This window comes from Almyronema sp. (genome assembly GCF_052168255.1).
GTDB classification, from domain to species: domain Bacteria; phylum Cyanobacteriota; class Cyanobacteriia; order Phormidesmidales; family Phormidesmidaceae; genus Sphaerothrix; species Sphaerothrix epifaneia.
Genome location: NZ_JBQLZL010000042.1, coordinates 139,485 through 196,172, shown reverse-complemented (window position 1 = coordinate 196,172; position 56,688 = coordinate 139,485). Strand labels below are relative to the sequence as shown.

Sequence of the window (56,688 nt, the reverse complement as noted above, 5' to 3'; positions counted from 1 at the left end):
GAATCCGCCTGACGCTGTAAGTTTTCGACGACAGGATGACTTTCGGTGTAGAGAGCCTGCTGACTGGCAAGTTCGGTTTGAACAGTCTGCAAGTCTGTCAGCACTTGCTGAATACCCGGCGCTTGGCTCAAAGTGCTTGCCGTAGCTGCCTGCTGAGGAGACATATTAAGTTGTCGCTGCAATTCTGTTGAGCGGGCTTCGAGTTCAGCTAATCTGGCCTGAATTTGGTTAATTTCATTACTCAAAGCCGAAATCGTCGTTAGGGTGGTGGAAACTTCTTGCTCAAGCGCCACAACTTGATTTTGCGCTTTGAACTGGCGAATTTCTTCAGCAGCCTGTTCTGCCTCAGCTTGCGCAAGCGGTAGCTCTCTTTCTAAAAATTCTCGGGCAGCGACAGCCGTGGCTCGATTTGTCAAAACATTTTTGTCTACATAGGTCTGCATCACCTGATTGACGATGTCTACAGCCAAGTCTGGATTATTAGACTCATAGCCAACGGCCAAAACATCTGAACTGCCTAGGGTTTGAACATTTAACCCTCTGGCTAAAGCCCCCGGAGAAATAAGATTGCCGTCGTCATCTCGAATATTGAGCTGTTCTACTACTTCCTGAAGAATTACCGGCGATCGCAGCAGCGCAGCTTGAGTTTTCAGCGGGTCAGTCTTGCCAACGGTATCGAAATCGCTGAGGTCTTGCCCTACACCCGTTAACGATGCTGAGCGATCAACCTGTAGCAAAAGCTGACCACTCGCTCTATAGGCAGGTTCCTCAGACAAAATCAGGGCTGTTGCCGCTGCTATGGGTAGCATAAAAGCCCCCGCTGCTGCCCACCATCGTCGCTTCAAGACCAGCCAGTACTTGCGAATATCTATTTGTTCAACAGCTTCTACTGTCTCTTCTTTAGCAATCTTGGATTCCATAGAAACAAGTTACGGTTGAGGCCATGGCAGCATCTCCAGGCAATAGCTAAGTATTTTCCCTTAAGCTACGACTGGTTTACTTCAAGCTTAAGCAGGTTAGTCATCGAGTTGCCAACAAGATTTGATGAACCTTGCACTAGAAGCCAGGAGAATTGAAAATATCCTAACGGATCGAACGGATTACCCTTTCTTTACTTGAACCTAATCGGGTTCCAAAGGTTCCTAACGGGCATGGGTTTATGCCCTACGATAGAAGCTGTTGGCAGGATGAGAGTCTAGCGGAAGATAGGTTTTCTATTGTTACCGAGAAAGCCAGCGATCGCTGTAGCTGCCAGCGTTGAAACCCTGCAATGGCTGAAATTCTCTGACAGAAAAGCTGTTCTTCTGCGCTCTGATTTCTGTCTTGAGCCATAGGTCAAAGCTTTTCCTGAGACACAACCAAGCTTTTTGCGGCAAAAGGATCTCGGTAGCGGTTTAGCTTTTGCTGCACAACTAGTTTGAAAAAAGGCAAACCCTCAACCAGATAACGTCGCCACAAACGACGAGGCTCACACGCTAAACGGTACAGCCACTCTACCCCTAGTTCACTCATCCACTTAGGGGCACGATGCAGTATCCCCGCTTCAAAATTGAGCGTAGCTCCAATCGCCAAAAATACCTTGATGTCTGGCAGCAAGTCTTTGTACTTAAATATCCATTTTTCTTGTTTGGGTGCCCCCAAGCCTACCGCCAGCACATTGGCTCTAGACTGGTTAATCAGTTCCACAATTTCCTGACATTCTTGTTCCTTTTGCTCAAATCCATACGAGGGTGAGTGAGCCGCAACGACCAGCTCACGCCCAACCCGAAGATTGATATTTTCCTGCGCCCGTTGAGCCACCTGCGGGCCACCCCCTAGTAAAAAAATCTTGACATTAGGATCTTTTCCATATTTCTGGCAGAAAGCTGGAAACAGGTCAGAGCCTGAAATCTTTTCATCAATGGGTGTGCCCAGAAACCTAGAAGCGTACATCAAAATTTGACTATCACAAACCCGATACTGAGCTGCTTGATAAACGTCGTAAAAATGGTCGTCGTTTTGCAATTTCATCAAGTGATCGACGTTGGGTGTTAGGACTATTCCCCCATGAGCGGGATTGAGTCTATCCAAAAGCTCTGGCAGAGAAAGGTTGTCAATTTTGATATTAAGGAGCTTAATCTGATTCATCAGAGTCACTGTCAGATGCCTTCAATGCATAAATCGGTAACGTCACGAGAACATTGCAAGACAAAAACCAGCGTCCCCAAGTCCTTAAACCGACGAAATGCTAGCATTCCATCTGCAAAAGGCTTGAGAAGCGACGTCTACAGCGTCAAACTTTATCCCGTAGCAGACACTCAGCCAAAACTTTTCTAGAAGCTTTAGCGTCAGTCTACCAACCCATTTAGATAGAAACATCTATCTACTTAAGGGTTTTGCAACTTTGCCACTTCTAGTCTTCAGTCGGTAGTCTAAACTGCCTACTTTCTGCAGTCACGATTCAGGCTTTATCGGATTAAGGTTGAGATCAAGATACGCAGAGGGTTAAGCCGCATCTGCATATCCACAAGCCTAATCTGGCAAAGTTATGCCCTTGCTGGGGTAAATCTGTTAGTACAGATGGCTGGAATCCTCACCTCTCGTAATTTATACAAACTTGGTTCGACTAGCCGTGACGCAGCCTGTCTCAGGAACTGATTCATTCGTCAGATGCTGATCTGACTGATCTAATTTGTATATCTGTTGGTTGATGACCACCCACCTCATATTTTTCTAGCTGAGAAGCTAGAACTTTCTCCGTAATTACGCTACAGATTACAAAAACTTTATAGTTGGCTCGTAAAGCAAAAGCACAAAAGCGGTTAGCGCTCATGACTGGGCCAAAGGAGCATATCCTGAAGACCATCCTATTGAGGCTGGTTAGCCAAAATCGGAGGTCATTGATTAGGTAAAGTGGCTTTAAATAGCCGAGAGCGCACTGGCTGACAAGGGGTTCCCCAACAAATGTGCTGTTGTGGCTGGTTGCTAAATACGCTGCTGCGAGCGCCAATCAAGCTATTAGCTCCAATCCTAACGCCAGGGCCAACAAAGCAATCGGTGGCAACCCAAACCCCGTTTTCAATCAAGATTGGGGCTGTTTTTAGTTCAAAAGCAGGATCGCTGGCGGCGTGGCTGCCAGTGCAAAGGTAGCTTTTTTGAGAAATTACGCAGTGGCAGCCAATTTGAATCGTGTCAAGGCTGTAGAGAACCACATCATCTCCGATCCAGCTGTAATCGCCAATAGTTACTTTCCAGGGATAAGTGAACCGGGCTGTTGGTCGGATGATAACGCTTTTGCCGATTTTGGCTCCAAACCATCGCAACAGTGTTCTTCGAGGGGCATGGTGGGCATGTAAAGTCAACGGAAAGGCGATCGCCTGAATAAGCCACCACAGCATAATCAGCCAGCGAGGACGACCCGGATCAAACCAAGACTGGTCATATCGGCGCAGATCAACGAGAGCATCTGAACCCAAACTGTAGGACGAAGCTGGGTTGATTCGAGTTGAATCCAGCTTTTTAGGGTCAGCATCAGGCGGCGACATGCTTAAGTAACCTAAGTGTCTGGTTGAGGATGAGTCTGGGTAGAAAGCTGGGGTACTTTTTCAGCAGGTGCTACTGTTTCAGCAGCCTGCACATTTAGATGACCGCTGAACTGACGGAGTTCGTAGAGCTTTACGCCAATTTGGTATTCGTATTGGCTGAGTAGCCGCCCGTAAATATAACCTGCTTTGCCGTCTAGAAAACCTAGTTGAACAAAATAGAACAAGATAAAGCGCAGCAAAGGTCTAAACGGCAGGCGCACCCAAATCTTTTTCAAAAAGCGTTTACGTTGGACTGAATCACCAAATAAGCTGGCTCCGATGGTACCGTCTTCTCCCATGCCTGTTAGCAGGTTGTAGTAGACTCTGGCTTCCCAGTTTGAATATCGATTGTGACGAGCTAACCATTGGTAAAGATCACGAAAATCGATATGCAGCATATCGTTTTTGAGATAACCAATGGCACCCGGAACGATAACGTGTTCGTGTACTTCGTTATCGCCCGTATTGCGAATGTCTTCTGTATGAAGATTTTCGTAACGGCCTTGACGGTGGCGAAAAAGCCGAAGATTCCAGTCTGGGTACTTGCCACCGTGACGAATCCACTTGCCTAAAAAGTAAACGCGACGGTTGATGTAGTAACCATTGTGGTCGTCTGACTGAATTGCTAGAGCTATTTCATCCCACAGTTCTGGGGTAATGCGTTCGTCGCAATCTACAATAAGTACCCAATCGTTGCGAAAGGACAAATTCTCTAGGGACCAGTTTTTCTTTTTCGGCCAGCGTCCGTTGAAGTGAAATTGGATGACCTGTGCTCCGGCACTTTCGGCAATCTCAATGGAGCGATCGCTGCTTTGAGAGTCTACAACAAAGATCTCATCTGCTCTGGCAACACTTTCCAGACAAGCCGGTAGATTGGCTTCCTCATTCTTAGCGGGAATGAGCACAGAAACCGGAATCTTAGAGGAAACAACAGTCATAAAAGGTTAGCGAATATAAGGGCAGACAAACGTTAGATTGAAGAAACAGCCATCGTATCTATGGGATCTGGTTAATCACCCAGGCTCATCATTTGGTAACGGCTGGACGGATCATGCCCTGTAGGGCGCTCAGAAGATAGCCAATTTGTCCATAAGCATAGGCGAGATTTGCGAAGCGCTTCGCTGGATCTTGGCAATATTTAATCACCTTGTAGCTGCCTCTGAGCAAGCGTTCGCTGCCGCGTTGTAGCTGGCTCAACCCGGTTCGCCCTGCCAATTGCTCTCGGTAGCACTCGCTAATACCTTGCCACCAGCTGCGATTGAGATGCCAGATAGGTTTTAGCCGATCTGGAGCGACGTTATGAGCCGCTAAAGCCTGAGGCACGTAGGCGACCTGCCAACCTGCTTTTAGCGCTAGCTCGGTCATATGCATTTCCTCATTAGAAAGCAAATTTGTGCCCACCCGTCCCAAATTGGGATCAAAGCCGCCAATCGTTTCTAGAAATTGTTTACGAACAGAATAGTTTAGCCCTCGGGGGGTCAATCCTGGCTGCTCGATGTAGGTCAACTGATCGCCCAAATCATAAGCTCCTAAACTAGCAGCCAATTCTGGAGATAGCCAGCGAGGTGGGGTTGTTTGGGGTGGCCAAATTAAAGTAACTTTGCCCCCGGCGATCGCAAGTTGTGGATTTTGCTGGTAGAGCGAATGCAGAGCGGCCAGCCAGTTTTGGCTAGCTTCTGCGTCGTCGTCTAAGTAGGCTAAAATTTCAGCCTGGGCAGCACGGGCCCCTGTATTACGGGCTACTGAAAGTCCTAGCTGGGGTTCATACAGATATCGCAACCGTGGATGGCTTGAGCGGACGGCAACAATTTCTTTGGTTTGATCGGTCGAGGCATTGTCAACCACAATGACCTCATAGTCAGCAAAGGTCTGCTGTAGCAAACTATCAATCGCCGCGCCTAGATAGGCAGCTCGATTATGGGTACAAATGATGGCTGAAATTTGAGGCTGGGGCATAGCACTTAAGGCCAGTTTGGGAGAGACAAACTCAACAAATCTAAAAAGGTTTACCTGCTCAAGACATGGCTCTTACTCAAGATGCCCAATTCATCCTGTAACTTGACGATAATGGCCAAAGTTATAGCTAAAAGTCGAAGTTGAAGGCTGAGAGCAGAAACAAAGCTTTTCTGTTAGCGGCTTTTGGCAATTGAAGTGTCTCAGCGCTTGGGCTACAGCAATAGCAGTCAACAGCAGCGGTTTATTATGGCGTCGAGCTTCACTGGCTAGAGACAATGCATTTGCAGCCTGTTTTGCAGCCTGTCAATGGAGAGAGGGTTTAGCCTTCTTGTCGTTAGAGTATTGACGTAGGGGCTTTGCGATTCAAAAATCTCCTACGATCAAGATGATTTTTACCGTGATCTAGCGTGTTCACTAAACCCGAAGAAATTGATATTGCTCCTTTGATTGATCATGCACTGCTCGAACCTGCTGCCACCCAAGAAGCGGTAGCGCAAGTTTGCTATGAAGCTGAACGGTTTGGTTTTGCTGCTGTCTGTGTGTACCCAGCGCACGTTCGGCAAGCAGCAGAACTACTGCACAATAAAGCCCCTAAAGTTTGTACTGTCATTGGCTTTCCAACGGGGGCAACTACCTCTGCCGTAAAACTGTTTGAAGCTCAGGAGGCGGTTGAGAATGGGGCGGTTGAGCTAGATGTGGTGATTAACTTAGGCTGGGTCAAGCAGGGCGAAACCCGTAAGTTGCACCGAGAAGTTGCCGAAATTTGCGAATCTACTGGGCAAACCGTGAAGGTAATTTTAGAGATGTCCCTTTTGACCGATGCTGAGCAGCGAATAGCCGTAGAAGCTTGTTTAGATGCCGGAGCTGCTTTTCTCAAAACCCATACGGGTTGGATGGGCGGTGCTAGTATCGCGGATGTACAGCGGCTTAAACAGCTAGGCGGAGACTCGATTGGAATTAAAGCTTCAGGCGGAATTCGCAATTGGCAGCAGGCTGTTGAGCTAGTTTTGGCGGGAGCTACCCGCTTAGGTACCTCAAGAGGGCCTGAGATTATACGCGATCGCGGTATCCTAGAAGAATAGCCACATCCCTATCTAGCCATTGCTGGCTGAGGAAAGCGGCTGTTGTTTGCCCATACTCTGAATGAGTCGTACTTATAAAGCAACGGGAATTAACTTAAAGGGTTCTCCTCTGGGAGAGTCTGATCGGTTGCTGACAATTTTGACTCAGGAACAAGGGTTGGTTCGCGTCGTCGCGCCTGGGGCACGTAAACATAATTCCCGCTTGGCAGGACGTAGTGGTCTTTTTGTGATTAATCAGCTGCTGCTGGCTAAAGGCAAAAGCTTAGACAGAATATCACAAGCTGAGACGGTCAGATCCTTCCCGGGTTTAAGCTCAAACTTAACCAAGCTAACGGCCAGTCAATATTTGGCTGAACTAACGCTTTATCAAGCCTTGAGTGAACAGCCTCAAGAGTCGCTCTTTTGCCTTTTAACTGAGCATTTAGAGCGTTTAGAACAAGCGACGGCTGCTGCCGTTCTGCCTTGTCTGGCTCAGGCGACCTTTCATTTGTTGGCTCTAGCCGGAATTGCGCCTCAGGTTCACCTCTGCTGTATTACTCAAGAACCGATCGTACCCGATCTTTTAGACCCAGATTGGCAAGTGGGCTTTAGTCTCTCGGCAGGCGGAACGGTACGGATAACTGAACTGGATGGCTTAGGCGATCGCGTCGAGTCTTCTCAGCAAAAATCAACTCCACAAACCCAAAAGCAACCTGTTGAAGAGAAGATCGTTCGTTCATCAGTGGCGGCCATGTCTACCAGCAGGCGGGTGCCCTCAGGCAGAGGTTCTTCGAGCCGCCAGCGCAAAGTAGATCAGGTATTTCGGCTGAATGCTTTGGAACTAGCGTTGTTTCAACAGCTTAGTCAGCCACAACTACTGGTTGTTCAGCCGATGGCAGTGGCGCTCCCGGCGGCTGTCACTACGAGTCCCCATCATTTGTGGTACCGGATAGAGCGGTTTCTCAGACACTATGCCCAATATCATCTAGATAGGTCAATCCGATCGGCGTCCTTAATCGATGCCTGTTTTTCTTCCCCTTCACCGTCGTTTAATTAACTTCATTTCCTGATTTATGTTTCAAGAATCCGACGCAGACATCACTAAAACAGTGACTGCCCCTGACCCCTGCCCGGATAGGCCAGTGAAGTCTCGGACAGCGGTTTGCGCTGAAGATTCTAAGGATCAACCGGATGCCGCCGCGTCGTCAAATACCGTATCGTCAGCTCAAACGTCAGAATCGGTTCGAGGATTTTGGCCAGTCTTACAAAACGCCAATTTTTTAACCCTTTGGAGTGGCCAAGTCTTTTCTCAACTGGCTGATAAGGTCTACCTAGTGCTGATGATTTCTATCATTGCTAGCCAGTTTGAGTCCCCCGGACAAACGATTAGTGGCTGGGTATCGGCCATTATGATTGCGTTTACGATTCCAGCAGTTTTGTTTGGTTCACTGGCGGGTGTCTATGTAGACCATTGGGCTAAGAAGCCCGTCCTTGTGATTACTAACCTGTTGCGAGGCGTGCTAGTGGTTCTTTTGCCAGGTTTGCTATGGCTGTCGCAAGATTGGGGGACGTTCGAGGGACTGCCCATTGGATTTTGTCTTTTGCTGGTGACAACTTTTTTGGTGTCAACCCTAACTCAGTTTTTCGCCCCTGCTGAGCAAGCGGTGATTCCTCTTGTGGTTAAGCAAGGCAATTTGCTGTCGGCCAATTCTCTGTACACAACAACGATGATGGCTTCCGTCATTATCGGTTTTGCCGTGGGAGAACCTCTACTGGCGATCGCAGATCGCTGGCTTGCGCCTTTAGATGGCGGCTCTGGCATGGGTAAAGATATTTTAGTGGGAGTGAGCTATGGCTTAGCGGGCTTATTGCTGTTACTGCTAAACCCCCACGAAAAGCGCGCTGCCAAGCAAAGCGAACCCCACGTTTGGCGAGATATTCGAGAAGGGTTGCAATATATTCAGCAGCAGCCTTTAGTTCGCAGTGCTTTAATTCAGCTTGTGTTGCTGTTTTCGGTATTTGCAGCACTTGCGGTTTTAGCAGTGCGCTTGGCTGAAGTAATTACGGTATTAAAGTCTTCTCAGTTTGGTTTTTTGCTAGCAATGGCTGGTGTGGGCATGGCTATAGGCGCAGCTTTGATCGGTCAGTTTGGCCAGCGCTTTGCCCGCAGCCATTTAAATGTTGTTGGTTCAGCGGGGATTACGGCTACGCTGATAGGTCTGGCCTTTTTTGCCGAAAGCCTCTGGATCTGTTTACTGTTAATTGGTTTGTTAGGGTTGTTTGCTGCGGTTGTTGGCATTCCGATGCAAACAACCATCCAAGAAAAAACGCCTGAAGACATGCGAGGTAAGGTTTTTGGGTTGCAAAATAATTTGATTAATATTGCCTTGAGTTTGCCATTGGCACTGGCTGGGCTAGCGGAAACCTTTTTGGGATTGAAGACGGTGTTTTTGGGATTGGCAGCATTGGTCATAACTGGTGGAATTGTCACTTGGTATATCAGTCGTCCAAAGTTGACCGCTTGAGAATCTGCTGAGAAGCGGCTATATACTTGTTAAGTTCTCCCAAAGTCATGGCTTGACGATTTTTAGTCGGCTTTCCTGGCTGCTGTTAGCTCTCTCTTTAATTGAATGCACATCGCTTGGCTTGGTAAAAAATCTCCTTTTTGCGGCAATGTTACCTATGGTCGGGAGATTACGAATGCTTTACTAGACCGCGGGCATCGGGTAACTTTCCTTCATTTTGCTCAGCCTGAAGAGGAAACGCCAAGCGATCGCCCTGATTGCCAGGAAGTTTCGCTGCCTTTTATTTTTAAGTCTCAGATTCTCACGATTCCGTCTTTTCGCTCAGGCAAGTTGCTGATGCAGGCGCTCAAGCGACTGAAGCCAGATATTGTTCACGCCTCGTTGACCTTGTCGCCGCTTGACTTTCGTTTGCCTGAAATTTGTCAAGAGTTGGGGATTCCCCTGGTAGCGACTTTTCACCCGGCTTTTGATCGGCGGCGACGGAACCTGACTTCTGGTACCCAGCACTTAACTTATCAAATTTATGCTCCTTGCCTAGCCCATTACGATCGCGTGATTATTTTTTCTCAGATTCAGCGAGATCTGCTGGTAAAGCTGGGGGTTCCCGCTTCACGGGTAAGCGTTATTCCCAACGGGGTTGACATTGACAAATATGCGCCTGGGTTTTCTCCCGTCAAACAAGAATTTGGGGCAGAGCGGCTGTTTGTCTATCAGGGACGGCTTTCAATTGAGAAAAACGTTGAGTCTTTGCTGCGAGGCTGGAAGCAGGCTAAATTAGCACCTAGCAGTAAGCTGGTAATTGTGGGCAGTGGGCCTTTAACCTCCTCGCTGCGAGCTTTTTATGGCTCTGAAGAAAATGTGATTTGGCTGGGGTTTGTGGCTGATGAGCAGCGCCGAATCGAAATTTTGCGCGGAGCTGACGTGTTTATTTTGCCTTCGCTAGTTGAAGGGCTTTCGCTTTCGCTTCTTGAAGGAATGGCTTGCGAAGCGGCCTGTATTGCCACTGATGCGGGGGCTGACGGCGAGGTATTAGAAAATGGAGCTGGGGTTATTTTAGATACTCAGCGGGTGTCAACCCAGCTACAGGCTTTGCTCCCGGTCTTTCAAGACCATCCAGAAATGACGACGCTGTTGGGACGAAAAGCCCGACAGCGGGTGCTAGAGCGTTATACCTTAGGAGGCAATATTAGCCAGCTAGAAGCCCTCTATGCTGAAACGCTGCGAACTTCTCGCCTTTATCTCAGTCGCGGTGCTTAAGCAACATTGCCCAGCGGACGTGCTGTTTTTCCCGTTGGTTTATTGCCTGTGCAGGTAAGAACGATAGCTACGGTTTTACCTTTTTGTTGGTCAACTTTTTGTCATGGCTAAACAAATTCAGTTGTAGACAAAAAAGAAGATTCTGGAGTAGCTGGTTCTGGCGGAGGCTGATCTAAGACTTGCCAAACTGCTTGCATTAGCGCGTCTAAGCCCGTACCGGCGACGGCTGAAATACAAAAAACGCTGGTTTGGGCAGTCGCTTCAAGGTCGGCTGCGATCGCCTTTACCACCTCAGGAGAAAGCGCCTCGACTTTATTGAGGGCTAGAATTTGTGGGCGATCGCCTAGGGTTTCGCTATAGGCGCTGAGTTCGGTTTGAATAGTGAGATAGTTTTGGACAGGGTCTTCAGCCGTTGCGTCAACTAAATGCAGCAGCAAACGCGTGCGTTCGACATGACGCAAAAATTCATGACCCAAGCCTAAACCTGTATGGGCACCCGCAATTAGCCCAGGAATATCCGCAAATACGGTGCCGTCACCCGTTGCTTTGCGAACCACGCCGAGGTTGGGAACCAAGGTGGTAAAAGGATAATCGGCAATTTTAGGTCGAGCTGAAGATAAAGCCGCAATCAGGGTTGATTTACCAGCATTCGGTAACCCAATAATGCCGACTTCAGCGATCAGCTTGAGTTCTAATCGGATGCGTCGTTCTTCACCGGGTAGCCCTGGTAAAGCTCGCTCAGGAGCACGGTTGCGATTGCTCAAAAAGTGACGATTACCCAAACCGCCTTTGCCCCCTTGAGCCACACAAAGGCTCTGTCCGGGCTGTACTAAATCTCCTAGTAGTTCGCCTGTGGCAGCATCATAGACAACCGTGCCACAGGGCACCTCAATCTGGCGATCGCGCCCGGCTGCTCCGGTTTTGTTTTTGGGGCCACCTCGTTCGCCATTTTCTGCTTTAAAGCTATGGGCATACTTAAAGTCTAAAAGCGTTTGCAGGTGGTTAACAGCCACTAAATAGACCGATCCACCTGGGCCACCATTGCCACCTGCTGGGCCACCTGCTGGCACGTACTTCTCTCGTCGAAAGGCGACTAAGCCATCTCCACCGTTGCCTGCGATTACGTCTACCTCTGCCTGGTCGATAAATTGCATTACTGCTGTAAGTCAATCATTGCTTGACGAATTTGTTCTTGAAGAGCGGGGGTTTGCTGATGCGCTGCTGTAATTTCGTTAAAACGACTAACGCTTAAACCATTGCTGACGACAATTTCGGCAGCTTGAGTACAATAGCGAACGATAATTTCTCGCACCTGGCTGCGGATACGACGCGGCAAATTTGACAGGCTGTTGGCATTGGGGCAGCTCATGTCTAGCTCACTCGCACTCAAATTTTCTGCCATGAGCAGATTTTTGACCCGAGTGTAAGCTTCGGTACGCGGCGCGTCCATTTGGAGAACGGATCGGGCGTAGCCCGTAATTTCTTCAGCGGTAATTGTTTCTGAGCGCGGTTGCGCTTGAGCCACACGGCTGGTGATGTGAAGCCCCGGAAGCGGTGAAGAAGTCTGCCGCCAGTTAACCTGAACGCCAGCAAGGCCGCTGAGGGTGACTAAAAGGCTGCTAAATGCCGAAACTGAACGAAGAATCTGTTGGCTAAAAGAAAATGAGTAGATATTAGAAGCTTGAATTGACATTTTGCATTCTGGTTAACGACCAAAACTATCTTAAAAAGTACATAGTCGCTTCAGACCATTCTACTGAAATGAAGTTCCGAAGGATGGCTGGCTTTATAGTTTACTGAAGAAGTTGAGAAATTTCGATAATTTTTGTTTGCAGCGTGGGAATTTCGGCTTTACCTTGCTTGAGGCTGGCCTCTAATTCTAAAAGTTTATGCAGCGTTTGCTGCAAACTGTCTAACGCCAGGGAACGGACTTCTTTTTGCAGAAAATAAACTCGTTTGGGATTGCTTACTTCAGCCGCTTGAGCGATCGCTTTTTCATCTCGTTCGCCCGCCTGCATCATCACCTTCACCCAAAGCCAGGTACGAAATTGACCGACCAGGGTAGAGACAATTCTCAAGCTTGGTTCGTTTCGCTCAATCAAATCGGTGACTAACTTGAGCGCCTGAGCCGTGTCGCCCTGTCGTAGGGCTGTGGCTAGCTGTAGACTGCTCTGGGTGTTGACGACAACCAAATGGGCCACAACCTCAGCGGCTAAGGGGAGTTGGCTGTCGCCTTGATAAATTTTGAGTTTTTCAATTTCGTTTACTAGCTGACGCGTGTTGTTGCCGACTGATTCAGCCAACAGCTCAACGGCCTCTGGCGTCAGGGTTAGCCCTGCCTGTTCCGCCGTCTGGAGAACCTGTTGCTGGAGCAGCTCAGTTTTCCAGGGGGGAATGGCAGAAAATTCTTGAATTTTGCCGTGTTTTTGCAATAACTTGGTTGATTTAAGCCGTCCATCAGGCTTTTGAGCGCTGGTAAAGAGCAAAATACTGGCCTCTGGCACAGCGGGTAGGGTGCGGCTGAGTTCTTGCAGGAGGGCTTCACTACAGCGTTGAAAAATAGCGGCGTTTTGCAACCAAACCACCCGTTTGCCACTACCAAAAGGCGGGGTTACGGCTTGATTGAGACCCTGGATTAGGCTTTCGGTTTGCTCGGCGCTGAGTTTGTCGTAGTTGAAGCTGTGCCATTGCGGATCTAGACTGCGATCGCATAAAGTTTTAATCGCTTGGCTCAGCCGAAAGTCATCATCGCCCCAAAATAAAAAAACTGGCATAGCTCACGTCACAATGAGAAAGCAAATAATTTTTTGTGGCAATGGCTTCTCTGGTTCAGCATCCGATTTTGCAGCAAAGTTTTGCCATTATTGACCGTGAAATTGGCATTCATGGGTTTACTCCAGACGAATATGCCGTAGTGCGTCGCGTTATTCACAGTACAGCCGATTTTGACTTTAAGCAGGCCATACGCTTTAGTGCAACGGCGATCGCAGTCGCAAAAAATACCCTGGTTACTGGCATACCCTTGGTCGTGGATGTGAATATGGTCAGGCAGGGCGTGCAGACACTGGTCGCCCGCACCTTTGACAATCCTATCGTGGTGGCGGTGGATCAGGCGAAAGTGGCTTTACCGGGTAAAACGCGCACCGAAACGGGTCTGATTGAGTGCTGTCGTCAGTATCCGGAGGCAGTTTATGTCGTGGGTAATGCCCCTACAGCCTTAGCGGCGTTGTGCGCAGCGATCGCCGGGGGTCAGGTGCGTCCGGCTTTGGTGATTGGGGTACCTGTTGGTTTTGTCGGCGTAGAAGCGGCAAAGGCGCAGTTGGCTCGCCTAGAGATTCCTCAAATTGTGGTTGCTGGGCGCAAAGGTGGCTCTAGCGTGGCGGCTGCGATTGTAAATGCGCTGCTGGTGCTGGCTTGGGAGTCACTATGAGCTACCCGCCCATTCAGGTGGTAGGCGTGGGAGCGGGGGGAAAGGCCGAACTTTCTCCGGCGATACAGTCGCTGATTGCGCAGGCAGATTTGCTGGTAGGCAGCGATCGTCATTTGTCTTATTTCCCTCAAGAGACTGCCCAGCGGTTAGCCCTGAGTCCGTTATCGACGGCGATAGAAACGTTACAGGCGCAGCGGGCGCAGCAGCCTCAGCAACGGATTGTCATTTTGACCTCAGGCGATCCCCTATTTTTTGGGTTAGGCCGACTGTTGTTACAACATTTTGCCGCCGAGGAACTGGTTTTTCATCCGCACCTCAGCTCGATTCAGCTAGCGTTTAGTCGTCTAAAGCTTCCCTGGCAAGATGCTCAGATCGTTAGCTTGCATGGGCGATCGCTCGACAATTTGCTGCCAGCGCTCAAGCAAGGATCTGAAAAAATTGCCATTCTTACCGATGAACGATACCCACCTCAGGCGATCGCTGCAGGGTTACTGTCTTTGTCAGCACCTTATCAACTCTGGGTCTGTGAAAATTTAGGGGCTAAAACCGAGCGAGTTCACTGTTATCCCCCGGGGGCTGTGCCAACTCAAACGTTTGATCCTTTGAACGTTGTTGTCTTGATTCGTCAGCCTGAATCAGAGCAGCTAGACTTGTCTACCCTGCCGAGCTTTGGTCTGGCTGATGAACTCTTTTTAAGTTTTAGCGATCGCCCTGGTTTAATCACCAAACGCGAGGTGCGTCTGCTGGTTTTGGGCGAATTAGCGCTCAAGCCCCATCAGGTCGTGTGGGACATCGGAGCAGGAACCGGATCGGTCAGCATTGAGATCGCTCGGTTACAGCCCAGCGCCACAGTATATGCAATTGAAAAAACTGCGGTTGGGGCAACGCTGATTCAGCAAAACTGTCAGCGGTTGGGGGTCGAGACGGTTAAGCTGGTGCAGCAAGTTGCGCCAGCGGCATTGGCTTCACTGCCTGCTCCCGATCGGGTTTTTATTGGCGGCAGCGGGGGGCATTTAGCTGAGATTTTGCAAGTGAGTAGCGAACGGCTACAACCCGGTGGCAGGATTGTACTAGCGCTGGCTACGTTAGAACACCTCAGTACGGTGTTGACGTGGCGGCAGCAGTGTTTGCCCGATTGGCGGCATTGGCTATTACAGGTACAGCTTTCCCGTTCGGCAGCAGTGGCAGATTTAACCCGTTGGCTGCCTCTAAATCCGATAACGCTGGTAGTTTTGAGTCGGTAATCAGGTTTGATGGCGCTAAAGAGTCAATTGACGTTCGGAAAAGCGATCGCCTTACTGGGTACCTTACTGAGTTTGGTGCTTGGGCTGCTGATGGCAACGCCAGCCCAAGCCTTTTCTCATTGCCAGAACGTGGCAGGGCAGCAAATCTGTATTCTAAGTCTTAAGCGCAGCGCCAAGTACTATTGGCAATACCGGGCTGAAATTAGTGTGGATGGGGTCAAGCTGGCCGCTGCTGTTTATGACTGTCGGCGGCAAGTGCAGATACGCTCAACTGGCGAAGCAGTACCGTTTCAAGCGAATGGCCCAGGTTTTTTAATTTGTAGCTTTTTCAAAAAATAAAAACAGTGACGACTCATTCCTCAAGCTATCCAGTTGAAAATGTTTTAACGCTGCGATCCCGTTTAGCAGAAAGTCCAGCCTGGGATCTGGCTCGTCAATGTCTTTACTGGGTAGATATTTATAATCACCGGGTGCACGAATTTTATCCCGCGACTGGCCAAACTCGCTATTTTGACGTTGGCGATGTGGTCGGTTGCTTAGCAATCGCCTCTAATCGGCGACTACTGCTTGCGCTCCGCCATGAGTTGGCGGTTTACCACCTAGAGACTGGTCAACAAACCACTCTGCTTTTGCTGGAAGCTGACAAGCCCCACAATCGCTTTAACGATGGCAAATGTGACTTTGCGGGTCGCTTTTGGTTTGGTTCGATGTCTACTCAAGGGCCTGAGGGCTGCTTATACCGCTATGATCCCGACGGTTCTCTTTATTGCATGGAGACAGGGCTAACCATCTCTAACGGTATGGGCTGGAGTCCTGACAATCAAACTTTCTACCTGACGGATTCAGGCGCTCAGGTGATCTACGCCTATAAATTTGACCTAGGCAGCGGGGCGATCGCGCAACGACGGGTGCTTATCGATCTCAAGTCCACGCCATTCAAACCGGATGGCTTAACGGTTGATGCCCAAGGCTGTCTTTGGTCGGCCATGTGGGACGGCTGGTGTGTGATTCGCTTTAGCCCCCAAGGCAAAGAACTGGCGCGCGTCAGGCTACCTGTACAGCGGCCTACTGCTTGCACGTTTGGCGGAGCCGACTTAAAAACGCTATATGTAACGACAGCCTCGGTTGGGCTGAGCGAAGCTGAAATTCAAGCCAGCGTCACCTCAGGGGATTTATTTTGTATCAAAACGACGGTGTCCGGTTTACCTAGCGGCACCTTTGCCGGTCGGCTAGCTTCTTGATCTTTGGGCTGACGCTTTAGAGGTAACTGATATGCAACGTATGGAACTGATTGTTCATGGAGTTGTTCAAGGCGTAGGCTTTCGCTATCACACGCGTCAGCGAGCCTTGCAACTAGGACTGACAGGCTATGTAAAAAATTTACCTGCCGGAACTGTAGAAATTGTGGCCGAAGGCGAGGCTAGCGCCTTACAAGCGCTGCTGAGTTGGGCGAAACAAGGGCCTCCTGCGGCTGACGTTACCCACGTAGAAGCCACCAAGCAGACAGCTACGCAAAAATTTGACAGCTTTGCGATCGCCTATTGAAGCCCTTTTGCTGCTTGAGCTAGGGAATTGTGACGGCTGGTGCCAGGTATGACAGTCGTTTTTTCGATGAATTTGGTAAGCAATTCGTGCGATCGCTCCAGTGATTGACCTACCTCTATAGCTGAAACTCAATCTTCTTACTTATGACAGCCTTGGAAGCAGCAGTCGGGGGATATACTAGGCGGTAGACAGCGTAAAAGAAACTTCATAAATTTAACCTTGGTAGACATGGAGCAAGGAATCGACCTACAAGGCACCTTTGTCAAAGCCCTAATTGACTTAGGGCTGTCATCAGGAGCTGCAAAAGCCTTGTGGCTGCCGTTACCTATGTTTTTGATTTTGGTTTCGGCGACCGTCAGTATCTTCGTGACGGTATGGCTAGAGCGCAAAATTTCGGCAGCGGCTCAACAGCGCATTGGGCCAGAATATGCAGGCCCTCTGGGAACCCTCCAGGCAGTGGCTGACGGCCTCAAGCTAATTATTAAGGAAGATATTACCCCAGCGAAATCCGATCCTCTGCTCTTTACGTTAGGCCCAGCGATCGTTGTTATTCCGGTGTTTTTGTCGTTTTTGATCGTTCCCTTTGGTCAAAATCTAGTAATCACTAACCTCGGAATTGGTATTTTTCTGTGGATTTCTCTTTCTAGCATCACGCCAATTGGTCTTTTGATGTCAGGTTATTCTTCTAACAACAAATATTCGTTGTTAGGCGGATTACGAGCGGCTGCTCAATCCATTAGCTATGAAATTCCGCTAGCGTTGGCGGTCTTAGCTGTCGTTTTGATGTCAAACAGCCTCAGCACAATCGACATTGTGCAACAGCAGTCTGGCTACGGTGTTTTGGGCTGGAACGTCTGGCGTCAGCCCGTAGGGTTTTTGATTTTTTGGATTGCAGCTTTAGCAGAAGCAGAGCGTCTACCCTTTGACCTGCCGGAAGCAGAAGAAGAATTGGTTGCAGGCTATCAAACTGAATACTCTGGTATGAAGTTTGGCCTTTTCTTTGTCGGGTCGTACGTCAACTTGGTGCTTTCAGCTTTGCTGGTAGCGGTACTCTATCTAGGCGGCTGGGACTTTTTAATTCCTATTGAGCTAATTTCTAGCTGGACAGGCATTAGTGAAAATACGCCCTGGCTACAGGTGATTACGGCTTCCTTAGGCGTGATGATGACCCTGCTGAAGGCTTATCTGCTGGTTTTTCTAGCTATTTTGCTGCGCTGGACTGTGCCTCGCGTCCGGATTGACCAGCTGCTTGATCTGGGATGGAAATTTTTACTTCCAGTATCTTTGGTTAACTTGCTGCTGACAGCCGCTCTCAAATTGGCTTTTCCAGTTGCCTTTGGCGGCTAGCGATAATTTGACCAGGCTATATAGTCTGTAGCTTTTAAATAAAGCTATATGACTCTAGCTAAAGTCTTTGTACATTCTGTGATCCCAATTTAGAGGGACTCTCTCATGCTGAATTTTCTCAAGCAAGTTGGTGACTATGCTAAGGGAACTGCCCAAGCAGCAAAGTATATTGGTCAAGGCTTGTCCGTGACCTTTGATCACTTGCGACGTCGCCCGATAACCGTACAGTATCCTTACGAAAAATTGATCCCGTCAGAGCGCTTTCGCGGGCGAATTCACTTTGAGTTTGACAAGTGTATCGCTTGTGAAGTTTGTGTGCGGGTTTGCCCCATCAATCTACCAGTGGTGGATTGGGAGTTTGATAAGGCTTCTAAGAAAAAGAAACTTAACCACTATAGTATCGACTTCGGGGTTTGTATCTTTTGCGGCAACTGTGTCGAGTATTGCCCAACCAACTGTCTTTCGATGACTGAAGAGTATGAGTTAGCTGCTTACGATCGCCACGAGCTTAACTATGACAGCGTTGCTCTGGGTCGATTGCCCTACAAAGTCACTGAAGATCCAATGGTGACACCGCTACGGGAGCTGGCTTATTTGCCTAAAGGGGTAATGAATCCTCATAATTTATCGGGTAGTTCGCGTCGGGCTGGTAAGCTACCGCAAGAAATTTTAGATGAGATGGAGCCAGCATCAGGCGAAAAAGAAATGTCAGCAGACGCCAAAAAATAAGTGTGTGGTGTTTAACTGTTGAGAAACCCAAGCTTTCTCAGTTGTCTGTAAGGAGTCAACGGTTGTGAACTTAGCAGAAGGCGTACAGTTCGTCTCGTTTATGTTGCTAGCGGCAATGATGCTAGCAGCAGCGTTGGGCGTTGTACTGTTAGAAAATATTGTCTACTCAGCTTTTTTGCTGGGAATGGTATTCATCAGCATTTCAGGGCTTTATGTTTTGCTGAATGCGGGTTTTGTGGCTGCTGCCCAAATTTTGATCTACGTGGGAGCTGTCAACGTTTTGATTCTGTTTGGAATCATGCTGGTCAACAAGCAAGAGGCGTTTAAGTCAATGCCGAATGCTTGGCTTGGCAAACTAACTACGGCTGGTGTTTGTACTGGCTTGTTTGCTTTGCTAAGTTCAATGGTTGTGGCGACGCCTTGGGAAATTTCGCCAGAAGCGGCAGCAGGCGATCGCTCGGTCGTACTCATTGGCGAACATTTCTTTAGTGATTTCTTGCTTCCTTTTGAGCTAGCTTCAGTGCTGCTTTTAATGGCGCTGGTGGGTGCTATTATTCTGGCTCGTCGAGAGTACCTGCCTGATGAGTTACCCGAAGCAACTGCAGAAGTCTTTAAGCTGCCAGAACGTCCGCGAGAGTTAGCCTCGGCAGGTTCTATCCAATCAGAAGAAAGTTAATTAAACCTAGGCTCAGCCGTTGTCAAAACGCTCGTTTTTAGGAATCCATTATGACGCTTCAATACTATTTGCTCTTAGCTGCTGCTCTGTTTTGTGTAGGTATTTATGGTTTGGTAACCAGCCGTAACGTGATTCGCGTTTTGATGTCTATTGAGCTAATGCTCAATGCTGTGAATTTGAATCTGATGGCTTTTTCCAACTTTCTAGATCCTCAGGGCGTAACTGGGCAGGTCTTTGCTGTGTTTGTCATCACAATTGCGGCAGCCGAAGCAGCGGTGGGGCTGGCAATCGTTTTGTCTATTTATCGCAACCGAGACACGGTGGATATGGAGCAGTTCAACCTGCTGAAGTGGTAGGTTAGCTAAATCATATGCTTCAGCGTTAGCTGACTTCATCAGAATGGCAAGCAAATGAATTATGGTAAAGACGTTACTTAAACCAGTAGCGTCTTTCGACATGTTTAGTGGAAGCTGAGTGAATCGTGCAGCTAAAGCAGGTCATTATTGTTCACAAAGCGGGTAACCGTCTCAGTCAAAGCTGGGCCGCAAAGTGTGCCAGACAGCTAGAGTCTCAAGATTGTAAGGTGTTGATGGGGCCTAGCGGCCCTAAAGATAACCCCTATCCGGTCTTTCTCGCTTCGGTGACTCAGCCCATTGATTTAGCGGTAGTTCTGGGAGGAGATGGTACGGCTTTGGCTGCGGCACGGCACTTAGCCGCAGATGGCATTCCGATCCTGGCGTTGAATATTGGCGGACATTTGGGATTTCTGACTGAGTCTTCAGATGTTTTTGATGACTTCTCTGAAATCTGGCAGCGTTTGGCCAGCGATCGCTTTGCCGTTGAGCGGCGCATGATGTTGCAAGCACAAGTTTTTGCTGGCAACCGAACGAATCTAGATCCCGTCAGCGATCGCTATGTGTCTCTCAACGAAATGTGTATTAAACCCGCCTCGCCCGATCGCATGATCACTTCTATTCTGGAAATGGAAATTGATGGCGAGGTGGTTGATCAATATCAGGGTGATGGTCTGCTGGTTAGTACGCCTACAGGCTCGACGGGCTATACGGTGGCAGCCAATGGCCCCATCGTCCACCCTGGATTACCTGCCATTATTGTGACGCCGATTTGTCCCCTCAGTTTATCTAGCCGCCCAATTGTAATTCCGCCCGGTTGTGTTGTTAGCGTTTGGCCGCTGGCAGATACCGAATTGAATACTAAGCTGTGGGTCGATGGCGTTATGGCGACGGCAATTTGGCCAGGGCATCGGGTAGATATTCGCACGGCTGAATGTACGGCTCAATTCATTATTTTGCGCGAAAACCATTCCTACTATCAGACGTTGCGCAATAAGCTGCAATGGGCAGGTGCGCGAATCAACTATGCTAACAACCATCGTAATTAACCCAGCCCTGTAGGCTCGTACTGTCTATAGCAGCGATTGTTGATCTCTCAGCTTCAGCAAAATAGAGGTATGAACCTCGCGCGTAATTGGATAGTAGTAGGCAAAGACAAGGCCGATCACAATCGCGATCGCTGGAATTGGCCCAACAATCACGCGAATTGTCCACAAGGCTAAGTCAGGCTGAATAACCGCAGGCTCATTTGCAGAGGTCGCTATATACCCCGCCCAGTCTAGAACCTGACTGGTGACAAAAATAGCGACTGCTATCCCCATTTTTTGAATAAAAACGACTGAACTATAAAAAAGTCCTTCACGCCGTTGCCCAGTATTGAGTTCGTCAAAATCGACCACGTCGGGCAACATTGACCACGGCACCAGATAAACGGTTGCTGTGCCGATGCCTGCTAAAACGGCTAATCCATACATCCAGCTTGTTTGACCGGGTTGAATTGAAAACAGCCCTAGCTGCGAGATCAAAATGAAAGGAGCGCCTAAAAAATAAACCGTACGCTTCTCGCTATGGCGACCGATCCAGTTCCACAAAAAGGTGGTAACTACAGCCGTTGCCTGTACGACCAAAGCCATCCAGACAAAGTGAGACTTTGATAACCCCATCCAGTCCACAACGAAATAAAGCAGCACCACGACCGATATCTGCACCCCTGTCCAAGAAAACAGATAAAGCCCCGCTACCCACAAAAAAGGGCGATTACTGGCTGCAATGCGAACCTGCTGCCATAGCCGAATGGTCGTTGCGGTGGCCATTTGGGGACGATGCTTCTGCACCAAGCGGTAGCGCTTATAGGTTCCGGCTACACAGCCTAAAACGGCCAAGATGACTAAAACAGCGCTACCCAAACCTAGTAATTGATATTGCTGTTCGGGATCAGCTACCTGGGTAAACAAGATTTGCGCCATGGCCAGGGCAAAAATGCTGCCGCCAATGCTAAAGGCTGACTTGAAGCTAATCAACGTGATGCGTTCGTCGTAGCCCTGTGTCAGTTCAGCCGCTAGGGCTGAGAAAGGCAGCATGACACAAGTGAAGGCGGAGTAGGCCAAAACAGAGGCCGCAACATAGTAAGCAAACAGCCCCCACTGGCTATTAATCGGAGGAACTTGCCAACACAAAATACAAGCGATCGCCAGGGGGATTGCTCCGCCTAGCATCCAAGGATAGCGACGACCCAAAGGCGATTGGGTATGGTCGCTGAGCCACCCAATCACCGGATCGCTCAGTGCATCCCAAACTTTGCCTAAAAACATCGCACTGCCAGCTAACATCGGGCTAAGCCCTGCCACGTTAGTCAGAAAAAAAATCAGAAACAAAGCCGTTGTGCTAGAAGGAATAGCGCCTGCAATTTCGCCTGTACCGTAGGCTAAGCGGGTTGTTAGATCAAGTTTTTCAGTAATTGGCTGAGCCGTCCCACTCAGGCTGGGCGATCCCATATTGCTGTTAATGCTCCGAATAAAACAGGCTAAAAAACTCTCGTCCTGCTTCTAGAGTGCCAGAGATAGGGAAAATCTGGCTATTGCTCTAAATTTTATGAGCTGGTTGCTTCTTCTAACTGGGCTAAAATGCGTTCTCTAAATTCCATGTCGCTGTTGGCCAATCCCAACAATTGCCAGTATTCTGGCTGAGTTAGACCCGCTTGAGTAATCAGAGAAAAGGCTTCTGTCTGAATTTCTTGCTGAAGTTGCAATGTCTCAGACTCAGTTTCGGCGCTTTGCAACTCGTTTTCTCGCTGATCGATTAGCTCTACAACTTGCAGATAAGCCTGCACAAACTGGCTGACTTTCTCAGAAGAAATATCATTTGCTGTTAAACCAAGCTCCGAAACAGCAGGCACCGCCAGCGTGGCAGGTTCTGGTGAGATGCTCGCTACCGCCCAAGCCGGAGACATCGGCAGCAGCAAGGCTATGCTGAGCAGTAAGCCCAAAAACCTTTGGTTCAGACTTTTTAAATGCTTGAAATGCTGCAGTTGGCTCATTCTGCCTCCTCGTTTTGCTGGGCTTTTGAAAGTTTTTGGTTAGCCAAAAGGGGCGATCGCGCCGCCAAAAATAACTTAAACTAATTCTAAACCTCAATCTGATTAGATCTGCTAACAAGTTGACGAAAAAAAGGCTTTAACGTGAGTTAATCGAGAAGATAGCGCTAGAATAGCTGAAGGGTGATTTTAAATCACTTTGTGCTATGATGCACCTGGCAGCGCTTGAAATCAATAGATAAAGCTTCAACTCGTTCTATCTGAGAGCTGCCTACTTTCCTAAGGACAGTCTTTGAAAAATTCAATTATGATTAACACAACCAACCCAGCGGTTGTTCACCCAATGGTGAAATTTCAGAGAAAAGTAAAATCTCTCGTGGACTCCGGCGTCATCCAACCGTCCGACAGTCTATGGAAAATCGCCTTTTTGTTTGGCGATGATTGGTCTCATTGGAAGCAAGAACTAGAAGAGTTTGAGTTCTCAATGCAAGATCCAATTGGCGATTTGCTAGCAGTCGAATCGTGGGAAGAAGAAGACACCTGATCAGTCTGTTTGGGTATTGAGCAGCATGAATCAGGCATTAGCTGCCCAGCCTTAAAAGCAATAGTACCTAATGCCTGAACCAACACCTTGGTTTAGCAAAAATTGATGTCAGCTTTAGAAAGGGGTAGAGGTTGCGGCAAAGCGGTTCGGCACTTGCCGCTTGTGTAAGTTCGCTTTTAGGTAAGGGTTACACGACCAAATATTTTTTCAAAAAGGCATCTCAGGTCAGGATGCCTTTTTGAGTTTATCTAGATTGGGTTTAACCTTAATGCTAATGGCGATCGCCGTAATGTTGTCATGGCCATTTTGCTCATTAGCTAAGTTAATCAACTGTTCAAGGCCAGCTTCTAAATCAGTACGGTTACTCAACAACGGCTCAATATGAGATGAAACGTGCGTATCAAGCAGATCGTTATCGCTCAAGCCATCGGAACACAGCAGCAGTACCGTATCTTCACTAAACTCTAAAAAGCTAATACTGGGTCTGATATTGCTACTATCGCGCGGGCCAAGAGCTTGAGTAAGCTGGTAAGCATCAGGACGAGCATAGGCGATCGCAGGTTCTACACCGCGCTGAATTTCTCGCTGACCAACTTCGTGGTCGCAGGTTACCTGCTGTAAGCCTAAGCGGCGGCTATAGCAGTAAAGGCGGCTATCGCCAACATGAGCAATAACTGCATGGGTTTCCTGGAGCAAAAGCATCACCAGGGTTGTTCCCATTCGACTGTTTCCAGAACGCTCATCAGCCTGATTAGTGTTGTAAATGACATCATTCGCTTGAGCAATTGCCTGCTTAATTTCTTCCTCACTGGGTAAGGAAGACTGCCAGTGCTCCGAAAAATAAGCCTGCAAGCTTTCAACCGCTAGGGCACTGGCTACCTCACCACTTTCATGGCCGCCCATGCCGTCGCACAAAATGTAAAGTCCTTTGGCTTGTAATCGCCGATCTTTTGGAGTTTCTAGTCGGCAAATTTCTGACTGAATGCAAAACGTGTCTTCATTATGTTCCCGCTGTTGGCCGACATGGGTTTGTCCAGCCTCACTCAGTTCAACCAACATCATTGGCAAAACCATTGTGGGCGAGTCATTTGTTAAGTTGTCTTCGTCAATTCTTTCTAGCAAGTCTTCGGTGTCTGTATCTAGCAGAAGCTGTGAAGCTTCGGCAATTGCCGCCTCCATGTTAGCAAGTTCTTCTGCATTGGCTTGGGGTTGAGCCGCCGTTGGCAGCGCCTCTTCTTGCTGCGGCGCAGGGCTAAGTTGGGGAGTCCCCTCAGGTTGCAAGAGCCGATCGGCAATAGCAACTAAACGAGCCTGCAGAGTCTCTATAGTTTCCAGGTTGCCAGCGCCTAGATCACTGGCCAGGGTTATGAGATCGCTTAGAGCATTAGGAGCTTGTTGCAACATGATTTGCCACAGCAAGCCTAGATCTCTTAGCGTGTACTGCATATCGGCTGATTGAAAGTAAAGCCGCTGCAAACACAAAATTTGATCTTCGTCTACTCGCAGATTTTCTAGGTTAAGCAGGCTTGGCTGTCCTTGATAAGGTGCTAGAGCTTGCCAAAGCTCTGACATCTCATAGCACCAATGAATTTGTTGCAGTGCTTCAACCGCCTCTAGTTGCCAGTATTCAGACAGTTTGGCGAATTGACTACGCTGCTCTAGGATTAGAACCGTATAGCTGTCAGTTTGCCAAGCACAGTGCAGCTCTGGCACAGCCGGAAAAAAGTTACTTTGCAATAGCAAGTAAGGTTGAGCGGCATCCGGCAAAGTCTCCGTTAGCGAGTGACTTGGCTCTTTCGCTTCGTTATCAGCCTGTTCGGTTGCTCTCAGCAGTTGCTCAGCAAGTTCCGCCAGCGGAGAGGGCGCGGCGGGCTGACAGTCGATCACATCAGCTTCGAATTCGAGGTGGCTGAAAGGGGTCGGTGAAAGCGGCTGTTTAAGCTGGTAGCGCTGGTCTTGGTCTAAATAGGGTTTTGACAGTTCTTCTGGCAAGGGCAGGGCAAGGGCAGGTGGCGTTGGAGCCAAGGTTAAAGGACTTTCAGCCCTAATTTCAGGCAGGTCTGCTGTAGCGTTCACTTCGGCGGACACTGTAGCGGCAGCCCTCTCAGTAGAAGTAGAGGGAAACAACGCTGTTGGCTCCGCTGCTGCAGTAAAAAGAGCGTTTTCGGATTCCTCGGCTTCAACCCTGCCTAGAGTGCCAGCTTCTTTTGAAATCTCCATAGGAACTGCATCGACTGCCGCTTGCCCGCTAGAGGTTTCAATCAGTGCTTCGTCAGAACTTTCCCACGTTTGCTCACCCGAAAAGGTGACAACAGCTAGCAACAGCTTCAGAGGACTGCCGCAATTTTGGCAAAATTTGTTGCTGTTGGGATTCTCAAACTGGCAGTAGGAACAGGTGAGCATAGTCAGGAGGTTCTGTAAACCTCAATATTCACTTCAACGTGGCTCAGAACAACCGATGAGGCCATTGGAGAGCGGACAGGATGCTTTTTGGTAGCTTTTGGCAGTTTGTCTTTAAATAACGGGACGAGGTAGCTACTTACTCCTATGCGCAATCGTCGCCAAAGAATCTAAGGCGACGAGGAAAGCTCTTATTATAAAGGGCTTTCACACTATGCTCTAACTGTAAAGCCGTAAGCACATCTTTCTATTAACCCTAACCTATGTCCGGTGAATAGCTCAGGACATTTTGAGAGATTTTTAACAAGCCTTAGAGGTAAACAAACGTTTTTGCAGAAAAGTCTATAGATCAAGAATTTGCTTGAGCTGAGTCAGTTCGCTATGAGTGAGGTCGCGCCACTCACCAGGAGCAAGTTGTGTTAAACGCAGGTGAGCGATCGCTACGCGTACTAGCCTCAGGGTCGGATACCCCACCGATGCAGTCATTCTTCTAATCTGGCGATTACGGCCTTCTCTTAGGGTGATTTCTAGCCAGGCTGTAGGAACCGTTTTGCGAAAACGGATGGGTGGATCACGGGGTGGCAAGCTAGGCGGCAACACCAGCGGTTTAACTTGGGCTGGCTGCGTCTGACGCTGCTGAATGACAACTCCTTGCTGGAGCTGCTCAAGGGCAGCAGCATCTGGAATTCGTTCGACTTGCACCCAATAAGTACGCGGATGGGCATAACGAGGATTTGTTAGCCGATGTTGCAACTGACCATCATTTGTCAACAACAGCAGCCCTTCGCTGTCTCGATCGAGGCGTCCGGCTGGATAAATATCAGGAATATTAATGTAATCCTTCAACGTTTGGCGCTGGGCTTGACGATCGCTAAATTGAGTCAAGACCCCATAAGGTTTGTTAAATAGCAAATACCGATAAGCCATTGCCAAGCCCGCTGACTGGAAATTTTAGCAGTCTATTCCTTAACACTTCGTAATCTATTCACTCAAGTATTGCAAAAATGTTTAGAAACGGTTCACTCAAGAAACTGCCTTTTATCCTGAAATATAACTACAAAGAATTGTCGCAGGAATTCTTATGGACAACGCATCAAAGTACCGATTCGTTTGCACGCTGACCTTTGGAGATATTTATGGGCAAATTATTGTCTGGCTAATTGTGCTGTTTGTAAGTTTGGCGGCGGCTTTAGCGCTGATGGGAGCTAGTCGCCCCATTTATGCGTTAGCCACAGTAGGTTTGATTCTTGTACTTTCTCTACCCTTTTTGCTGTTTGCCTTTGTAACAACGTTGCTCAATCATATTGAGTTTTCGGCTGTTGATCCCCAAGCAGAGAAAGCAGCGAGATTAGGTAACTCGGTGCCCGACCAAAGACCCGCCCAAGCAGCAAGCTAGACGAATAATAAAACCAGATTTTCTGCACCTGCGGGCGACTTAGCAACAGGTGCAGAAAATTCAGGCTTAGCTTTTAGCTAAGCTAACTAGAGCCGATAGCTAACGCCGCAACTAGCTAAAGCCTGCAGCTACTAAAAGAACACCCCCAATGACGGCCAAAATTAGCAACACCTGGCCAGCATTCCAGCTACCTTTCCAAGAATAGTTTTTATCTGGCATCGTTAAGTCCTCGTATTGCTTCAGGATATCTTTCGATCACCTTACGTCTAAGTGGGCTTTTCGTCATGATGAGATCGATAGAGGTTCCTGTTCAAGAAGACATGACGGAAGTTTTGGGTCGGGCAAAAATCATTCTGCCGGCAGAGGTTTGTAACGCTCCAGTCACAACTACAGCCAGTTCATCCCCAATATAATCTTTGCCCTCTTCGACCACTACCATTGTGCCGTCATTCAGGTAGCCGACGCCTTGAGTGGGTTCTTTGCCCTCTTTCAAAATCTTGATTTCAATGTCATCGCCGGGTAGATAGCTGGGACGGATAGCTTGAGCTAGGTCATTAATGTTGAGAACGGGTACTTGCTGTAGACTGGCTACCTTGTTCAGATTGTAATCATTCGTCAGCAGCGTGGCGTTGAGTTCTTGCGCCAGCCGAACGAGTTTAGCGTCTACCGTAGCCACATCGTCGTAGTCAGCTTGATTAATCAAAACCCGGTTGGGATGGGTATCGCGAATTTGATTGAGAATATCGAGTCCCCGTCGTCCTCGTACCCGTTTTTGTTCGTTAGAGGCATCAGCCACCTGCTGTAGCTCTTGCAAGACGAATTGGGGGATCAGAAGCTGCCCTTCTAAAAAGCCCGTTTCCAGAATGTTTTCAATCCGCCCATCGATAATGCAGCTAGTATCTAGAATTTTGGTGGAAGAGGGTTTTAACGTACCTTCGGCTACCAAAACGGATTCAAAGCTGCTGGGGTTGATCAAGCGCAGCAGGGTTCGACCGTGGGTGTCGGCTAAGTTCATGCCAGAAACCGCAAATACAATACTGCCTAGAACAGCGGTTAAAGGCTTGATAAAGCCAAACTCACTGGGAATGGGCAGCAGAAATAAAGGAGCCAGCATGAGGTTGGCAATGAGCAACCCAATAACTAGACCGACAGCGCGACTTAGCAATATATCGGGGGGCATTTCGCGCACTTGTCGCTCTAGGCGTCGATAACTGGTCTGAAAAACCAGGCCAATTCCGCAGCCAATCAACGCGCCAAAACCTGCGGTTACAGAGCCTAACCCTTCTAAACTGGTGACTTGTTGCAGCACGCTTTCGGGCAGTAAATCAATGCCATAAAAGCCAATGCCCGCCCCTGCTAGGATGAATGAAAAGATAATAATGGCGTCAAGCATAGGGGGTATATATGGAGCTAAGTTTAAATATATAGGTCAGACGGATGCCCCAATATTGAGAATCTAGTTCTCTACTAGTTAGCCTCTATCTAGTCTCTAGATTGAGGTTGAGTGGGTCGGTGTCCACTAAAGGGCGTCAACCAAAGTATACAGCCGACCTTAAAATCTCTCAGTTTCAGGTTTGTCAGTTGGCCTAGAGAATTTTGGAAGAATTATCTAGCCTCATTATAGTCGCGCCCCTTCCGATCGCCGCATTTGTACCTAGCCCCCCCGATTCTCACCAGCGATCGCTACAGCTAATAAATTATTTTCTAGCCATTCAACTGCTATGGTTTCTGCGAGTTCCACTGGGTCAGCCGCGATCGCTCCCCCTGGTCTAGAACGGCCCACCGCTGCCTATATCCATATCCCTTTTTGTCGTCGGCGCTGTTACTACTGTGATTTTCCAATTTCAGTTTTGGGCGATCGCTTGCGAGGCGAAACCTCAGGCACGATGCAGCAGTATCTTGAAGCGCTACACCAAGAAATTGCAGCCACGCCTGCTAAAGGAGCGCCTCTAGAAACTGTCTTTTTCGGCGGCGGCACCCCTTCGCTTTTAGCTGTTGGCCAATTACAAACGTTACTAGCTCACTTAGCGCAACGGTTCGGTTTGACGGCAACGGCTGAAATCTCGATGGAGATGGATCCAGGCACGTTTGACCTGTCACATCTTCAGGGCTATCAAGCCGCGGGCGTCAATCGCGTTAGTTTGGGCGTGCAGGCTTTTCAACCCGAAATTTTGCAGGCGTGTGGACGGACGCATACCGTAGCCGATATTGAGCAAGCCGTAGGATGGTTGCATCAGGCTGATATTGACAACTACAGCTTAGACCTGATTTCAGGACTGCCTTACCAAACGCTTGATCGCTGGCAGAGGGCGTTGGCTCAGGCGATCGCGCTGCAACCACAGCATATTTCTATTTATGACCTTACGATTGAACCGGGAACGGCTTTTGCCAAATGGTACCAGCCAGGGGAAACTCCCCTGCCGCCTGAGGATCATACGGCAGCTATGTATCGTCTGGCTCAACAAACGCTAACCCAAGCAGGCTTTGAACACTACGAAATTTCTAACTACGCTAAACCTGGTTACCGTTGCCGTCACAACCAGGTCTATTGGCAAAATCGCCCCTACTATGGCTTTGGTATGGGGGCTACCAGCTATTTGCAAGCTCAGCGCTTTGCTCGGCCACGCAAGCTGCGCGAGTACTATCAGTGGGTAATGGACTATCAGCAAAACCAGGGTAAAATTGATTGCCTGCCAACCTCAGCATCTGAACGACTGCTAGATCAGTTAATGGTTGGTCTGCGTTTGGCCGACGGTATTGATCTAACGGGGTTGGGGCAGCAATTCGGCTCAGAAACCGTTTACCGCCTACAAAAACGGTTACAGCCTTATATTAAGCAGGGGTGGGTCGAAGCCAGCAGTTCGACCGCGCTACCATCCCATATTCGACTTAGTGATCCAGAGGGGTTTTTGTTTTCAAATGTGGTGCTGACAGCGCTGTTTGCAGAGTTTGACTAGTTCAAAACCCAGGTGACAAGCTGCGGAAAGCAAATGATTAGCAGCAGAGCAAAGAGCTGAATGGCAATAAAGGGAACGACACCTTTGTAAATATCTGTGGTTTTAATTTCTGGGGGGGAAACTCCCCGTAGGTAAAAAAGCGAAAAGCCAAACGGAGGGGTTAGGAAAGACGTTTGTAGATTTACCCCTAGCATCACCCCAAACCAGACCAGGTCGTAACCATAGCTGAGGGCAACAGGTGCCATCAGCGGCACAATGATAAAGACGATTTCGAAATAGTCTAAAAAGAAGCCTAAAACAAAAACCAGCGTATTGACGAAGATTAAAAAGCTAATCACGCCTCCTGGCAGATTTAACAAAATATCTTCAACTAAGCGATCGCCCCCTAGACCCCGAAAAACCAGACTAAAGATAGTAGCCCCTAGCAGCAGCACCATAACCATCGTCGTTAGCTCGACGGTGGCTTCCAACGCCGCAATCAGCGTCCGTAGCGTTAGCCGTCGATTTAAGGCAGCTAAAACTAAGGCTCCGGCAACCCCCATCGCACCCGCTTCAGTTGGGGTAGCAACGCCTGCAAAAATGCTGCCCAGCACAATCAAAATTAAAAATAGCGGTGGCAGCATTACTAAAAAGACGCGCTTAGCCAGAACGCCCTTAGAAATAGCCAGCATCTCAGCCGGAAGGGCCGGGGCTGCTTTGGGCTTAAACGTGGCGATCGCCGCTGTGTAAAGTAAATACAAACCCGCTAACGTCAGCCCCGGCACCAAAGAACCTAAAAAGAGATCGCCAACCGAAACTCCGAGCTGATCGCCCAGCACAATTAGCACTACACTCGGCGGGATGACCTGCCCCAAAGTTCCCGAAGAGGCAATCACCCCAGTAGCTAGCGAAGGACTGTAACCATAACGCAGCATAATCGGCAAAGAAATCATGCCCATTGCCACAACGGTTGCACCCACGACACCCGTGGCAGCCGCCAAAAGGGTACCAACCAAAATCACCCCAATCGCCAGCCCACCGCGCAGCCGCCCAAACAACTGACCAAACGTTTCCAGCAGATCTTCTGCCAACCCAGATCGCTGTAGCAATGTTCCCATCAAAATAAAGTAGGGAATTGCCAGCAAAACGTAATTCCCCATAATGCCAAAAATGCGTTGGGGTAAGGCCGTAAACAAAATCCAGTCAAACTGCCCCAAGGCAGCGCTGATAATAGCAAAGAGCAACCCTGTGCCACCTAAAGCAAATGCAACTGGATAGCCGGTAAAAATCAGCACCAGTGCCCCTAAAAACATCAGTAGGCCCAAAATCTCACTCACAAATTAGCCTCCTGATGAGATGGCGCTTGCCCTCTAATGATGGCAGCTTGTTTGATGACTTCCGAAATCCCTTGTAGCGTCAGTAATACAAAAGCAACAATGATGGCAGTTTTGATCGGGTAACGAGGCAAACCGCTCGGATCTGACGATTGCTCTAAAATTTGCCAGGAGTTCACAATGGCAGGAAAGGAATAGCGCAGCACCAGTAAACTCATGGGAATGAGCAATAGTAAGCCCCCCAATAAATCTACCCAAGCCTTGCCTCGGCGCGAAAGACGGCCATAAAAAATATCAACCCGCACATGCGCACCTCGTTTAAGTACATAGGCCGCTCCCAGCAAAAAAACCAGGCTAAACAGATACCATTGCACTTCAATATAAAGGTTAGAACTAAGGTTGACGCCGATATAGCGTCCCAGGTAGCGAGTAATGGCGTTGTAAGCACCTATCACCACCATCACAAGGGTTAGCAGCAAAGTCAGCCGACCGATCCAATCGCTGAGACGATCGATCCAAGCTGCAATTCTTAAGAGAAATTGCATTTACCCTCCCTGGCAATGCTTACGCTTGAGTACTCAGGTTACCTTGCTTAAGGTGCCATTTTAAGCGCTCAAGTGGGGTTCACGCTGTACAACTAGCGTCTATCAGGTGGCGGATTAACTCCCAAAATTTTGTATGTCTTGGCTCAACCTTTGGCCGAAATCAACGTCTGCTCAATTGTAGGTATCGTTTGAGACAGTCCCATGGAGTAAAAAGTATGAATCATTTTGCGGTTCTGATTCGCTTGCTGCGCGATCGCCCTGCTGTGCTAGAGGAAATTCGCCAAGATATTAAGCTAGAGCGCAAAATTATTTCTTTACTCATTTCCAGTACGGTTTTTCTAGCCGTCTATGGTGCGATTATCGGTGCTTCTAGTAGCTGGTTGCAGATGCTGTCTTCAGCCATCAAGCTGCCTGCTCTCTATTTGATTACGCTGATTATTTGCCTGCCTACGCTTTACTTCTTTGATATTCTTTTTGGCTCTGCCCTCAACTTTCGCCAGTACATGGCAATGGTGTTAACAGCCGTTTCCGTAATTAGCGTTCTGCTATTTAGCTTTGCCCCCGTCTCGCTTTTTTTCCTGATTTCGATTCAAGACTATACCTTCTTCCTGCTGCTAAACGTAGCCATTATGGGTTTAACAGGGGTCATTGGCATTAAGCTGTTCTACGATGGCATGCGAAACTTAGCCAGTCCCCAAGCAGCCGAAGATCAGCTACGCAACCGTTTACTTAAAGGCTGGTTGGTTCTCTATGCCCTGGTAGGGAGTCAGCTTGGATGGACGCTACGCCCCTTTTTTGGCGCACCTGACGAACCTTTCCAGCTCTTTCGCCCCGAAATTGACGGCAACTTCTATGGCCAAATCTTACGACTGGTCTTCCAACTCTTTGGCATTGATCTTTAATTTATTCTTTCGACTCGGCTATCACCAAACAAATTTGTATGACTGACTTCGCGTATGCAGCCAAATCTCTCAACGCTGAAAATTAGCGAACGCGAACTAGATACCTTGACAGGGCTAGATGTGGGTGAATTTACCATGGGGTGGGCTTATCGCCCCTCAGCCTTTCGCCAGTCCAGGTACCTCTTGATGCTTCTATTTAACCAGCTTCTGACGTTTGGCGTTGTTATCATTTTTTGCTTGCCGTTGGGTTTGATTGTGGCTCGCAATCAGGGACTAGGGGAAGATCTCAGTAGCGCCGCCCAGTTTTTGCCAATAGCGTTGGCTGTTGCCATTGCGATCGCCGTTAGCTGGAACGTGTTTCGCTGGTGGCAAGGTCGCCACCTCATCACCCTGGCGCGTTTGCTAGACGAAGTCGATCGCTATCACGAAACCCTGACCGCCGTCACGATTTTGGAAGAACTCAGCCATGTGAACCCTAGCCAGCTTAAAGTAGAAAATCAAAGTGCTGTTTTAGAAGCTCTGCAGCTAACTCGCAGCAGTTTAGTGTGTGCCTTGATGACCGAGCGCATCCTGCGTAAGCATCAGCGCTTCATGGCTCGCCGTCAGGAACTGTTTGCCAACATTGAACACAACTTAGCCTCTCTAGAAGCCTTACAAGTAAGTCAGGCGGCCAATGAGTATGGCGACTTACTCAATGACGCCTTGCAAATTGGCACCATCGTTCATCAAGAAATTCAAAAGTTAAATTCGATATCTTCTTGATAAACAGCGATCGCGATCGACTGGGTAGATTATGCTGGCTTTTAGAGGGAAAAAGTCACCTGTTGTCCCCAATTTAAGGTCTTTTTCATTCACAATCCCAAAAAGAGAAAATAAAATTTTCTCTATTCTCCATTGCTGCAACCCATGCCCCAGATTTCGAAATTTGTCTTGATGATCTATCCAGTAGGGTTTCAAGGAAAAATTTGGCAGACTGTTTTGCGCTCTCAAAACATGGCTGTCATTTGGGAGTCTGCTGATGTGAACTTAGTCAAAAGCTTACAGCAACTGCAGCAAAATGCCTTGCCTCTACCGGATCTCATTTTGATTGACACCCGATTGCAGTCACTCAAACCCTATGGAATCTGTCGCTGGTGCCAGACCCACTGTCCTACCCTCAAAATTGTTTTAGTCAACGGAGCGCAGTATGAGATCCTGGCCTCAGAACGGCAGTGGGCTGTCTGTCAGGGCGCGGCTGACTTGCTACCTCGCTTTGCCGTAGAAAACTTAATTAGCCATACGGCCAATAGTACTGGAAAGATTCTGGAGCTTATGGATTTACCCACTTTGAATCATGGCTCTTTGGTCACAGCCCTGCTAAAACTCAGAAAGAGCCCGCAGTCAAAAGCCGTCATTGCTTTTCCGGGAACAAAGCTAGCCTCTATTCCGCTAAAAATTGCTGCCAAAAATAGAATTAACTAGCTTCAAACCGCGTTTAATTATCTAAAACTTACCGAAAACACTGATTCCACGGTAGTCGCACGGTTTCATCCAAAATGCGGGGGGCATTGCCCTCTACCGTCGCGTCATCAGAGCTATCTCTAACCTCAGAAGACTCTATCTGGGGAGGCAATGTTGGCATACCCGCACTATTTTCCAGCATTTGACGACATTGCGCTGTAGGGGGCGCAACGGTTTTAAAGTCGCTACAGACAAAAAAACTAAAAGTAATGCTACCCAAACGTATGCGATCGCCGTCGCTAAGCTTGTACTGCTGATGAATCCGCTCACCATTGACAAAAGAGCCATTGCGGCTGTCTAGGTCAGAGAGAAAAAATCCTTGCTTAGGAACATACTGAACAGCAGCATGACAGCGAGACAGCCGCTTATCTCGCAAAATCACCGCTACCTGTCGCGGATCACGGCCAACTGTCCAAATGTGGCTGGCCTGTTCTAAAGCACGAGTTTTACCATCTAGCAAATTGGTGATCAGGTAAGCCCCCTTTTCTGATACAACTCCTTGCACATAGTAAAACAAGCCAAGACGGGCTAGCGATTTACCGCCAGACCCTTCTAGATCGAGAATGTCGTTTAATAAAGTTCGGTGGTGGCTGTATATTTTTGAAAATATTTGAAACAGTTCTAGCCTTTCTTGAATTTCTCGATTTTCCTGAGAGGCTAACCACATGTCTGAAGAGTCAGGGGAAAAGTGGGATTTAGACATGATTGAGGCACTCACTAAGCGCAACAGTAAGGGGGATGGCTACAAGATGCTTCTTGATTAGTGACTCAAAGTCCGTAAGCCTGACTTTAAAATAGTAATCTTCGCAGGTGGATTCAGCTAAATTGCTGACCCATACCCCAAACGCTTCTGTATCTTCCACCCTAAGTCTATAAAATTAATCTAGCCTGTCGTCTGACGAGTTTTCAGCCTAGGTCAGCACCCTTAGCAATATTTTCTTTAAACTAAAAGAGTTTTTGAGCAAAAGCAAAGTTGAGTAAAAATGCTTTTGCCTGATTGCGGTCTAAAAATTCAACGCAGACCTTGCTAATTAACCGTCAGTTGAAAGCGTGATTAATATTGAGCAGTATACCCACTCACTTTAACCAGCGCACAAAAAACTGGTTAACTCCCGACTGACAGTGCTAGGCACTTCTTGTTGAATCCAGTGGCCGCAATGAGGAACCTGCTTAAGCTGCAGCGGAGCGACAACCCATTTTCCCATTCCCTCTAATAGAGAATGACTGAGTAAAGTATCTTCTTCTCCCCACAAAATGAGTGTAGGTGAAGTGATAGGTAGGGGCGATTTGTTCCAAAGCTTCAACCAGGATTGAGGAGCGAAAAACTGACGATAGTAGCTCATCGCTGCTGTCAAAGCACCGGGCTTTTGCAAAGCAGCTCGATACATTTCGGTATCGTTAGAAGAAAACGCGCCTTTTCGAACGGCCTGTCGTTGAAAAACGTTGGCTAGAAAATTGCTCAAATTCTGCTGAATTAACCATTCAGGCAAAGCTGGCACCTGCAAAGCTAAAAGATACCAGCTACGCTTTAGCTGATCAAAGTTACTGATGACCGCTTGGCGAAACTGCTCAGGATGAGGTGCGCCCAAAACAGCTAAACGGTTGAGTGCATGAGGAAATCGATGGGCAAAGTGCCAAGCAATAGCGCCACCCCAATCGTGGCCTACAACATGAGCCTGACTGTAGCCCAGTTCTTGAATCAGACCATAAATGTCTTGGGCTAAAGTATCGAGATCGTACCCACCATTAGGTTTATCAGAATCGTTGTATCCTCTTAAATCGGGCACAACCACTCGAAACTGCTTAGCTAAAGCTGGAATTTGGTGTCGCCAAGAATACCAAAACTCTAGAAAACCGTGTAGCAGAACAACCAGTTCACCCTCCCCCTGAGTGACGCAATGGAGGCGAACCTGGTTGGTTTTCACAAATTGATGCTGCCATCCCGGCTGGATGGTGGTTGCATAAGTCATAAAATTTTTGCCACTTTGTAACAAGCCTTTAAGGACTCTTGAGGTAAAAGCTAGCTAACGGAGAAAAAGTAATACAAAAAACAAATATAGCTCGCCTAGACAGCGAACCTTGAGTACCCAATGTATTCTATGTTACTACTTTTAGCCAGTCTATGGCCAATGAAAGCGTCTACACTCGCCGAGTGCTAAGTGACAAAAAGAAGCTTTTCAACTGATACTAGCCAATGCAGCGACTTATACCATCGGGGAACATTGCTTTAGCCAATTGATCTGCTTATGCTTGCTGAAGCGTTGCTAGTCGGTAGTCAGAAGGGTTGATCTGAAATTTAACCAGGTTAGCGAGTTCCTGCAACTGGCTGATGGCCTCTGCACCTTCTAACTTCATCAGTTCTCGGTCATCCCGCATCTCTGTCCAAGTGATGCCATAATCCGAAACTAAGAAACGAATGAGATGGTTGTCACCTAGACTAACCATGAAGGAAGCACTGTTCATTTGCCCCCCACAGGTATAGCAAGACGCTAGATACCCCTGATTCTCTAGCACGATCGCTAAAGCTTGTAGGTTCATAACAAGGTCTTGAACCAGCTGGCGATGCTGCTCCGCAAGTCGAATGAACATGCTTGTCCTCCTGGATCACCACACACTATTGTAAGCCCTAACTTAATTTTTTCTTAATTATTTGGCTTACTCTGCTTACTTCTTCCATCATACGCTGGGTAAAGGGGCTACTTAAATGTTGAACAGGTGGCTTTTAGTAAAGGTTTTAGTAAAAGCTTCTGCTCTAGGGTAAGTTCGTTGGCTAACTAGGTCGGTATCTAGCGTGACAATTAAGCTGGCGCTTAGTTATCTGTGGCCATCAACTTCTACCTAGTTTTAGCTTAGAAATCAGCATTTTGACTTGAGGCTATAGATAGACTTCAAAAAGCTGATAGAAAACCTCATATTTTAATTGACAATTTCCCACCAGCCGAAGCCTGGACCGATAAAACGAATGACTAGCCAGAGCGCAATCATGGCTCCAATGCCAACCCAAGCGCCTCGAGTCGTCCATTGAACAAATTGGTCAGCTTGGCTTTTACGAATGGGTAGCCAAGGTAAAATGTTTTTCTCTTGACCGTATTGTTCTCCTAGCTTTTCCTGCCGTCGTTTGGCTTCTCCCATAATTTAATGACCTGCTTGATGTGTCTGAATCTGCTGTTGTTTGGGTAAAAAGTAAGCCTAGAAAACTTACGAGCTTCAAATACTAGTCTAGGATGCCGCAGTTGTTATTCAACCAGCTAACGTCAATATAATTAGTGCGAGCTGCTGGACTTAAGGCTGCTATGACCTGCTGGCCATAGCTACGATGGTTTACGCGATTATCTAGAAGGGCAACAATGCCTTGTCGTTCTCGTACTGGAGCGATCGCCCGTTGCAGCTCAGAGAGGGCTTCTGGCAGCAGGTAGAGCCTAAACCAGTCTTGACGCTGTTGCTTATAAAAAGCTACTCGATTGGCAACTGCCGGATTTTCTAAAGACGGAATGGGTAGGGTCGTAATAACCAATAGCTGAGGGGCAGGTAAAAGGTGTTGATGGGTACGCCAAAATTGCCAACTGGTTACTAAAATGCCATTGTCTTCTAGGCAGGTTTTTTCTACCTGCACTCTAGAGCCAAATTCAGCAGCTAAATGAGTCCCTAGCTGATGGTGTAAGGGCATGTCGCTCACCAGGATAACCGTTAAGCCTGAGCTAACAGCCGTATGAGCCAAAAGCAAACGGATCTCCTGAAGTAGGGCGCTTTGGAACTCGCGGGTATTGGGTAGTGGCAATCGGTCAGGGAGGTAGAGCTGAATAAGTTCCTGCTGGCGATCGAGGGAAAATTTCAAGCAGGTTAGATCTGCTAGCCCCAAACGTTGTCGATAGGTAGAAGCCTGGGTTTCGAGATCGAGGGCCGCCCCAATCAAAACGACAGGCTGTTGTAGCCAAACCTTGGCCAGGGTTGAGCTGATTTCGGCTGGCCCACAGTGGAGCCAAAACTGGCCTTGCTGGCGATTTACGGTCGTCCAAATTAGCCGATGGGGTTGCCAATATTGGTGCCAGAACCTCTGCCAGCAGGTTGGCATTGAAACGGGCAGGGGATCTGTCGCGGCGATCGATTCCTCTAAGGCTTGATAAAGTCTACTGAGCGCCTGCTGTTCAAGCTCATCGAGTAGATAGCAGTTGTAAGGGTTTTCTGGGTGGCGAAAAACCGCGCAGGTTAGCTGTACGCGAATATCTCGGATAATGTCTTGACAGTCGGGATAGGCCAGCATTAAACCATCCCAGTCGGCGCTAGCAAGATTAACGGTGAGTTGTTGCCGCACCCAGGTTTCCAAATCATCGGCACCGTCAATTAGAGTGGGTACTTGCTTGGGAAAGCGAGTTTGAGTCCCCAGGCGATCGCTTAGCCAAGCCTCAGGTGACGTAATTAACAAGCCGCGATAGTGCTCGTGGGGCCAGCGATCGCCCACTTGAATTGACTTAGTTGCTGGCATCCACTGCCGCAGACGCGGAATTTCAACCATCAAAATGCGTTGCTGAATCGCTTCAGGCAGAACTAAAATAGCCGCACCAGACCATAGCAAGCTGGGCATTAGATAGCTGAGACGATGTCGCCCATGATAGGCCGATGAACTGCCTGCCTGGATCAAGGCACTGCGTCCTAGCCGGAAAGCCCTCGCCACTAGCCGCGCCATCGTTAGGTGATGGGGCCAGTAAGGCTCGCCTTGTTCTTTTAGGAAGGCTCTAAGCCGTTGGTGAACCTCTGCTTCAATCACGGATGTAGTGGCACTAGACGGCACAATGAACTCCATTGTGGCACAAGCGCCTGTTGGGCAGGTAATGGAATCGTCGGTAGGTGAGAGAGACGCCCTTGGCTATCTACCCAGCAAAGTGTTAGCCACACAGGGGCAGCGATTGGTGCATCCCCCGAATGAATTCTGCGACGGCTGAAAGTTCAGGCACAAGATCTTGACGGGGATGAATGGTAAATCCCATTTCATCTTGCTGCGGGCCTCGAATGCCAAAGCGGGGATTTTGATAAATCTCCAGCCAATGATGATTAGAATTGACCAAACAAAGCTGGATAGGAATTTCGCCAAAAGGATGCTCTGAGAGGGTAAGCTCCAGGTTATTGGCTTGGTGCACCAGATGGGTTAGCCGACGCCCCAACCCCATCAGATAAGTTTTAAGCGACAGGCTGGTGGAGGTTAGCTCCCGTTCAACCGCTTGAATTAAGTGGGATAAGGTCTTTTCGACTGGCTTGTAATCTTGAAAGGGTAAGCTTGCCAGATAAGCAATGATGAAAAGATCATCATTTTGCTGTAGCTGAAAAGTCAGGGTAGTTTTGCGTCCGCGAATGAGAATGCTAGGAGGTTGCTTAAGCGGATGAAAGTGCTGAGAGATGGTCGCGTAGGCTTTAGCTAAACTCAGGTGAGCGGCTTGGGTGAGCGGAGCATCGACGTTGATGATGACTTGAGGCGGCACACGGTTGAAAAAAAACTCAATTTCACTTGGTTTCTGAAAATGGTGTAGCTGGCTGCGATCGCCCGTTGTGCTGAGATCAATCCAGTCACAGGTTAGTTCCGTTGTTCTAAGTTCTGAGCAAACGGTTGCATAGAGCTTACTGCCAGTTAAGGTGGCACCCGTCAAGTTAGAACTGACACAAGTTGCTGCAATTAAGTTGGCCTGACTCAGATCCGCATGCACCAGACTGGTATTGTATAGATCGGCTCCTGCCAAGTTTGCGCCTGTGAGGTTGGCTCCGCTGAGTTTGGCATCGGTGAGATCGGCTTCTCGCAGATCAGCGCCGCTCAGATCCGCCCAACGAAGATTAGCCCCTCTAAGGTTGGCACCCACTAGCTTGGCCGAACGCAGATTGGCGTGTCTCAGTTCGGCACCGACCAAAACCGTACCGCTTAAGTCAGCCCGACTGAGATTCGCAGCGTGTAGATCGGCTTCTTTGAGAATAGCGGCTGTTAGGATGCTGTTGCGTAAGTCGGATCTACCTAAGTTGGCCTGCATGAGATTAGCCCAGCGTAGCCGAACTTCTCTGAGGTCAGATTCGCTTAAGTTAGCCCCCTGAAGGTTGGCGTTACTCAGCTCGGCCCGCAGCAATTCTGCCCGAATCATAGAAACGCCGCTGAGGTCAGCCCCAACCAGAATAGCTCTGATCAAGTTTGTAACATTGAGGTTTGCCTTATGTAACTTTGCCTGACTGAGATTGGCACCACTCAGGCGAGTGACGTTTAGCTTGGCATAGCTCAAATCGCTGTGACTCAGATTGACGCTGCTCAAATTGGCAACGTTTAGCTTGGCACTTTTCAAATTAATGCCTGTGAGGGTAGCGCCCACTAGGTGAGTTTCACTCAGGTGAATCCCTTCGAAATCGCGCATGCCTGTAGCATACTTTTCTAGCAGTTCCTCAGCATTCATCATGGAGCTTGCAATTTTAAATAACGGTAGAGCATAAGGTTGAGTCAGCCCAGAATGCAGTTTGGCCAATTGCCTTGGGGGTTTTCAAAGAGTCCTTTCATCTAGATATGATAGGGTTCCTGTACTTCTACACCCCCGTCTGTGTGGGCAGTCTGCAATCGAAGTGGCTCTGCCATTTAGCATGCCCTTTTCGTCCCTGTGAATCAATTTGCTTATGAAGATTGGAATTGTGGGTTTGGGTTTAATTGGTGGGTCGCTAGGGCTGGATTTGCGTCAGCGTGGTCATACCGTGATTGGGGTTAGTCGTCGGGCAGAAACAGGCGATCTGGCTTTGCGCCAAGGAGTTGCTGATAAGGTCGCGACTTCACTAGAGGCGATCGCGACTACGCAGTTGATTTTTGTCTGTACGCCGATAGCTGCCATTGTGCCTACGGTGCAACAGCTAGCCACGTTTTTACCCACTGCAACCGTCATTACCGATGTGGGTTCGGTAAAAGCGCAGTTGGTTACATTGGCTAGCCACTACTGGCCTAACTTTGTGGGTGGGCACCCTATGGCTGGTAAGGCTGAAGCTGGAATTGAGGCCGCTGAGGTGGGTTTGTTTAACCAGCGTCCATATGTGCTGACACCGGTTGAATCAACACCCCATGAGGCCACTGAGTTGGTTGCCGAGGTAGCTAGATCTCTAGGCTGTGCGCTTTATCGCTGTACGCCTGAAAGTCATGACCGGGCTGTTGCTTGGATTTCTCACTTGCCAGTGATGGTGAGCGCTGCTCTAATTCAGGCTTGCCTGAGTGAACCTGAGGCAAGCGTACAGCAGCTTGCCCAGCAGCTCGCTAGCTCAGGATTTCGCGATACCAGCCGGGTTGGTGGGGGCAATCCAGAATTAGGGTTGATGATGGCTCAGTACAACCAAGCAGCACTGCTAAAGTCTTTGCAAGCTTATCGCCATCATCTTGATCAAATGATTGACCACATTGCCACTCAAAACTGGACGGTTCTGGAGCAACGATTGCAACAAAGCCAGCAGGCTCGTCCCCAGTTTGTCGATAGTTTGCCAGAGCCATTTACTGAATAGGCGCAATGGGTTCTGGCGAAACTACGACAGGCTCTTGGTAAAGCAGAGCTGTGAAAGTCACTGTCGAGCCAAGTCCTTCGCCCATGCTGATGAATTGCACGACGCCGCCCATGGCTTCAACAAGTTTTTGGGAAATAGCGAGTCCCAAACCTGTGCCGCCATATTGGCGGGTGCGCTCACCATCTACCTGGCTAAAGGTCTGAAACAGTCGATCTTGCTTTTCTAATGAAACGCCAATTCCGGTATCGGCGACGCTGATTTTTACCGTACCGGGCCATTCTTGATTTTGAAACTTAACTTTTTGGCGCTTGACCTCAGCGCTAACGCGAATATACCCTTCGTGGGTAAACTTAATGGCATTGCCGACAACGTTGAGCATGACTTGCAACAAGCGCTGATAGTTGCCATTAAGCACAATTTCGTCCCGCGTTTCTGGCATTAAGATTTCGTAGTGCAGACCTTTTTGTTCTGCTAGGTGACGGGTAAAATTATCGACATTCTGGAATAGCTCTCTCAGGTTGACTGGAGCCATGTCGAGCTGCATTTTTCCGGCTTCAATTTTGGCAATGTCTAGCACATCGTTGATCAAGTTGAGTAAGTGCAGAGCTGAATTGTGAGCTTCTCTGACGAACTCTTCTTGCTCGGCTGGGTCGTCAGCCATGCCATCAAGCACTAGTTTGAGAAAACCAATCATGCCGTTGAGGGGTGTGCGCAGTTCGTGAGAAGTATTGGCCAAAAACTCACTCTTTAGCCGAGAAATCTCTTCGGCTTGTTGACGGGCTTCTTCAGCCTGACTGCGGGCCTCTTCTAGTTCGTGATGTTTTTCGAGTAAGTCTTCGTTAACGCGCTGTAGCTCAACCGCCAAGGAATGGCTTTCGCTGAAAAGAGAGGCATGGGCGATCGCGGTTCCAACTTGATCGGCAAGTTCACTAATGGATTCGACTTCTAGGGAGGTCCATTGGTGGGGCTGTTGCCGAAATAAAAGAATAAGACCGTTAGGCTGATCTTGATAGCAAGTGGCGATCGCTAAAACGATCCCCCGCATCTGTCTATGGGGCGGCAGTAAAAGTCCTGACTCTTCTAAAACTGGATGGAGACATCGCAGGGCTTTTTGCAGATAGGGAACCTGCTCTAAGCCAAAGACCTGATGTAAACAACAAGGCGAGTCGTACTTAGCATATTCGGCCTCGACCTTTATTTGGTCGTAATCTTCTTGGAAAGAGCAAATCAAACAGTTGTCAATAGACAACATCGCCCCCAAGCCATCTACCGTTTGCTGCCAAATAGTCTCTAAATCCAGCGTGCGGCGAATATTCCAGGCAATGCGGTTGAGCTGAGCATAGTAATTTTCTGTGGCGGCGCAGGCGGGCGACAGGGCAAGGCTATCTAAGCCGTTTTGAGGCTGGTTTTCGACTGACTGCTTGACCAAAGCCCCAATACTAACTACCTGTTGCGGTAAGGCGCTGGGGACTACAACCGGGCTTAGACAAAAATCAAACGCCAGCGTGTATTGGCCTAACTGCAGTGGCACTGAAATGTGTTTAGCGCACTGCTGCTCAAATACAAAATTGAGAGCTTCTTGGTAAGTTGTCAGCGAAGGGGGATCAAAAATAGCTTCTAGCGGTTTGCCAATTGCCAGAAGCGGATTAAATCCGTAACGAATTGCCTCTGGCCATTGAAAGGAAAGCAACGTGCCTGCATTGTCATGCACCATTACGAGGGCGGTAGTTCTCGACAAGAGAGCTAAATCGATGACTGAATTAACAGGCGATTGCAGTTTAGAAGACGCTGAGTTGGCAGACATAGACTAGGCAGTTCGGAGAGTTTGCTAACCGAGCTGATGATCAATAGCAGGCATATCTGGTAGAGAGATAGTGCATGCACCCTAAATCAGCAGCCCAGCGAGCAGCAACAAGCTCAGGCAGTTAGGGCTTTGCCTAACCTTACAATGCCCTGCCTTTTAACTAAGCTACTAAGCATAACTTCATAACTTGAAGTGAAACTTCCTGAAGCTAGGACGACTTGCCAAGAGTTGCGGTTCTTGCAACTCTTGGAGACGCTCTTAAATTTTAGTCGTTCCATTCGCCGCGCGGTGGCACTGGGGGGGTGCGGGGCAGGGTGCGGGCTAAATCGTCATCTCGGCGAGCACCCCCGCGTAACCATTGTCGTACGGCCACTTCAATCACTTTACTGGGATTACTTGTGAGATGGTTAATTTGATCAAGCAGGTCGGCATCTAGCTGAATGGCGATTTCGACTTTGTCGGCTTCGGATTCTCTAGCGGCAATGTCCCCGGTGTTTGGTTCGCTCTGTTCGGTCATGAAACGGCTACTCTCCCTTCAACTCTATTCAACTCTATTGCAGATATGACTAAGCAGATATAGATGGCTCATAAGTGGGCAGCTGTCAGCCTATAACTAACAGCCGCAAAATTCAGGAAATTTAGTGAGAGACTTAAAAGTTAGCTTATTACGAAGTGCTGTTGAGTAAAAGGTCAGCCAATAACGCCTAGGGCAGCTTAAAGGAGTTTTCAAAGCTAAACTGCGTTCTAGGTTACGGAGCGCTTCAAACGCTGAAAATTGGTGAGATCATTTTGCTGACTCTCTGTAGCGGCCTTGAGCCAAAGCATTACAATAGTTTAAGCAACTTCAGTTGAACGCGTCTTAATACATGACTGACGTACCGATCTCCCGCATCCGCAACTTTTCTATCATTGCTCACATTGACCACGGCAAGTCAACGTTAGCCGATCGCCTGTTGCAAAAGACAGGTACAGTGAGCGATCGCGATATGAAAGCCCAGTTTCTAGACACGATGGATCTAGAGCGGGAGCGTGGGATCACCATTAAGCTGCAAGCGGCTCGGATGAACTACACCGCCCGCGATGGCAACGAATATGTTTTGAATCTGATTGATACACCGGGTCACGTTGACTTCTCTTATGAAGTTTCGCGATCGCTGGCAGCCTGTGAGGGTGCCCTGCTAGTGGTTGACGCTTCGCAGGGTGTAGAAGCCCAAACGCTGGCAAATGTGTATTTGGCGCTAGAAAATGATTTAGAGATTATTCCCGTCCTCAACAAAATTGATTTGCCAGGGGCAGATCCTGATCGCATCAAGCAAGAGATTGAGGAAATTGTGGGCTTAGACTGTAGTGCCGCAGTTTTAGCTTCGGCTAAGGAAGGGGTCGGGATTGAAGAAATTCTGGAGTCTATTGTCTATCTTGTACCGCCGCCGCAAGAAACGTTAGATCAGCCGCTAAGAGCGTTGATTTTTGATAGTTACTACGATTCTTACCGGGGGGTGATTGTCTATTTTCGGGTGATGGATGGGCGAGTCTGCCAGGGCGATCGCGTGCGATTGATGGCTTCTGGCAAAGAGTATGAGATTGACGAACTCGGCGTACTTTCACCGACGCAGAAACCAGTTGATGAGTTACACGCTGGAGAAGTAGGCTATTTTTCTGCGGCAATCAAAGCAGTAGAAGATGCCCGCGTCGGCGATACGATTACGCTGGTCAAAGCCCCCGCTAAGCAGGCGCTACCCGGCTATGTTGAAGCGAAGCCCATGGTTTTCTGCGGCTTGTTTCCTACCGATTCTGATCAGTTTGAGGATTTACGAGAAGCGTTAGACAAGCTGCGTCTGAGTGATGCCGCGCTGCAGTATGAGCCTGAAACTTCCAGCGCGATGGGTTTTGGTTTTCGTTGTGGCTTTTTGGGGCTGCTGCACATGGAAATTGTGCAAGAGCGACTAGAGCGCGAATATGGCTTAGATTTGATTACGACTGCGCCTTCGGTGATCTATCGCGTCACCAAAATTAACGGAGAAGTGGTTGAAATTGACAACCCTAGCCTGCTACCGCCGCCGCAGGAGCGGGAAAAGATTGCTGAGCCGTATGTCAAGGTTGAAATGATTACCCCAGAAGAATTTGTGGGGCCGTTGATGGAGTTGGCGCAAAGTCGGCGGGGAGATTTCAAAGACATGCAGTATCTAACCCAAGGTCGTACGACCCTGGTTTATGAGATTCCGCTGGCAGAAGTGGTATCGGACTTTTTTGATCAAATGAAGTCGCGATCGCGCGGCTATGCCAGCATGGAATATCAGCTTGTGGGCTATCGCGACAATGCCTTGGTGCGCTTAGATGTATTGATCAATGGCGACCCGGTGGATTCTTTAGCGACCATCGTTCATCGAGACAAAGCCTATTACGTAGGTCGAGCCTTGGTGGAAAAGCTAAAAGAACTGATTCCACGCCATCAGTTTAAGATTCCACTACAAGCTTCTATTGGCAGCCGAGTCGTCGCCAGTGAAAGCATCCCAGCGTTGCGTAAAGATGTTTTGGCTAAGTGCTACGGCGGCGACATTTCTCGGAAGAAAAAGCTTTTGCAGAAGCAAAAAGAAGGTAAGAAGCGCCTGAAATCTATTGGCACTGTAGACGTGCCGCAGTCTGCTTTTATGGCCGTTTTGCGACTTTAGGCAGAACGAGGTCAATAAGTACGACTGGCTACTGAACTTTTTCTAGTTCAATAGTACTATTATTGGGGTGGCTGTTGCGCTGTCTTAGGAGGATTGCGTCATGCCTGCACTCACTCTGCACCCCGGAAAATTTGTCCGCCTCAAAGGGCAACCCCAGGATTTACCGGATTTTGTGGTTGTTCACTGCCAAGGCGATCGCTGTTGGGTGCGGCAACAAGCTTGGGGATCTCGTATTCACTTGCAAATCAAGGTTACGCAGCTAGAAATTCCCGGTATAGAAGTAGTGCCTGACTCGCGGTTGCAGCTTCCCAAGTGGCTGCTAGTGACGGATAGAGCAGATTAGTTTTAGCGCTTTTCGGTTGCTATCAGCCAATCCGTATGGGCAAAGCGATCGCGGTTAGAAAAAAGGCTCGACTGATGAAATTCTAGAAGAATTTACTTGCTGATAGAAACGAGAGTCTTTGAGTTTTTACAGCGCCAACAATAGCAAACTCAAATACCACTCAAACAAAAAGATTAAGGTCGTTAATGTAACACTTCCGTGGTTTTTTTTCTTTTCCTCAGGATAGATGTTAACGATTGGGCAAACTGATTAAATAACAGTGCTGAAACTTTTTAGACGTAGTTACCATCTTAAGAATTAATGCATTGGAGGATTTAGTTTTGATTATTGTGCTGCCGTTAGAGATTATTGATCGGCTCATTAGTGTGGCTCAACTCCACCAGTTGAGAGTGCCTATTCCCTTGTCTAGTCCCTACAATGGTTATCTAACCTCTGAAGAATTGAACCAAATTCAGACAGCACTCAGCCCCCTCGCTGTAACATGTCAGCAAGTTGCTTCTCTGCTAGAAGATTTGTGCCGCTGTGTACAAAACCCCACTACAGTCGCACCTGCCCGCTAAATTTTGTTGACTTAGTTTGGTGGTTACCTAAAGGGGCTATCAAGACATACTCCCCCCACTGTGTCTATCCCTGCAAGACCCAAATAAACATGAGAGCGATCGCTTAGCTAAAGAAAATGTCTAGGCGATCGCTTTTGTATAAATTTAGCTATCAGCCAGCGCAGGCTAGGGTTGAGGGCAATCCGCAGCGGCAGGTGAATGAATGTCTTGGGTGGGGGGCTGACTGGAAGCGGCCAGATAAATGCCACCCAGCACGACTAAGAAAGCCAGACTGTTAATCCAACCTAAATGTTGATCAAACAAAAGAGCTGCCAAACTGGCTGACATGACTGGAATGGTCAGCATCAAGACTGAGACTAATCCAGAAGATAGTGATTTCAAGCTGTAGGTTAACAATCCATGCCCCAACACTTGCGACACCCCGGCTAGAGCCAGTACCGCCAATCCACTGGTCATATCGCCAGGGAGCAAACCACCAGGACTCAGCAGCGCTAGTGGTAGCAACAGTACGGCTCCAATGGCTGACAGGCCAGTCATAACGGCTGAAGTCGTGTATTGAATTCGCAACTGCTCAATACTTAACAGGGTGACTGCCAGAAAGATGGCAGCTAGAAGAGCTGCCGCATCGCCTGTGAGTTGGTCGGCGGCGATTTGCAGATCTTGAGCACCAATGGCGATAACCCCGGCCAATGCTACTCCCAGCCCCAGCAAAAATTGCCGACTAAATGCCTGTTTCAACAGTAACCAGGCTCCTAAGGTGGTAAACAATGGCATGAGATTGTTAAGCAGCGTGGAGTTAGCCACTGTGGTTTGAGTTAAAGACCAGGCCGCACAGTTTAGAGAAGCAGCAAAGCTGGTTCCGGCGGCTAGAAATAAGCCCCCAATCTGCCAGCGCGTAAAAGCCTGCTGCCCCACCAATTCACAACGCTGAGCCGGGGCTGTTTGGGAGGTTGCCCATTGTTGCCAAAGCCCAAAGATAGTTCCTGCGATAAGCAGTCGGTTACAAGCGATCGCGCTTGGACTCATCGTTTCTGCCGCCATCACCACAAAAATTGAAGCACAGGCAATGCTGGCTAGTGCGATCGCCAGACTAATGCCAGCTAAATAGAAGCGCAGCCGCTGTCTTAACCCGTGCCAAGCCGCTTGCAGCTTGCCTCTTTCGAGTTCAAACGCCATAGGTGAAATGGCTATAGGGTTGGCCTCTAGCAGGTTTGGATAAAGCAGACGGCGTAACGAAAAAATGGGGGAAAGAAACACAAGCCAACCTCCTGAAGCGAAAAGGGCAGGGCACGGGAGAAATATACAACCACTCTATACAAGTTTTGTATACAATTAATGTAATAAAAATATTCCGGCTAGGCAAATGGATTTGTCAACGTTTGCTGGTAGTAGTTGAAAGCCAACGGTACAGCTACAGGCAGAAGTCAAGCCGTTCTGTCAACAGCTTTCAATCCTTGAAGAGTCTCAACGCTGGTGGCTACAGCCATAACCTGCTTCTCTCTCACTGATGTCGGAGCTTGATTTTTCTTCGGCCAAAACAACGCAAATTGTCGATTTTTCCTAGATTGACAAAAGAGGGATAAAAAAGCTTGCCGAGGTTAAAAAGGCTGATACGGGGTGTCGGCCTTTGTCAACTGGGTCTAGGGGGAAAGCGAAGGTTGGCGCAGACGCAAACGATCGACCAAGCTGATTTGGGGATCTAAAGAAGCAGATGCATCGAGGGCGGCTTCAATCCCGTCTAGGTGCTGCTCGGCGATCGCGACTGCCTGCTCTGCTTCCCCCGCTTCAATGCAATCTAAGATCTGGCTGTGTTCGTCTTTACGGCACAGGGGCATATTCTTCACGTCGTAAAAATAAGCTAGCGCCGTCAGCGGAATGAGTTCCCGCAGAAATTGACCTAAGTATTTGTTTTGGCTGAGCGCCGCTAACGCCATGTGAAACTGACTGGATAATCGCGTCAGCAAAGGGTAGTCTGCCTGTTCACAAGCCTGCCGTTCTTGGGCAATGAGGTTTCGCAGCGCTTGAAGCTGTGCTGAAGTCATGGTCGGCGTCACTTCTCGAATAATCGTAGCTTCGACTAACCGCCAAGCGGCATAAATCTGACGAGCTTCTGCTAGGGTGATGCGGGCAACAAAAGCCCCCCGATGCGGCTCTTGCCTGACTAGGCCATCGCCCGCCAGTCGCTGGAGCACCTGCCGAATAATTGTGCGACTAACACCAAAGTGATCTGCTAGTAAAGCTTCGCCTAGCTTGGTGTCGGGCAATAGCTGCCGTTCACAAATAGCCTCGTATAGCTCGGTGTAAACCCTATCTTCGGTGGCTTTAGGCGACGGAGAGGACGGCATAACCAGTCAGTTCGGCAGATGTGCATGCATAAATTGTATACATAAAAACCGAACTCGTCGTAGGGTAACTGTGGCTAAAGCGCTGTGCCAACAGCCCAACCAGCGATCGCGCCTAAGGGAACCAGTTGCCAGGTAGGCACTTTGTAACGAATAAGCGCCACGCCAGCACCGAGGCCAATGAGTCCTGCGGCCAACGAGGCGACTCCAGTTGGTTGATCTAGGGCTGCTTGAGCCAGCGGAATAGCAGCGGCGGCGATCGCCCCTAGCACGGCTGGAGTGACACCCTGCAAAAAAGCGCGAATCCAGAGATTTTGCCGAATTCGCAGCAGGAGCGGTGCTGCCAGCATAATAAACGCAAACGAAGGCGCAAAAATAGCCACAGCAGCCGTTAAAGCTCCCAACACCCCAGCTACTTTGTAGCCCACAAAAGCCGCCGTTAGCACCACTGGCCCTGGTGAAAGCTGGCCAATTGCCACACCATTAATGAATTCAGTGCGGGTTAGCCAGTGAAGCTGCTCTACCACTTCAAACTCCAGAAGTGGAATAATCACCAAACCGCCGCCGAAAATGAAGCTGCCCACTTTCAAAAAAAACAACGTCAACGGCCAAAAAAAATCATTTATCCGCTCAAGCCCCCAAAAACTACCCAATGTGAGGGTTTCAGCAGGTAGATTGGCTACCAAGAGCGGCAACGGCGGCAGCCACCACCCCTGAAACTGCCCCCTGCCTGAAGGTCGAAACCAATACAGACCCACTAACCCCGCCAAAACAAACTGAATCAGGACGCTGAGAGAAGTAAAGAGGGTCACGCCAAAGACAGCAATCGCGATCGCGGCCCGTTTCCAGTCACGGATTGCTTTTTTCCCTAGCTTCCAGCAAAAGGCTAAAATAATCGCCGTCACCACAGGCGAAATGCCTAAAAAGATAGCTTCTAGCTGTGGCACCCGCTGAAAGCGAAAATAAGCCCACGACAAGGCAACGACAATCAAAAAAGCAGGGGCGATAAAGCAAAGTCCGGCAACAACCGCTCCTATTTGGCCTGCTCGGACATAGCCGATATAAATGCCCATTTGGGTAGAGGCTGGCCCCGGCAGCATTTCGCAAACGGCTAACCCTTCTGCAAATTGCTCCGGCGTCAACCAGTGGCGGCGTACCACTACCTCGTCATTTTCCATGGCAATGTGGGCTTGAGGCCCGCCAAAGCCCAGCATACCAAGCTTCAGAAATAGTTTGGCTAGTTCCCCAAGCCGCTGGCTGAACGTCGTTGAGGTTTCGGGTTCAGTGAAGGGTTTGCTCATAAACGAGGTTTTCGTAACCGTAAAAACTTAAATTTACTATTGCCTCTGAATCGGTGTCAGTTTTCTGTAGCACCTCTTTTATGAGCTAGCAAAAATGGCTAGGCAGCGGGTTGCTTGGCCTAGCCCTATTGCTTCAATTTGATTACGCTCTAAGCTAAGCCAACCAGCTTTTCACTCAATTCCCAAAGCCGCTTTGCTTTGTTTTCATCTAAAGCCTCATTGGAAACCTCTTGGTCAAAAGATTTGCGGCCTTCTTTTTGGCGGTTGCCCCAGCTCCAGTAAACGCCCGACTGTTTGTAGTCAGGTTCTGCAACTACGGCTGCAACCCGCTCGCCTGCTAGCTCTTGCGACACATAACCTCCCGTGATGTTTTTTTGGAACCAGGGGAAAATTTTGCGAAACAGCGAGTAGTGGTTACGAAATAGTGGCGTATCAGCGACACAACCCGGATAAAGAGAACTAAAGGTGATGCCAGTTGAGCCGTGGTAGCGACGGTGTAGTTCTCGCATCGTCAGCACATTGCAGAGTTTGCTGTCTTTGTAGGCTTTACCCGACTTAAACTTTTTGCCGTTGATCATGGCGATTGGGGCTTTAAATCCGGCGGCAAAGCCCTCTAAATTGCCTAAGTCTGGCGGGGCTGGAATTGGAATTTTACCCCCTAGCTCTTTAGGGTTAGCCGTGACGGTGCCTAGAATAATCAGTCTGGGATCAGCAGAACCTGAATGCTTAAGATCTTCTAGCATCAGGTTGCACAATAAGAAGTGCCCTAAATGATTGGTAGCAACGCTCAGCTCATAGCCATCTTGACTGCGCATAGGCGCTTTAAGCAAAGGTAGATAAACGGCCGCATTACAGACCAAAGCATCCAGCGACTTGCCGCTTTCTCGAAAGGTTTTGACAAAGTTTCGCACACTTTCTAAAGAAGCTAAGTCTAGATGCATGGGCGTATAACTACCCTGCGGGATGCCCACCGACTGAGCCATTTGCTCGGTTTTGTCTAGGTTGCGACAGGCCATCACCACATGCCAGCCCTTGTGCGCAAGAGCTTTAGCAGCGTAAAGGCCAACTCCAGAGGAGGCCCCGGTAATCACGACTGTTGGTTTCTGTTGTTCTTCCATGCGGCTAAGACGACATTAAGCGCTGTAGATAGATTGAAAAATTTGCACCACGCAGCAGCGATCGCCTGTTTTTTGCGGTGCCTAAGGTTATTAGAATATTGGGAAAAGTATCAAACGACAATATATTTTATTGAATGAAAATATATGTTTACGAACGTATGTTTGAGATTGATCGAGAAATGTCTGCCTACCACAAACCGAGTTTATTAGTCAAAAGATAAATGAATAAAAACAATTTATTGCTAATCGCTACGATAGAAACTTATGTCGGTTTTAGAGACATAGCTTTACTTCTTGTTTGGTAAACCTATCTTCAGTCTTCAGTGATAGTGACTTGCGGTTGCCGTTTGGTCTGCCGCTGACTGATATATTGCCCATGCACATTGACCCCATAGGGAATTAAATAGGTCACCAGCGCTGAAAGCCAGCGATCGCGAGTCATTTGATTTTGCATTAATGCTGGGCCATGATTGATGGCTAGCAAAATTGAGCCGACAATGGCCGCCACTTTGACACCGTTTTTGCCAAACTGAGGATCAACCAGGGCGGCCAAATAGCCTTTAATCGCCTCCATAACACCTCTTAAAAATCAAGTTAGCTTTTCAAGCTTACGAAAGTTCCGGTTTAGAATAGGCCAAACCTATCTGTCTACGCTTGAGTTTGTGAACGCTGATTTCACCCGTCTTCAGTCGTCTGATTCTAAATCGACATCTGTGTCTGATTGGTTTTTGGTTTGTGGATTGGGTAGCTTGGGACAGCACTGTGTAGCTAATCTCAAGACATTTGGGGTCAAGGTCAGTGCCATTGATTTGAAGGTGGCTGAACATTGGGAAGTAGCCAATCTGCCTGATCTTTTAGAAGACTTGCTCATAGGGGATTGTCGTTACGCTGATACGCTCAACCTGGCTGGGGTTGAACGTTGTCGAGCAGCATTGTTAGTTACCGATAGTGAGCGGGTCAATATTGAAGCAGCTCTGACAGCCCGAGTGCTAAACCCCTATATTCGGCTGGTTGTGCGATCTGATCAGCAAAATCTCAATCAGGTTTTGGCTCATCAACTCGATAACTTTGTTGCTTTTGAACCGACTCAGCTATCAGCGTCAGCTTTTGCCTTAGCCGCCTTTGGCGATCAGCTTAAAGGGTTTTTTCGGCTAGACGGCTACCGCTTCAAAGTGGTGAAGCAAAAAATTACGCCTCAGCATCGTTGGCGCGATCGCCGCCGATTGTATGAGCTAGAAAACCGTAACCGCCGCGTTTTAAGACATTTTATCGCTAACGAGATGGGGTTAAGCCCTACCCAAATTAGCCAAACTACTAATCCTTTTAGCCCTTCAGCCCAGTTTTACACCTGGTTGCCCAACACCTTGGTGCGAGCAGGAGATACCGTTGTCACCATTGAAGCGGAACCCGAACGACCGCCAACCCTGAGTCAGGCAAAATCAGGTCGCCAACTCCAAAAGGCAATCTGGCAGCGGCTGCGATCGCTGCGAAGTGGACGCGATCTGCGACTGATTCTGACGCAGATATGGCAAGCAAATTATCGTCATCAAGTGCGTCGTGTGGTGCTTCTTTGTAGCCTCACCATCATTGGGCTTTGTGGGGCGGGTACGGTGCTGCTCTGGCTCAACTACCCGGCTCTTTCGATGCTGGATGCTTTTTATGCCACGATTGTGCTGCTACTGGGGGGCTACGGTGATCTCTTTAGCGAATTCGTCCCGTCGGTTGCTCTGCCCTGGTGGTTGCGGCTCTTTAGCTTAGCGTTGACTTTAGCGGGTACTGCTTTTATTGGCGTTCTCTATGCGTTGTTAACCGAAAAGCTGCTAACGCTGAAGTTTCAATTTTTGACGCGGCGTCCGCCCGTACCCCAAAAGGGGCATGTCATTGTCTTAGGTTTAGGCCGCGTCGGTCGGCGGGTAATGGGGCTGTTACAAGAACTCAATCAGCAGGTTGTAGGGGTTGCCCCTCAAGATTTAGATGCCCATGTGCTACCGCAGCTACCCGTAGTCAGCGGTGACAAAGCCGAAACTTTAATCAAAGCTAACTTGGCTACCGCCAAAAGCTTAATCGCAGTTGGCGACGATGAGGTGCAAAATTTGGAAACTGGGCTGATGGCCTACCGCACTAATCCGCAGTGCCGTCTGATTATTCGTACTTACGATCAGCGCTTTACCGACAAAGTTGCCCAGCTTTTTCCGTATACCCAGGTGCTTTGTACCTCAGCACTTTCGGCAGAAGCCTTTGCGGGTGCTGCCTTTGGCGAAAATGTTATCAGCTTGTTTCCCCTGTATGGTCAGACGATTTTGGTAACGCAGTACCAAATTGAAGCCGATGATACTTTGCACAGCCAACTGTTGTCTGAAGTGGCCTACGGTTATGGGGTTGTGCCAATTTTGTACCAGCAAGCTGCCGCCCAACCGCGCCTGATGCCTTCAGAAGATATTCGCTTGCGACCGGGCGATCGCTTAATTGTTTTAGCCACTATTCGTGGGCTGCGCCGCATCGAGCAGGGAGAACTGGCTCAACAGCAATGGCATATTAGGGTTGAAGGAGCCATCAACCAAGATGCCCGCTTTGACGGCGCGGCTGAAATGGCTCGGGTTTCTGGCTGTGACCTCAGCTTAGCCCGCCACTTTATGGAACAGCTACCTGGTGTTTTTCCGCAAGCTCTCTATCGTCATCAGGCGTTGCGGCTGGTACGAGAACTCATGCAGCTACAAGTGCAAGCCCGCATGTTGCCGTTGCAAGCATCTACTTCAGAAAAATAATTGATGCAAACAAATTGGAACTTTCTATAGAGGTAGACTCTCGCTATCTTTGGTTAGATCAAAAATGAAATGAAGCTTGTAAATTTTCTAGCCTATAAGGCTAGTAGAAGCTTAAAGCAAGCCACTGAAAAAACGTAAACTCGTTTTTCTCGTACTTTTTAAGATCTAGCATCTAGCGAATAATCATGAAAACTTCAATGGATACCCGTCAGGCTTATCAGAACAAAGTTAAAGCTGAACTTGATAGAATTAACGCCCAAATTGCAGAATATCAGGCAAAAGCCGATAAAGCCAAAGCTGAAGTAGCGGTTGAATATAACAGCCAGGTAGAAGAACTATTGATCAAACGCGATGCGGCTCAGGTCAAGCTAGAAGAGCTTCAGCTAGCAAGCGAAGCGGCTTGGGAAGACATGCAACGTGGCTTTGAACTAGCATGGCAAGATTTGAGCTTAGCTTTTCAATCGGCTTTAGCGAAGTTAGAAAACTCTCTAAAGGGATAAGCTAAATTCTCTAACGGAGTGAGGTAAAGCTTTTCTAGTTAAAGTTTGATGAGCTTAGTTGCGGATTTTTTATTCGCAACTTTTGGCTTTGCCTAATTGCTGATAGAGTAAGCAGCATTTTGATAGTACAGAGGTTTTTCCCGATGGCGACAGTTAACCCGCCAGCGACCCAATAAGCTCAAACTAATAGCGAAATTTGTCCCGTTTCTGCTGTTTTTGAGCCAGACACCAAAGCTCAAGCAGCCGTTGAAGAAGGGCTAAATCAGGACGTTTCTCGCAATGATTTTCAGTTGTGGACGGTCTTCAAGCTATGACACTAGCTTGCAAAAGGGCGAAGCTGACTTTGAGCGAGATGACCAGGGTACCTGGAAGTCGCCTGCAACTGCACAAATGACCCCAACCGAGATTAGCTAGCTGATCTCGGTTGGGGTCATTTGTTTAGCGATTGTAGACCAAACCTAATACGGGAAATTTGGCAGACCTTCAGCAACGACAGCAGGTAACGACAGCCACAAATATTTTTTGACTAAAAAATGATGTTTTTTGGAAATGAAGCCGATCGCTATTGAAGGGAATACTGAGGAAAATTGAGTCTCCCCCTTACTTTTTGTTAAACGTTATGCCGCGTCTAAGCGATCGCGCCTACGAGATCTTATCTGCCGAAGTTAGGCGACTGTGTGCCGCAAATCCGTTAGAACAAGTTCGTCAAGATATTGTTTTACGCCGATTGACCAAGTTGAGGACGCAAGAAGGCCCACCGCTTACCCTAGCCGAGATGCGCGAAGCCCTAATCGACATCTTTCCAAACTTTAACGAAAAAGTCTTAAAGCAAGCGGCTAAAGCCAACAAACCTGCTAGCAAAACCAAGCGCAAAGTAGGTCTGGTGGGTGCTGCGCTGTTGGGTACTGCGGCGTTAGCGGGTGGCGTTTGGGTTTTGAATTTGCCCTATCCCATGATTCGCTGGCCAGTTGCCCGTATTGCGCCTCTTGTTTTGCTGCCTAGCTTTATGCAAATGGATCACAGCTATCGTCAGGCTATTTCGTTGGTTGAACAGGCCGATCAGTTGGTTAATCAGGCGACTAGTCCCCAAGATTTGGAACTGGGCGCGGAAAAAGTAACCGCCGCTCAAGAAAACCTAGATCGCCTACCAGTTTGGTTTTTGGGCTACTATCCCCAACGCTACTGCACTCTGTTTAGCTGTGCCTGGCAGTTTACCTTTGATGAGTTTGAAACTGCCCGTAAGCAAATTGGTCGGATGGAAGCCAGAATTTTTCAAGCTAACAATGCTCAAACCCGTTTAGAAGAGGCCGTTCAAGCGGTTGAAGAGGCTAAAGCTAGCTACCAAACGGCGACAACTCCCCAAGAAGAAACCGCCGCGCTCAATGCTTGGCAGCTAGGCATGGATTTACTCAGAGAAATTCCATCAGAAACTCTCGCTGGTCAGTCTGCACGTACTAAACTAGCCGCTTATGAACGAGACTATCAGGAGTCTACTGGCTTAACGGCAGG

Annotated in this window: 56 protein-coding genes (1 of these 56 cut by a window edge); 28 read left to right on the top strand and 28 right to left on the bottom strand. The window is 48.5% G+C overall.

The window, feature by feature from the left end:
* The 5 genes from ACTS3T_RS10150 to ACTS3T_RS10130 form a co-directional block, all read right to left on the bottom strand.
* Nucleotides 1-920, bottom strand: the beginning of a protein-coding gene (locus ACTS3T_RS10150; protein WP_377961567.1) for a GumC family protein. Its footprint begins 1,339 nt before the window's first position; the window shows 920 of its 2,259 coding nt (coding positions 1-920); its start codon is at nt 918-920; its stop codon lies beyond the left edge, outside the window.
* Between the two features lie 415 nt (nt 921-1,335).
* On the bottom strand, nt 1,336-2,127 hold the full coding sequence (locus tag ACTS3T_RS10145; RefSeq protein ID WP_377961569.1) for a WecB/TagA/CpsF family glycosyltransferase: 792 nt from the start codon (nt 2,125-2,127) through the stop codon (nt 1,336-1,338).
* A gap of 749 nt (nt 2,128-2,876) precedes the next feature.
* Complete coding sequence (hpsU, locus tag ACTS3T_RS10140) at nt 2,877-3,524, bottom strand: hormogonium polysaccharide biosynthesis acetyltransferase HpsU (RefSeq protein WP_377961572.1); 648 nt, start codon at nt 3,522-3,524, stop codon at nt 2,877-2,879.
* Nucleotides 3,525-3,535: 11 nt separating this feature from the next.
* A complete protein-coding gene (locus ACTS3T_RS10135; protein ID WP_377961575.1) occupies nt 3,536-4,501 on the bottom strand; it encodes a glycosyltransferase family 2 protein in 966 nt (321 codons plus the stop codon).
* Nucleotides 4,502-4,589: 88 nt separating this feature from the next.
* Nucleotides 4,590-5,519 carry a glycosyltransferase family 2 protein gene (locus tag ACTS3T_RS10130; RefSeq protein ID WP_377961577.1) on the bottom strand — a complete coding sequence of 310 codons (930 nt, stop codon included), beginning with the start codon at nt 5,517-5,519 and terminating at the stop codon, nt 4,590-4,592.
* A gap of 407 nt (nt 5,520-5,926) precedes the next feature.
* Between ACTS3T_RS10130 and deoC the strand changes: the two genes are divergently transcribed.
* The 4 genes from deoC (at nt 5,927) to ACTS3T_RS10110 (ending at nt 10,362) form a co-directional block, all read left to right on the top strand.
* On the top strand, nt 5,927-6,601 hold the full coding sequence (gene deoC, locus ACTS3T_RS10125; RefSeq protein ID WP_377961580.1) for a deoxyribose-phosphate aldolase: 675 nt from the start codon (nt 5,927-5,929) through the stop codon (nt 6,599-6,601).
* A gap of 61 nt (nt 6,602-6,662) precedes the next feature.
* Complete coding sequence (gene recO, locus ACTS3T_RS10120) at nt 6,663-7,637, top strand: DNA repair protein RecO (RefSeq protein WP_462934932.1); 975 nt, start codon at nt 6,663-6,665, stop codon at nt 7,635-7,637.
* Between the two features lie 16 nt (nt 7,638-7,653).
* Nucleotides 7,654-9,105: an MFS transporter gene (locus tag ACTS3T_RS10115; RefSeq protein ID WP_377961586.1), complete on the top strand. Its 1,452-nt coding sequence runs from the start codon at nt 7,654-7,656 to the stop codon at nt 9,103-9,105.
* A 105-nt stretch (nt 9,106-9,210) separates the two neighbouring features.
* Nucleotides 9,211-10,362 carry a glycosyltransferase family 4 protein gene (locus ACTS3T_RS10110; RefSeq protein WP_377961589.1) on the top strand — a complete coding sequence of 384 codons (1,152 nt, stop codon included), beginning with the start codon at nt 9,211-9,213 and terminating at the stop codon, nt 10,360-10,362.
* Between the two features lie 107 nt (nt 10,363-10,469).
* Here ACTS3T_RS10110 and obgE read toward each other — a convergent pair whose 3' ends face one another.
* From obgE to holA, 3 genes are all read right to left on the bottom strand, one after another.
* Complete coding sequence (gene obgE / locus ACTS3T_RS10105; RefSeq protein WP_377961591.1) at nt 10,470-11,516, bottom strand: GTPase ObgE; 1,047 nt, start codon at nt 11,514-11,516, stop codon at nt 10,470-10,472.
* Nucleotides 11,516-12,055 carry a DUF4168 domain-containing protein gene (locus tag ACTS3T_RS10100; protein ID WP_377961594.1) on the bottom strand — a complete coding sequence of 180 codons (540 nt, stop codon included), beginning with the start codon at nt 12,053-12,055 and terminating at the stop codon, nt 11,516-11,518. The genes obgE and ACTS3T_RS10100 overlap by 1 nt, the downstream gene beginning before the upstream one ends.
* Before the next feature lie 100 nt (nt 12,056-12,155).
* On the bottom strand, nt 12,156-13,136 hold the full coding sequence (gene holA / locus ACTS3T_RS10095) for a DNA polymerase III subunit delta (RefSeq protein WP_377961596.1): 981 nt from the start codon (nt 13,134-13,136) through the stop codon (nt 12,156-12,158).
* Nucleotides 13,137-13,177: 41 nt separating this feature from the next.
* Here holA and ACTS3T_RS10090 point away from each other — a divergent pair, with 41 nt between their 5' ends.
* From ACTS3T_RS10090 to ACTS3T_RS10045, 10 genes are all read left to right on the top strand, one after another.
* On the top strand, nt 13,178-13,792 hold the full coding sequence (locus tag ACTS3T_RS10090; protein ID WP_377961599.1) for a precorrin-8X methylmutase: 615 nt from the start codon (nt 13,178-13,180) through the stop codon (nt 13,790-13,792).
* Entirely contained in the window at nt 13,789-15,036 is a 1,248-nt protein-coding gene (cbiE, locus tag ACTS3T_RS10085) for a precorrin-6y C5,15-methyltransferase (decarboxylating) subunit CbiE (protein ID WP_377961602.1), read from the top strand. The genes ACTS3T_RS10090 and cbiE overlap by 4 nt, the downstream gene beginning before the upstream one ends.
* Before the next feature lie 27 nt (nt 15,037-15,063).
* A complete protein-coding gene (locus tag ACTS3T_RS10080) occupies nt 15,064-15,375 on the top strand; it encodes a hypothetical protein (RefSeq protein WP_377961605.1) in 312 nt (103 codons plus the stop codon).
* A gap of 5 nt (nt 15,376-15,380) precedes the next feature.
* On the top strand, nt 15,381-16,277 hold the full coding sequence (locus ACTS3T_RS10075; RefSeq protein ID WP_377961608.1) for an SMP-30/gluconolactonase/LRE family protein: 897 nt from the start codon (nt 15,381-15,383) through the stop codon (nt 16,275-16,277).
* A 31-nt stretch (nt 16,278-16,308) separates the two neighbouring features.
* Nucleotides 16,309-16,581 (top strand): acylphosphatase, encoded by a 273-nt coding sequence (yccX, locus tag ACTS3T_RS10070; protein ID WP_377961611.1) that lies wholly within the window; start codon nt 16,309-16,311, stop codon nt 16,579-16,581.
* Between the two features lie 228 nt (nt 16,582-16,809).
* Nucleotides 16,810-17,928 carry an NADH-quinone oxidoreductase subunit NuoH gene (nuoH, locus tag ACTS3T_RS10065; protein WP_377961903.1) on the top strand — a complete coding sequence of 373 codons (1,119 nt, stop codon included), beginning with the start codon at nt 16,810-16,812 and terminating at the stop codon, nt 17,926-17,928.
* 108 nt (nt 17,929-18,036) lie between these two features.
* Entirely contained in the window at nt 18,037-18,657 is a 621-nt protein-coding gene (gene ndhI, locus ACTS3T_RS10060; protein WP_377961906.1) for an NAD(P)H-quinone oxidoreductase subunit I, read from the top strand.
* Between the two features lie 64 nt (nt 18,658-18,721).
* A complete protein-coding gene (locus ACTS3T_RS10055; protein ID WP_377961613.1) occupies nt 18,722-19,333 on the top strand; it encodes an NADH-quinone oxidoreductase subunit J in 612 nt (203 codons plus the stop codon).
* Between the two features lie 50 nt (nt 19,334-19,383).
* Nucleotides 19,384-19,689: an NADH-quinone oxidoreductase subunit NuoK gene (nuoK, locus tag ACTS3T_RS10050; protein WP_377961616.1), complete on the top strand. Its 306-nt coding sequence runs from the start codon at nt 19,384-19,386 to the stop codon at nt 19,687-19,689.
* 125 nt (nt 19,690-19,814) lie between these two features.
* Entirely contained in the window at nt 19,815-20,735 is a 921-nt protein-coding gene (locus tag ACTS3T_RS10045) for an NAD(+) kinase (protein ID WP_377961619.1), read from the top strand.
* A 24-nt stretch (nt 20,736-20,759) separates the two neighbouring features.
* On the opposite strand, the gene ACTS3T_RS10040 is transcribed toward ACTS3T_RS10045, so the two are convergent.
* On the bottom strand, nt 20,760-22,181 hold the full coding sequence (locus ACTS3T_RS10040) for an MFS transporter (RefSeq protein WP_377961622.1): 1,422 nt from the start codon (nt 22,179-22,181) through the stop codon (nt 20,760-20,762).
* Nucleotides 22,182-22,276: 95 nt separating this feature from the next.
* A complete protein-coding gene (locus ACTS3T_RS10035; RefSeq protein WP_377961624.1) occupies nt 22,277-22,723 on the bottom strand; it encodes a DUF4168 domain-containing protein in 447 nt (148 codons plus the stop codon).
* Between the two features lie 304 nt (nt 22,724-23,027).
* Here ACTS3T_RS10035 and ACTS3T_RS10030 point away from each other — a divergent pair, with 304 nt between their 5' ends.
* Nucleotides 23,028-23,264, top strand: coding sequence for a DUF4327 family protein (locus ACTS3T_RS10030; protein WP_377961627.1), 237 nt, complete (start codon nt 23,028-23,030; stop codon nt 23,262-23,264).
* Between the two features lie 225 nt (nt 23,265-23,489).
* Here ACTS3T_RS10030 and ACTS3T_RS10025 read toward each other — a convergent pair whose 3' ends face one another.
* Together ACTS3T_RS10025 and ACTS3T_RS10020 are read right to left on the bottom strand one after the other, a co-directional pair.
* Nucleotides 23,490-25,667, bottom strand: a complete 2,178-nt coding sequence (locus ACTS3T_RS10025; protein WP_377961629.1) for a serine/threonine phosphatase — start codon at nt 25,665-25,667, stop codon at nt 23,490-23,492.
* Nucleotides 25,668-26,006: 339 nt separating this feature from the next.
* The gene (locus ACTS3T_RS10020) at nt 26,007-26,591 is read right to left on the bottom strand and encodes a pseudouridine synthase (protein WP_377961632.1); all 585 of its coding nucleotides are present in this window, start codon (nt 26,589-26,591) and stop codon (nt 26,007-26,009) included.
* A gap of 154 nt (nt 26,592-26,745) precedes the next feature.
* Between ACTS3T_RS10020 and ACTS3T_RS10015 the strand changes: the two genes are divergently transcribed.
* Nucleotides 26,746-27,060: a hypothetical protein gene (locus tag ACTS3T_RS10015; protein WP_377961635.1), complete on the top strand. Its 315-nt coding sequence runs from the start codon at nt 26,746-26,748 to the stop codon at nt 27,058-27,060.
* 310 nt (nt 27,061-27,370) lie between these two features.
* Here the strand turns inward: ACTS3T_RS10015 and ACTS3T_RS10010 are convergent, their stop codons facing one another.
* Nucleotides 27,371-28,453 (bottom strand): PIN/TRAM domain-containing protein, encoded by a 1,083-nt coding sequence (locus ACTS3T_RS10010; RefSeq protein ID WP_377961638.1) that lies wholly within the window; start codon nt 28,451-28,453, stop codon nt 27,371-27,373.
* A gap of 203 nt (nt 28,454-28,656) precedes the next feature.
* Between ACTS3T_RS10010 and ACTS3T_RS10005 the strand changes: the two genes are divergently transcribed.
* Nucleotides 28,657-28,833: a hypothetical protein gene (locus ACTS3T_RS10005; RefSeq protein ID WP_377961639.1), complete on the top strand. Its 177-nt coding sequence runs from the start codon at nt 28,657-28,659 to the stop codon at nt 28,831-28,833.
* Nucleotides 28,782-30,017 (top strand): radical SAM family heme chaperone HemW, encoded by a 1,236-nt coding sequence (gene hemW / locus ACTS3T_RS10000; protein WP_377961642.1) that lies wholly within the window; start codon nt 28,782-28,784, stop codon nt 30,015-30,017. The genes ACTS3T_RS10005 and hemW overlap by 52 nt, the downstream gene beginning before the upstream one ends.
* Here the strand turns inward: hemW and ACTS3T_RS09995 are convergent.
* Together ACTS3T_RS09995 and ACTS3T_RS09990 are read right to left on the bottom strand one after the other, a co-directional pair.
* Entirely contained in the window at nt 30,014-31,309 is a 1,296-nt protein-coding gene (locus ACTS3T_RS09995) for a TRAP transporter large permease (protein ID WP_377961909.1), read from the bottom strand. The genes hemW and ACTS3T_RS09995 overlap by 4 nt on opposite strands.
* A gap of 20 nt (nt 31,310-31,329) precedes the next feature.
* Nucleotides 31,330-31,875, bottom strand: a complete 546-nt coding sequence (locus ACTS3T_RS09990; RefSeq protein ID WP_377961645.1) for a TRAP transporter small permease subunit — start codon at nt 31,873-31,875, stop codon at nt 31,330-31,332.
* A 215-nt stretch (nt 31,876-32,090) separates the two neighbouring features.
* Here ACTS3T_RS09990 and ACTS3T_RS09985 point away from each other — a divergent pair, with 215 nt between their 5' ends.
* The 3 genes from ACTS3T_RS09985 to ACTS3T_RS09975 all read left to right on the top strand — a co-directional run bounded on the left by ACTS3T_RS09985 (nt 32,091) and on the right by ACTS3T_RS09975 (nt 34,238).
* Nucleotides 32,091-32,777, top strand: a complete 687-nt coding sequence (locus ACTS3T_RS09985) for an actin-binding WH2 domain-containing protein (RefSeq protein ID WP_377961648.1) — start codon at nt 32,091-32,093, stop codon at nt 32,775-32,777.
* Between the two features lie 54 nt (nt 32,778-32,831).
* On the top strand, nt 32,832-33,539 hold the full coding sequence (locus tag ACTS3T_RS09980) for a hypothetical protein (RefSeq protein WP_377961650.1): 708 nt from the start codon (nt 32,832-32,834) through the stop codon (nt 33,537-33,539).
* 144 nt (nt 33,540-33,683) lie between these two features.
* Nucleotides 33,684-34,238 (top strand): hypothetical protein, encoded by a 555-nt coding sequence (locus ACTS3T_RS09975; RefSeq protein ID WP_377961653.1) that lies wholly within the window; start codon nt 33,684-33,686, stop codon nt 34,236-34,238.
* A gap of 28 nt (nt 34,239-34,266) precedes the next feature.
* On the opposite strand, the gene ACTS3T_RS09970 is transcribed toward ACTS3T_RS09975, so the two are convergent.
* From ACTS3T_RS09970 to ACTS3T_RS09945, 6 genes are all read right to left on the bottom strand, one after another.
* Nucleotides 34,267-34,980: an FHA domain-containing protein gene (locus ACTS3T_RS09970; protein ID WP_377961656.1), complete on the bottom strand. Its 714-nt coding sequence runs from the start codon at nt 34,978-34,980 to the stop codon at nt 34,267-34,269.
* Between the two features lie 379 nt (nt 34,981-35,359).
* On the bottom strand, nt 35,360-36,247 hold the full coding sequence (locus ACTS3T_RS09965; protein WP_377961659.1) for an alpha/beta fold hydrolase: 888 nt from the start codon (nt 36,245-36,247) through the stop codon (nt 35,360-35,362).
* Nucleotides 36,248-36,521: 274 nt separating this feature from the next.
* A complete protein-coding gene (locus ACTS3T_RS09960; RefSeq protein WP_377961661.1) occupies nt 36,522-36,866 on the bottom strand; it encodes a DUF1815 family protein in 345 nt (114 codons plus the stop codon).
* 327 nt (nt 36,867-37,193) lie between these two features.
* Nucleotides 37,194-37,409: a DUF2839 domain-containing protein gene (locus tag ACTS3T_RS09955; protein WP_377961664.1), complete on the bottom strand. Its 216-nt coding sequence runs from the start codon at nt 37,407-37,409 to the stop codon at nt 37,194-37,196.
* Nucleotides 37,410-37,491: 82 nt separating this feature from the next.
* The gene (locus ACTS3T_RS09950; protein WP_377961667.1) at nt 37,492-39,078 is read right to left on the bottom strand and encodes a helicase C-terminal domain-containing protein; all 1,587 of its coding nucleotides are present in this window, start codon (nt 39,076-39,078) and stop codon (nt 37,492-37,494) included.
* 82 nt (nt 39,079-39,160) lie between these two features.
* A complete protein-coding gene (locus ACTS3T_RS09945; RefSeq protein WP_377961670.1) occupies nt 39,161-40,702 on the bottom strand; it encodes a pentapeptide repeat-containing protein in 1,542 nt (513 codons plus the stop codon).
* 211 nt (nt 40,703-40,913) lie between these two features.
* On the opposite strand from ACTS3T_RS09945, the gene ACTS3T_RS09940 reads away from it, so the two are divergent.
* Complete coding sequence (locus tag ACTS3T_RS09940) at nt 40,914-41,777, top strand: prephenate/arogenate dehydrogenase (protein ID WP_377961673.1); 864 nt, start codon at nt 40,914-40,916, stop codon at nt 41,775-41,777.
* Here the strand turns inward: ACTS3T_RS09940 and ACTS3T_RS09935 are convergent.
* Nucleotides 41,767-43,581 carry an ATP-binding protein gene (locus ACTS3T_RS09935; RefSeq protein ID WP_377961675.1) on the bottom strand — a complete coding sequence of 605 codons (1,815 nt, stop codon included), beginning with the start codon at nt 43,579-43,581 and terminating at the stop codon, nt 41,767-41,769. The genes ACTS3T_RS09940 and ACTS3T_RS09935 overlap by 11 nt on opposite strands.
* Before the next feature lie 265 nt (nt 43,582-43,846).
* Nucleotides 43,847-44,098 (bottom strand): hypothetical protein, encoded by a 252-nt coding sequence (locus tag ACTS3T_RS09930; protein WP_377961678.1) that lies wholly within the window; start codon nt 44,096-44,098, stop codon nt 43,847-43,849.
* 349 nt (nt 44,099-44,447) lie between these two features.
* On the opposite strand from ACTS3T_RS09930, the gene lepA reads away from it, so the two are divergent.
* The 3 genes from lepA (at nt 44,448) to ACTS3T_RS09915 (ending at nt 47,153) form a co-directional block, all read left to right on the top strand.
* Entirely contained in the window at nt 44,448-46,250 is a 1,803-nt protein-coding gene (gene lepA / locus ACTS3T_RS09925) for a translation elongation factor 4 (protein ID WP_377961681.1), read from the top strand.
* Between the two features lie 100 nt (nt 46,251-46,350).
* Complete coding sequence (locus ACTS3T_RS09920; protein ID WP_377961684.1) at nt 46,351-46,593, top strand: hypothetical protein; 243 nt, start codon at nt 46,351-46,353, stop codon at nt 46,591-46,593.
* A gap of 320 nt (nt 46,594-46,913) precedes the next feature.
* Nucleotides 46,914-47,153 carry a hypothetical protein gene (locus ACTS3T_RS09915; RefSeq protein WP_377961686.1) on the top strand — a complete coding sequence of 80 codons (240 nt, stop codon included), beginning with the start codon at nt 46,914-46,916 and terminating at the stop codon, nt 47,151-47,153.
* A 165-nt stretch (nt 47,154-47,318) separates the two neighbouring features.
* Here ACTS3T_RS09915 and ACTS3T_RS09910 read toward each other — a convergent pair whose 3' ends face one another.
* From ACTS3T_RS09910 to nrtS, 5 genes are all read right to left on the bottom strand, one after another.
* Nucleotides 47,319-48,410, bottom strand: a complete 1,092-nt coding sequence (locus ACTS3T_RS09910) for a DMT family transporter (RefSeq protein WP_462934931.1) — start codon at nt 48,408-48,410, stop codon at nt 47,319-47,321.
* 383 nt (nt 48,411-48,793) lie between these two features.
* A complete protein-coding gene (locus ACTS3T_RS09905; RefSeq protein ID WP_377961692.1) occupies nt 48,794-49,498 on the bottom strand; it encodes a GntR family transcriptional regulator in 705 nt (234 codons plus the stop codon).
* A 74-nt stretch (nt 49,499-49,572) separates the two neighbouring features.
* Nucleotides 49,573-50,796 (bottom strand): chromate efflux transporter, encoded by a 1,224-nt coding sequence (chrA, locus tag ACTS3T_RS09900; RefSeq protein WP_377961695.1) that lies wholly within the window; start codon nt 50,794-50,796, stop codon nt 49,573-49,575.
* Between the two features lie 149 nt (nt 50,797-50,945).
* Complete coding sequence (locus tag ACTS3T_RS09895) at nt 50,946-51,914, bottom strand: protochlorophyllide reductase (RefSeq protein WP_377961698.1); 969 nt, start codon at nt 51,912-51,914, stop codon at nt 50,946-50,948.
* Nucleotides 51,915-52,227: 313 nt separating this feature from the next.
* Nucleotides 52,228-52,488, bottom strand: coding sequence for a nitrate/nitrite transporter NrtS (gene nrtS / locus ACTS3T_RS09890; protein WP_377961702.1), 261 nt, complete (start codon nt 52,486-52,488; stop codon nt 52,228-52,230).
* 139 nt (nt 52,489-52,627) lie between these two features.
* On the opposite strand from nrtS, the gene ACTS3T_RS09885 reads away from it, so the two are divergent.
* The 3 genes from ACTS3T_RS09885 to ACTS3T_RS09875 form a co-directional block, all read left to right on the top strand.
* Complete coding sequence (locus tag ACTS3T_RS09885; RefSeq protein ID WP_377961705.1) at nt 52,628-54,679, top strand: NAD-binding protein; 2,052 nt, start codon at nt 52,628-52,630, stop codon at nt 54,677-54,679.
* A 185-nt stretch (nt 54,680-54,864) separates the two neighbouring features.
* Nucleotides 54,865-55,179 (top strand): sll1863 family stress response protein, encoded by a 315-nt coding sequence (locus ACTS3T_RS09880; protein ID WP_377961708.1) that lies wholly within the window; start codon nt 54,865-54,867, stop codon nt 55,177-55,179.
* Between the two features lie 619 nt (nt 55,180-55,798).
* The coding region (locus tag ACTS3T_RS09875) for a hypothetical protein (RefSeq protein ID WP_462934930.1) at nt 55,799-56,688 on the top strand (890 nt) is incomplete at its 3' end.

Excerpts from the sequence above, each read along its gene's own strand:
- ACTS3T_RS10145 (WP_377961569.1), bottom strand. The coding sequence starts at position 2,127 with ATGAATCAGATTAAGCTCCTTAATATCAAAATTGACAACCTTTCTCTG.
- hpsU (WP_377961572.1), bottom strand. The coding sequence starts at position 3,524 with ATGTCGCCGCCTGATGCTGACCCTAAAAAGCTGGATTCAACTCGAATC.
- ACTS3T_RS10135 (WP_377961575.1), bottom strand. The coding sequence starts at position 4,501 with ATGACTGTTGTTTCCTCTAAGATTCCGGTTTCTGTGCTCATTCCCGCT.
- ACTS3T_RS10130 (WP_377961577.1), bottom strand. The coding sequence starts at position 5,519 with ATGCCCCAGCCTCAAATTTCAGCCATCATTTGTACCCATAATCGAGCT.
- recO (WP_462934932.1), top strand. The coding sequence starts at position 6,663 with ATGAGTCGTACTTATAAAGCAACGGGAATTAACTTAAAGGGTTCTCCT.
- ACTS3T_RS10115 (WP_377961586.1), top strand. The coding sequence starts at position 7,654 with ATGTTTCAAGAATCCGACGCAGACATCACTAAAACAGTGACTGCCCCT.
- ACTS3T_RS10110 (WP_377961589.1), top strand. The coding sequence starts at position 9,211 with ATGCACATCGCTTGGCTTGGTAAAAAATCTCCTTTTTGCGGCAATGTT.
- obgE (WP_377961591.1), bottom strand. The coding sequence starts at position 11,516 with ATGCAATTTATCGACCAGGCAGAGGTAGACGTAATCGCAGGCAACGGT.
- ACTS3T_RS10100 (WP_377961594.1), bottom strand. The coding sequence starts at position 12,055 with ATGTCAATTCAAGCTTCTAATATCTACTCATTTTCTTTTAGCCAACAG.
- holA (WP_377961596.1), bottom strand. The coding sequence starts at position 13,136 with ATGCCAGTTTTTTTATTTTGGGGCGATGATGACTTTCGGCTGAGCCAA.
- ACTS3T_RS10090 (WP_377961599.1), top strand. The coding sequence starts at position 13,178 with ATGGCTTCTCTGGTTCAGCATCCGATTTTGCAGCAAAGTTTTGCCATT.
- cbiE (WP_377961602.1), top strand. The coding sequence starts at position 13,789 with ATGAGCTACCCGCCCATTCAGGTGGTAGGCGTGGGAGCGGGGGGAAAG.
- yccX (WP_377961611.1), top strand. The coding sequence starts at position 16,309 with ATGCAACGTATGGAACTGATTGTTCATGGAGTTGTTCAAGGCGTAGGC.
- nuoH (WP_377961903.1), top strand. The coding sequence starts at position 16,810 with ATGGAGCAAGGAATCGACCTACAAGGCACCTTTGTCAAAGCCCTAATT.
- nuoK (WP_377961616.1), top strand. The coding sequence starts at position 19,384 with ATGACGCTTCAATACTATTTGCTCTTAGCTGCTGCTCTGTTTTGTGTA.
- ACTS3T_RS10040 (WP_377961622.1), bottom strand. The coding sequence starts at position 22,181 with ATGGGATCGCCCAGCCTGAGTGGGACGGCTCAGCCAATTACTGAAAAA.
- ACTS3T_RS10035 (WP_377961624.1), bottom strand. The coding sequence starts at position 22,723 with ATGAGCCAACTGCAGCATTTCAAGCATTTAAAAAGTCTGAACCAAAGG.
- ACTS3T_RS10030 (WP_377961627.1), top strand. The coding sequence starts at position 23,028 with ATGATTAACACAACCAACCCAGCGGTTGTTCACCCAATGGTGAAATTT.
- ACTS3T_RS10025 (WP_377961629.1), bottom strand. The coding sequence starts at position 25,667 with ATGCTCACCTGTTCCTACTGCCAGTTTGAGAATCCCAACAGCAACAAA.
- ACTS3T_RS10020 (WP_377961632.1), bottom strand. The coding sequence starts at position 26,591 with ATGGCTTATCGGTATTTGCTATTTAACAAACCTTATGGGGTCTTGACT.
- ACTS3T_RS10015 (WP_377961635.1), top strand. The coding sequence starts at position 26,746 with ATGGACAACGCATCAAAGTACCGATTCGTTTGCACGCTGACCTTTGGA.
- ACTS3T_RS10010 (WP_377961638.1), bottom strand. The coding sequence starts at position 28,453 with ATGCTTGACGCCATTATTATCTTTTCATTCATCCTAGCAGGGGCGGGC.
- hemW (WP_377961642.1), top strand. The coding sequence starts at position 28,782 with ATGGTTTCTGCGAGTTCCACTGGGTCAGCCGCGATCGCTCCCCCTGGT.
- ACTS3T_RS09995 (WP_377961909.1), bottom strand. The coding sequence starts at position 31,309 with ATGTTTTTAGGGGCACTGGTGCTGATTTTTACCGGCTATCCAGTTGCA.
- ACTS3T_RS09990 (WP_377961645.1), bottom strand. The coding sequence starts at position 31,875 with ATGCAATTTCTCTTAAGAATTGCAGCTTGGATCGATCGTCTCAGCGAT.
- ACTS3T_RS09985 (WP_377961648.1), top strand. The coding sequence starts at position 32,091 with ATGAATCATTTTGCGGTTCTGATTCGCTTGCTGCGCGATCGCCCTGCT.
- ACTS3T_RS09980 (WP_377961650.1), top strand. The coding sequence starts at position 32,832 with ATGCAGCCAAATCTCTCAACGCTGAAAATTAGCGAACGCGAACTAGAT.
- ACTS3T_RS09975 (WP_377961653.1), top strand. The coding sequence starts at position 33,684 with ATGCCCCAGATTTCGAAATTTGTCTTGATGATCTATCCAGTAGGGTTT.
- ACTS3T_RS09970 (WP_377961656.1), bottom strand. The coding sequence starts at position 34,980 with ATGTCTAAATCCCACTTTTCCCCTGACTCTTCAGACATGTGGTTAGCC.
- ACTS3T_RS09965 (WP_377961659.1), bottom strand. The coding sequence starts at position 36,247 with ATGACTTATGCAACCACCATCCAGCCGGGATGGCAGCATCAATTTGTG.
- ACTS3T_RS09960 (WP_377961661.1), bottom strand. The coding sequence starts at position 36,866 with ATGTTCATTCGACTTGCGGAGCAGCATCGCCAGCTGGTTCAAGACCTT.
- ACTS3T_RS09955 (WP_377961664.1), bottom strand. The coding sequence starts at position 37,409 with ATGGGAGAAGCCAAACGACGGCAGGAAAAGCTAGGAGAACAATACGGT.
- ACTS3T_RS09950 (WP_377961667.1), bottom strand. The coding sequence starts at position 39,078 with ATGGAGTTCATTGTGCCGTCTAGTGCCACTACATCCGTGATTGAAGCA.
- ACTS3T_RS09945 (WP_377961670.1), bottom strand. The coding sequence starts at position 40,702 with ATGATGAATGCTGAGGAACTGCTAGAAAAGTATGCTACAGGCATGCGC.
- ACTS3T_RS09940 (WP_377961673.1), top strand. The coding sequence starts at position 40,914 with ATGAAGATTGGAATTGTGGGTTTGGGTTTAATTGGTGGGTCGCTAGGG.
- ACTS3T_RS09935 (WP_377961675.1), bottom strand. The coding sequence starts at position 43,581 with ATGTCTGCCAACTCAGCGTCTTCTAAACTGCAATCGCCTGTTAATTCA.
- ACTS3T_RS09930 (WP_377961678.1), bottom strand. The coding sequence starts at position 44,098 with ATGACCGAACAGAGCGAACCAAACACCGGGGACATTGCCGCTAGAGAA.
- lepA (WP_377961681.1), top strand. The coding sequence starts at position 44,448 with ATGACTGACGTACCGATCTCCCGCATCCGCAACTTTTCTATCATTGCT.
- ACTS3T_RS09920 (WP_377961684.1), top strand. The coding sequence starts at position 46,351 with ATGCCTGCACTCACTCTGCACCCCGGAAAATTTGTCCGCCTCAAAGGG.
- ACTS3T_RS09905 (WP_377961692.1), bottom strand. The coding sequence starts at position 49,498 with ATGCCGTCCTCTCCGTCGCCTAAAGCCACCGAAGATAGGGTTTACACC.
- chrA (WP_377961695.1), bottom strand. The coding sequence starts at position 50,796 with ATGAGCAAACCCTTCACTGAACCCGAAACCTCAACGACGTTCAGCCAG.
- ACTS3T_RS09895 (WP_377961698.1), bottom strand. The coding sequence starts at position 51,914 with ATGGAAGAACAACAGAAACCAACAGTCGTGATTACCGGGGCCTCCTCT.
- nrtS (WP_377961702.1), bottom strand. The coding sequence starts at position 52,488 with ATGGAGGCGATTAAAGGCTATTTGGCCGCCCTGGTTGATCCTCAGTTT.
- ACTS3T_RS09880 (WP_377961708.1), top strand. The coding sequence starts at position 54,865 with ATGAAAACTTCAATGGATACCCGTCAGGCTTATCAGAACAAAGTTAAA.